Origin of the sequence: Campylobacter showae, from assembly GCF_900699785.1 — a bacterium.
GTDB lineage: Bacteria > Campylobacterota > Campylobacteria > Campylobacterales > Campylobacteraceae > Campylobacter_A > Campylobacter_A showae_D.
In genome coordinates this window covers 1486343-1543495 of sequence record NZ_LR535679.1, presented here as the reverse complement: position 1 = coordinate 1543495, position 57153 = coordinate 1486343, and the positions used below count along the sequence as shown (strand labels likewise).

Genomic DNA, 57153 nt, shown 5'->3' with positions numbered 1-57153 from the left:
GCCGCATATCCTTGCTCACGCTCGCTACAAACTCGCCCCGCTGTAGCTCGTTTAAATTTTCGCTCACTTCAAAATCCGCGCTTAACCCCAAATTTAAGCAAAAGCTGCGCAAGATGCCCACAAAAAACGAGTCAAACGTGCCGATTTTTAGATCGCTTTCTAAAAAATGCGTCGCCCGCGCGTCGCGCATAGCTAAAATTTCATCCCTGCCCACGCCCAAAATTTGCTCTAGCTCGGCTAGCTCCGCGCCCTTTTCCTCGAGCCGCAAAAAGGTCTGCACGATGCGCTCTTTCATCTCATTAGCGGCCTTTTTGGTGAAGGTCAGCGCCATGATCTCGCGCGCGTCGGCGCCTGATAGCAAAATCGCGATAAAACGCACGCTAAGCGCAAAGGTCTTGCCGCTGCCCGCACTCGCCTCGAGGGCCAAAAACGGCTTCATAGCTCGCCTTTCACTAAAATTTTATAGTCTTCGTATTCGCTCATCGCGCCCTTTGCCTCCCCGAAATTTATCGGCGTGTCGTTTATGGATTTTAGCTGCTCGATCGCCTCTGCAAGCGCCTCCGTGCTAGCCTCGCCGGCCACCAAGTTCATATTATCTTTAAGATCGTAAAAATACCCCTCGCAAGGCCTACCAACGAGCGCCTCGTAAAAGGGCAGTTGCAAGGATTTGGCGTCAAATTTCCCGCTTTTATAGTCAATCACCGCTAGCTCGCCGCCGCACACGTCTATGCGGTCGATTTTGCCGGTTATGCGCACGCCTGCAAACACGCTATCAAGCTCTTTTTCGAGCCCCTGCACGCGCCATCCCGCCTCATATCTCGCGTCCTCTACGGCCTTAAATTTTTCCATCTTTATCATCGTTATCTCGCGCTCTAACGGCGGCGTGTTTAGCTCTCTTAGCACCGTTTCAAATTTAGCGAGGTCAAATCGATCGAATTTAGAATAATACTCAAAAAGCGCCCTGTGTAGCGAGTTACCCAAGTCCGCCGCGGACGCGGTTTGCGGCATCACGGGCGGCTTTACGCCCAGGATATATCTGTAATAATACCGCCGCGGGCACTGCAAATAGGTGTTTAGCCTGCTAAAAGAGAGCGGGATAGCGAAAAAATCGTGCTTGACGATGATGTCTTGCTCGAAAATTTTAGGTTTTGCGGGCGTTTTTCGAGTAAATTTTATAAAATTTAGCGCTTGCGGATTTTCGCTCGGCGTTTCGTTTTGCGCGGCGTTTTCGTCAAATTTATCGGTAGAATTTACGCCAGAATCTAGCTCACCCTGCGCGTCAAATTCAAACAAACTCCGCTCTTTGGCGGTTTTTGCTTGTCCCGACTTAACCTCGTTCTTTTCGTCAAGATGCGTGTTTATCTCACCGTCAAATTCGCCGTTAAACAGCGCCGCATAGCTCTCGTCGCTAAATCTCGCATCCTCCACGGCGTTAAATTCGCCGAGAAATCTCGATGCGATTTTCTCCTCGTTTGCCGCGTAGCATATCGCCACTTTTTTCGCGCCGCCGATTAGGCTCTCGTAGTAAAATCTCTGCAAATTTTCGCGGTCTACGTAGCCGATGAGCCCCGCCTTTTGGCGCACGCGCGAGCTTAAAAACATCTCGTTTACGCTGCGCTTTGGCACCAAATCGTCGTTAAAATCAAGCACTATGACGCCCTCAAATTTAAGTCCGCGACTCTCCAAAACGCCCATCACGCCGATCTTGCCGCCGCCTACGTGATCAAGCCTTAAGCGCGCTAGCTTTATCAAAAATATCTCACAAATTTGACGCAGCGTAAAGCTAAAATATCGCACTAAACTCTGTGCGTAAAATAGCTCCTCGCGCGCTTTTTGCGCAGCGGCTGGGTCGCTCTCAAGCGCCAAAATCTCCTCCATAAGCGCCCTAAAATCCTCAAACGAGCAAGGCGCTTCAAAACCGTTTTTAAATTTAGCAAATAGCTCGGGGCCAGCGCCCAGCTCGTGCAGATTAAACTCGAATTCGTTAAAATTCGCGTAGTTATCCTCGCTCAAATTTACGCGGATTTTGTCGTTTATCGCGGTTACTACGCACTTTAAAATTTGAAAAAATCGCGTTCGCGTGAAGCTCTCGCCCATCGCAAAGTTAAACATCTTACCGCGGTCATGCAGGCGCAAGATCTCGGCAAAGCTCTCATCGGGCAAGATAACGGCGATGTTTTCGGGCTTGATGCCACCTGCGACAAACTCGCTAGCCTTTGCCATCGCGTAGGCCGCCTGCAAGCTTCTAGCGCTAAAGCTTCTTTTTAAAACGAGCGGATTTTTGCGCACGGCGCCCGTTTTTTTTAGCTCGCGCAAGCTCAAATTTAGCTCAAATTCGCCGTATAGACTAAACTCGCTCGCGTCAATGCCCGAAATTTCGGCTAGTTTTAGGAACAGTTTTTTGTTAAATTTACTGGTTTGAAAGATGATTTTTAGCGTCGTTAGCTTTGCGATCTCGCCAAATAGCTCCCATTCAAATTCACTCAAAAAGCCGTCCACCTCAAGATAAATCTCGCGAAATTCCCTCACAAACCCGCCGTTTAGCCGGTAAATTTCAGGTAGCGCGATGCCGTCGTATAGATTTTCGGCCGCGAGTAGCTCCTTATATCGCGCAAGCACCGCCTCGAGGATACCCAGATGCTCCTCGTAATCGGCGTAAATATCGCTAAATTTCAGATCCGCCACGCTCTTTTTGCTGATGGCGAGCTCCTTAAAAAAGCTAAAAAGATAGTCGTTGTTTTTCAAAAAAGCAAAAAACTCGGACGGGATACGCAGCCGCTCGGAGGCCTCTCTCACGCTAGCGCAGGCTCGCTGCATCAGCACCAGCGCGTACGCCTCGTCCGCCTCAAAGCGCCCAGGCACCAGCACGGCTTTTTGCTCAAACTGCGCTATCGTCATGGCCTTTGGCACGAGTTCGTTTTGAAATTTCGCGTTAAATTCGCGGATCTTTCGCGAGTTGGTAAAGATATAAAGTTTGTCTAAATTTTGCATAGAGGCTCTTTGTTTTTTGGCGCAATAATAACCCAGAGCGGCTGAAAATCAAAGAAAACTAGCGCGCTTCGAAGCTAAATTTATAAAAGCCCGTGTCGTTTGCGTCGGATATTTTTAGCAAAATTTGCCATTTGCCTTTTTTGGGGAGAGTTACGGGCTGCGTTTTTAAAATTTGCCCATCGAATTTGGCGTTTAAATTTTGATTTTGCTCGTTCGTCGCGGGTCTAGTTAGTAAAATCTCGTGCGTAAAATTTGACACTACCGAGCCGTTTTTTGGCATGGCGGCGATCTTAAAATACCCGTTTAGCCCGTCAAATTCGGGCTCAAATTTAAGAGCGTATCTGGCGTCAAATCTGCGCTGGCTAGCCTCGATCTCGTTTATATTTTCATCGACGTTTTGGTAGCGCTCGAAGTAAAACTCGTCCATCTCCACGGGGTTTTTGACGGCCAGAATGATGGTCGCTACGCAGGAGGCGACTATCAAAATAAGCGAGATAACGATAGCGTGAGGCCAGTAGTTTTTAGCCATTTTTCCTCCTAAATTTTCTAAACGCGGCGACGCAAACGACGAGAGCGATAGAGCCGTAGATAAAAATCCTAAACGCATCTAGCGTCAGGCGGTTTTGGCTGCCGATAGCGTTTTGCAAGCTCACGCCCTTGCTCGCGGCGATCTGTTCGGCAAGATCCGCGTAGCCGTTTAGCACGGCGGCGTTAAAGATATCTTTGCCGTTTTTGGACGCTAGTATCGGCAAAATAGAGCCGGAGCTTGGATACGGGCTTAAAATTTTCTCTTTATCAAAAAGCTTAAGCGTCTCGGAGTCGGCAAAAATTTCCACCTTATGCCCCGCTTTAGCAAGCATCAAAAGTGCGTAAGGCGGGGTTAAATTTAACTGCGCGGCGGCTTCTTTTAGCGTTTTGCCATCCAAGCTCTCATAAACCGCGACCCCTGCAAACACGCCGCTTTTACTCGCTAGCTCCTCACCTAAAACCGCGATTTTCTCGCTTACGGCCGGGCTTAGGATGCTTTGATTTACTAAAACTATCTCGCGGGGCAAATTTGAGCCCTGCAAAGTCGCCGCACCGTAAAAAATAAAAAGCAAAAAGATAAAAAAGACGCGGGTCAAATTTGCAAATTTGAGCGCGAGAAAATGACAAAGGATAGTTAAATTTGAGCGAGCGTAATTTATAATTTTCATCGGCCAAGTCGCGTATTTTCGCGCAAAATACAAAGCGAGCCGCTAGGATTTAAGCGTAAAATTTGAAAAAGAGCGACAAGGTCTGCGCTCTTTGATTTATCAAATTTCATCCCACAAAAAGGTGATTTGGCGTTAGCACCGCCCACGCCGCGATAATGGCGGTCGCGATGAGGCCGGCGACGATAATTTTTTCTAAAACCGCTTGCATGATTACTCCTTCACGCGCACTTGCTTGGCGTTATCCGCGCTCTTCATCTTTAGCTCGGAGGCGTTTAGCGTGTATGGCTTTTGCGCGACTTCTTGCTGGAGCTTGATCGCGTAGTACGTGAGCGTCGCTAGGATCGCTAGCAGCAGCCCGGTCGCGATGAGCAACCCCGTCGCGCCGTGGAGGCCGAAAACGTTTCGATTCGTGTTTTCCATTTATTCTCCTTTAGAAAGCGAGATGACGTACTCGCCGACGGCTTTTTGCTGCAAGGCGTTTAGCCTGCCGTCGCTAAATTTAGGCATCGTACCGATAGCGCCCTTTTTCCCGCGCTGCAATACGTCCTCGACAAACTCGGCCGTGCCGTATTTAGATAGATCGGGAGAGTTGCCCTCCATGCCTTTGCCGTCCTCGCCGTGGCACGCCGCGCAGGTAGCAAAAAGCTCCTTGCCCGTTTCTACCAAATTTTCGTTTTTAGTCTTTTTTATGCCCGAAATTTCTTTAGCTATGTAGGCCGCGATCGCCTTTGCGCCCTCCTCGTCAGCCATACCCGCAGGCATCTCGCCCATCGGGTACTCAAGGCCTTTTGAGCCGTTTATTATCGTATCAAATATCCCCTCTTCGCTACCCCACTTGGAGAGGTCTGCCGCCTTGCCGTTTATACCGTCGCCGGTTATACCGTGGCAGGAGGAACACTGCACTAAAAATAGGCTCTCGCCCATAGCGTGAAGCGTCTTGGCGTCCACGTTTGCGAAGCGTTTTTCAAATTTAGCGTTTGCGGCGGCGACTTCTTCGTTGTATTCGCCGATTTGCGAGTAGGAGTTTACCGGATAGCCGGCGATCATATACCACAAGGCCCAGACGATGCATATCGCGTAAACTATCGCCCAGCCCAGCGGTACGGGATTTTTGTACTCGCCTATGCCGTCCCAGCTATGCTCGCTTAGCTGGGCCTTAGGTTTTGCTACCTTCATCTGCCCGACCAAGCGACTCACGACGAAAACCGTGGCTAAAACGATAGCAATAGCTCCGATAAGCCCCAGTAAATTTACGTTATCTTCTAAATTAAACCATTGCATTATTTTTCCTTTTTAGCGTTTTGCTCTATGGACGCAGACTCTAAAATTTCCTCGTCGATACCGTCTTTTAGGGCGAGGTCGGAGTATCTTTCGTAGTTTCGCCTGCCGCTCTTTTCGGATCTATAAAGATGAAAATAGTATCCGTAAAGAAGCGCGGCGCACACGGCTAGAAAGATAAAAGCTCCGTATCCTTGGATATCTCTTAGAGTCTGCGCATCCATAAATTTGCCTATTTTAAGCTATTTAGATAGGCGATGAGCGCCACTATCTCGCGGATCTCTCCGCGCTCAAAGGCCTTTTTGACCTCCTCGTCCTTCATCTCCTCAACTATAGCGGCGGCTTCTTCTTTGACCGCTGCTTGAGCCTCCTCGTAGGTGCCTAGTCTTGGCATACCCTCTACGTCGTACGGTACGCCAAATACCTTTTTCGTCGTTACCGCCTCGCCGTATGCCGTCTCGATATCGGCGTTGTTGCTAAAGTGATGCTTGTAAGCAGGCATTATAGAGCCCGGCACCACGGAGGTCGGCTCTTTCATATGATTTTCGTGCCAGTCAGTGGTGCGGTAGTTACCCACGCGCCAAAGGTCGGGGCCGGTTCTCTTTGACCCCCAAAGATGCGGGCGGTCAAACGCATACTCGCCGCTAAGCGAATACATGCCGTATCTATCGGTCTCGGCCTTAAAAGGGCGAATTTGCTGCGTATGGCAGGCGTTACAGCTATCTTTCATATACACGTGTTTGCCCGCAAGCTGTAAAACCGTCGGCGGCTTGGTGCCCTCAAGCGGCCTAGCTCTGTTGGCAAAATCAGGCAAAATCTCGATCACGCCCGCATAGGCGATAAATATAAAAACCATAACCGCGAAAAAGAAGGGATTTTTTTCTAACCAACTAAACATTAGCAACCTCCTTTACGCCCGCAGGACTCGCGCTTAGCGGCTCTTTTACGAGCGCTTTGGCGCCAAAACTCTTGTAGATATTATAAACAAATATAAAAAATCCAAGCAGATAGAGTAGTCCGCCTACGGCTCTGATCCAGTAGTACGGCACGATATTTATCACCGTATCGATAAACGAGTAGGCTAAATTTCCGTATTCGTCCGTCGCGCGCCACATCATACCCTGAGTGATGCCCGCGATCCACATCGAGGAAAAGTAAAGCACTATGCCGATAGTCTGTATCCAAAACTGGGTTTCCATCAAGGATTTTGAGTAAATTTCGCGTTTAAATACGCGAGGCGTCATGTGATAAAGCGCCGCCATCGTCATAAAGCCGACCCAGCCTAGCGTACCGTCGTGCACGTGACCCGGCACCCAGTCGGTAAAGTGGGCTAGAGCATTTACGGACTTTATCGCTAAAATCGGCCCTTCAAGAGTAGAAAACATATAAAACGTCGAGCCTAAAATCATAAATTTGATAAGAGGATTTTCTCTAAGCTGCTGCCACTCGCCGCGCATCGTTAGAAGCATATTTATCGCCGAACCCCAAGACGGCAGTATCAAAACCACCGAAAAGACCGAGCCCATCGTCTGCATCCAATCAGGCACCGCAGAGTAGATCAGATGGTGTCCGCCCGCCCAAAGGTAAAGAAACATGAGACTCCAAAACGAGAAAATCGAAAGCTTGTAAGAAAATATCGGCTGACCGCTCTCTTTAGGAAGGAAATAGTAAATTTGAGCGATTATCGGCACGGTAAACACAAACGCCACGGCGTTATGCCCGTACCACCACTGCACTAGCGCGTCGTTAGCTCCGGCATACATCGAGACCGAGTGCCACCAGTTGCCGTAGCCGGAAACCAACTTAGTCGGCACGGCCATGTTGTTAAACAAATAAAGCATCGCGATACCCAGAAACGTCGCGATAAAATACCAAACCGAAATATAAAGCGTCCTCTCGCGGCGGATACCGATAAGGCCGAATATACTAACGCCCCAAAGTACCCAAAGCACGACCACGCCGATATCTAGCGGCCACTCTAGCTCGGCGTATTCTTTTGACGTGCTAACGCCCGCAAGTAGGCTAAACACGCCGCCTGCCATAACCAGCATATATATCCAAAAGTGTAGCTTGCCCACCGTCATCAAAAACGGCGACTCGCTCATCGAGACCTTCAAAACCCTCTGTCCGATGTAGTACCACGTCGCAAATACGCCCGAAAGCATGAATCCGAATATCACGCCCGCCGTGTGCAGCGGTCTTAGGCGGCTAAAGGTGCCGTATTCGCCCGCGAGATAGTTTAGATCGGGATATGCCATCTGAAAGGCTATCAGCACGCCTATGCCCATGCCGACTATCCCAAACAGTATCGTCGCGAACATAAAATACTTGGCGACCGTGTAGTCGTAGCTTAGCGCCCTGTCTAGTCGCATCGATATCCTCCTTTGTTTATTTTATTACGAAAATGTTATTTTACTAAAATTTAAGCGCAAAATCGCTTAATCGTTTTAAATTTACGCTACTTTAAATTTTACTTTTTCAGCTCGATTTTATAACCCAGACCCGGCGAATTTTTGATGAGACCGGCGCCCACTTTATCGCGTATTCGCTTGATAAATGTTCTAACGGCCGGATCGTTTACCTTTTCGCCAAACCACACCACGTTTCTGATCTCCTCGGTTAAAACGAGCGTACCTATGCGCTTAACTAAAAGCGAGATAAAGGCCAGCTCTTTTTTGGTTAGCGCGATCTCGACGCCGTTTTTTACGAGCACTTTTTTGGTTTGATTAAACGAATATCCGCCAGAAATCTCGATGATATCGGCACCTATGATTTTGGTTTTTACGATCTGCTCCAGCACGACGAAAAGCTCGTCCATGTCGATAGGCTTGATCACGTATTTATCGATACCCACGTCGATAGCTTTTAGCAGCTTTTCCTTTTCGCTATATGCGCTTAGGATCACTACTGGCGTGTTTTTTGAGAACTCTTTTATCTGCCTTGACATCTCAAGTCCGTCCATGATAGGCATCATGATGTCGGCTATTACGATATCGGGGCTAAATTTTTTAAATTTCTTAAGACCTTCGTCGCCGTTTGAGGCCGAAATAACCTTTTGAAATACGCCGCCGAAAACCTCTTGCATCGACTCCCTTATGCTATCCTCGTCCTCGACTAGCAGTAGCGTTAGCTCTTTAAAATTTTTCATTTTCCATCCTTTAGCGGCAGTTTTATCTCAAATTCCGCTCCAAATTTTACGTTTTTAGCGCCGGCGCTTCCGCCGTGATTTTTAGCTATGCTTTTTAGCATATATAGGCCGATACCGGTGCCTACGCTCGGGTGCTTGGTGGTAAAATAAGGCTCAAAAATCTTGTCCATTATCTCCTCTTTTATGCCTCCTGCATTATCCGTTACTCTTATGATAGCAAATTTATCCTTTGTTTCTAACGTTAGCGTTACTTTTTTATCGCTTTTTTTATTTGCCAGCGCATCTTTGGCGTTAGAAAGCAGGATAATCACGGCCTGACAAAGCTGCGACTCAAAACCGTAAATTTGCCCCTCGCTTTTTAGCTCCAAATTTACGTCTATGCCCTCTTTTTCGTAGGTTCCCTGCACCATCTTTAGCGCGTTTTCTACCGCAGCCGAGGGCAAGAAAGCCTCCCTCTCGCGCTCGACGCTAAAAAAGTTTCTAAAATCCTCGATCGTTTGCGACATGCCCTTTATCACGCGCTTTGCGTGCTCGTAGCCGGCCTCGAATTTCTCGTTTGTCTTGACGCCCTCTTTTAGTTTAAAAAGCGTAATACTAAGCTCGTTTAGCGGCTGACGCCACTGGTGAGCGATGTTTGCGATCATCTCGCCCATCGAGGCTAGACGCGACTGCAAAAAGAGCATTTTGGTCTTTTCCTCGTTTTTCTTGATCTCGGCCTTTACCAAATTTTCTAGATTTTGGTTTAAATTTACGAGCTCTGCCGTCTGCTCGGCGACCCTGTTTTCGAGATTTTCATTTAAATTTAACAGCTCTTTTTTCGTCTTTTCAAGCTCGTTGTTGAGATTTATCACGTCCGTCACGTCGTACCTGATCGCAAGAAATTCCTCGATCTCGCCGCTTAAATTTAAAATCGGGATGATAGTCGTGTTTAGATAGACGTCGCGGCCGTCTTTGGTACGGTTTCTTATCGTGCCTTTGTGCACTTTTTTGGCTAAAATCGTCTCCCAAAGCCGCGCGTAAACGTCCTTTGGCACTTCAGGATGTCGCACGATGTTGTGATTTGCACCGATTAGCTCCTCGCGCGTAAAGCCCGACATCTTACAAAACTCGTCGTTTACGAAGGTGATAGTGCCGTTAGTATCGGTCTTTGAGACGATATTACTAGCCTCGATAGCCTCTTGATACTGCCTGAATCTTGCTTTGATGTTATCCATTGCTCGCCGTAAATCCTATAAAAGCCAGGTAAATTCCGTAAATTATTATTGCCGCCCCGCTTAAATTTAGCGCGTATTTTTTAAATTTTTCGCTCACGACCTTTAAAACCAGCGCGTAAAAGCTCATCGCAAAAAAGCTAACCGCGCCGAAAGTCGCGGCGATGGCTACGCCCTTTGCGCCGCTGCCGCTAGCTAAGGCCAAAGCTAAAAAATAATAAACTACCCCGCACGGCAGCAGTCCGTTTAAAAATCCGAGCGTTAAAAACCCAAGCACGCTATTTTTGGCGATCGCGGCTTTCATTTTTTCGTTTAAAATTTTGGATAAAAATGCGTTTTTCTCGATAAAATTAAGTAGCGTCCCGCGCCTAATGAGCGCCGCGCCCAAAACCGCCGTAAAAACGCCGACGGTAAAAAACAAGTAGCCTCGCGCCGCAAGAGATAGCGTAAATACGCCGCCAAACGACCCGAAAATAAAGCCAAGCAGCATATAAGCGCAAATTCTAGCCAGGTTATATCCCGCTATCATCGCTGCGCTAAAAAATTTACCTTTGCCGCTCAAAAACCGCGCGAGCACGATAGCAAAACCGCCGCACATACCCGCGCAGTGGCCCACTGAGCTAAGCGCCGCGACGCTCAAAATCGAAACAAACTCCGCGTCGCTCATTAAATTTGACCGATAGATTTCATTTGTAAATTTTAGCCGCGATGGAGCCAAATTTGATCCGCAAATTTAGCTCTAAAATTTGCTCAAATTCGACCGCGACTAGCAACTATAAAATTTCTAAAAATTGTTTAAAGATATACTTGCTCTCGCTCGGCCCGCCGCTAGCCTCGGGGTGATGCTGCACCGAAAATACCGGATAATCCTTGTATCTCACGCCCTCGATCGTGCCGTCGAAAAGATTTCTATGCGTGATATGGGCGACCTGCGCGATCTCCTCGGGAACGTTGTAGTTGTGGTTTTGCGCCGTTATCTCGACTGCTTTGGTTTGCAAATTTAAAACCGGGTGATTTGCGCCGTGCTGACCGAATTTTAGCTTGTACGTTTCAAAGCCGAATGCATTGCTAAGCAGCTGATGGCCTAGGCAAATGCCAAAAATCGGCACCCTCGCCTCGATCAGTTTTTTTATCTGTGCGATCTCGTTTTTTAGAGCTTTTGGTTCGCCAGGGCCGTTTGAGAGAAACACGCCGTTTATCTCGCCTTTGTTAAATTTGGCGATGAGCTCGTCTGCTTGCACGTCGTGCGGATAAATTTGCGTCTCAAGGCCCATTTCGCAAAGCTCGTTTAGGATGTTTCGCTTCACGCCGTAGTCGATGACGGCGATCTTTTTGCCGTTTGATTTTAGCGCAGAGTAGGCTTTGCTCACGTGATCCCAGGCGCCGTTTTCGTGAACGTAAATTTGCTCCGTGCTCACCTTTGCGACGTAGTTTATCTCCGAGATTCTAGGCGAGTTTTCGAGCAGTTTTTTTAGCTCTTTTTCGTCTGAAATTTCAGTCGAGATCACTGCATGTAACGCACCGTTATCGCGTAGCATCTTGGTTAAAAATCTCGTGTCGATGTCGTAAACGCCGAATTTACCTTGCTCTTTGAAAAATTCTTCCAAGCTTTTTTGTGAGCGGAAATTTGACGCGGTAGAGTTAAAATCCCTCATCAAAACGCCGCTAGCGTGGATTTTGGCGCTCTCCATATCGTCTTCGTTTACGCCTACTATACCGATCTCGGGCATCGTAAAGACGATAAACTGCCCCGCATAGCTAGGATCGCTCATAATCTCTTGATAGCCGGTTAGGCTTGTATTAAAGACCATTTCGCCGCTAGCCGTACCGCTCGCGCCAAAGGCCTTAGCCTGCAAAAAAACGCCGTTTTCAAGGTAGATATAAGCTCTCACAGCATGCCTCGTTTTCTTAGCTCGTCCTCGTACAGCCGCTCAAATACGATGTCGTACTCCTCGGTGCCCGGGATCAGTTTGCGCTTGTAGCCGTCGATCTTGTCGATGACCACGTCTTGTAAAATTTCATACGTTTTTAGATAGTCTTCGATCGAGCCGTAGATGATGTTTTTGATACGGTTTTCGGAGACCGTGTAGTCGATGAGTCCCTTTTTCCAAGCGCTTTCAAGCACGAGGTGGGCGACGTTGCTAAAGCGGTCTTCGTACGTAAGTATCACGCCGTACTCTTTGGCGAGTTTCTTTTTTACGAGCCAAAACATATTTTTTCTATCGACTTGCATGCTCTCCATATCGTCTTCGTTCTCGGCGAGCACCTCGTTTACGCGCTCTTCAAGAGCTTTTTCTTTTTGTAAATCGTTATCTAAAATTTCTTTCGCGCATGCCGCTACGGGCTCTACTCCGCGCGTTAAATTTACGAATCCGGACTTTAATAAATCAATAGCGATTTTGTGCGCGATGTAGGGTGTGTGTGGGAGTTTTATACGCATTTTTACCTCTCTTTTTGGGCTTGATTTTAACCAAAATTTGGTAAGAAATACCTAAAATCTCACGGCATTTTTGTTTTGGCAAGCGTTTGTTTTTGGTAAAATTTGAAGCAAAATTTGAGGCGCGGATAAAAATGCTTTTGAGACTGGGCGCTAGTTAAATTTGAGCTTTAGCGTTAAATTTGACGGCAATAAAATTTAGCCTTTGGAGTCAAATTTGACCGCCAAAGGCTAAATTTAGCTTTTGCATTACCCGCGCAAATTTGAGCTCAAATTTAGACGCAAGCCAAGCTAAATTTAGAGCGCTATAGCCCAAATTTATAAATTTAGCAGATTACCCGCCGGACCGTCGGGCGAAGTCGGAGAGACTTCTTGCGTTACGTTTTTCTCAGCCTTTATAAACGGCGGGCCTTGCTTGATTAAAAGCGTGATTTCAGACGCTGCGGTAGGCTCCATTTTAGCCATTATCGCGGAGATTTTTTTAGGGCTTAGCGAGTACATGATACTAGCCGCATCCGCCCTATCCATCGCGCTTAGCACGTCGGCGGCGGCTTGATCTTTCATCTTGCCGTAGGTCTCGCCGACCTTGTCGCTAGTCATCGCTTTTAGCTCTTTTACGATTTCCTCGTTTTTCTTTAGCAGCTGCTCGGTTTGCTTTTTTTCCTCTTGCGCGCGGGCTAGAGTTGCGTTTATCTCGGCCTCTTTGACGGCTAGCTTGGCGTTTCGCTCCTCAAAAAGCGCCGCCGAACTCGCTCTAAAAGCCTCCAAAGCCTGCCTTGCTTCGTCTATTTTGACAAGCTCTCTTTTTAGCTCGTCTTTTCTGGTTTCAAATATCGAAACGCAGTCCACCGGGATCTTAAAGCCGCTTTGCGCCGGGCTTTGAACATTTGCGTCGCTTGCTCCCCAAACACATAAATTTAAAGTTAGTAAAATCAAAAATTTTTTCAAGCCTTCGCCTCTTTTTGCCTAGTAAAATTCATCGTCGCAAACTCGTCCAGAGCCGCCGCTTCGGCCTTTTTTATCTTTTCTATTTGCGCGCTAAAGTCCTGGGTTTGCAGGTATTTCATCTTTTCGTACTCTAGATTGGCCGCCTTGTACTGCCGCTCGAGGTGCGCGATGCTTTTTTTCGTTAGCTCTAGCCGCTCGGTTAGCAGATTTTTTTCTCGCCGCATAGCGCCCAAAAGCTCTAGCGAACCGCGTAGATCGGCCGCAGAGCCGCTTGAGGGCATTTCAAATTTTGAAATTTGCTCGGCGGCCTGCGCTATGAAGCCCTCTATCATCGCCGCTTCGTTTCTGGTTCTTGCCAAATTTAGCTCGATTTTGTCTAAATTTCGCTTTTTTATATTTACGATTTGCGTAAATTTGCTTTTCATCTTATCGAACTATCGTGTCTTCGCGCTCCGGGCTAGTAGATACTATGCCGACCTTTACGCCCGTGATCTCCTCGATGCGTTTGATAAAGGCCTTTGCATTTGCGGGCAGATCGTCAAATTTACGCGCCCCTTCTACCTTATCCCAGCCGTCAAGCTCCTCGTAGACCGGCTTTACGCCCTCCAAATCGCTTGGGAAATACTCGATTATCTTGCCGTTTTTCTCGTAGGCTTTGCAAATTTTTACCTTTTTAAAGCCGTCTAAAACGTCAAGCTTCATCAACGCAAATTTATCCACGCCGTCAAGCCTCGCTGCATATCTCACGCCGACTGCGTCAAACCAACCCGTGCGGCGCGGCCTGCCCGTCGTAGCGCCGTATTCGCGTCCGATATCGCGTATCTTTTCGCCGTCTTCGCCCATATCCTCGGTCGGGAAAGCGCCGTTACCGACTCTAGTCGTATAGGCTTTGATGATGCCGATTACCTCGCCGACGTTTTTAGGGCTTAGTCCGATACCGCTGCAGCTGCCTGCTGTTACGGTGTTTGAGCTGGTTACAAAAGGATACGTGCCGTGATCGATGTCTAGCAGTGTGCCCTGCGCGCCCTCAAGCAAAATTTTCTTATCCGCGTCTATGGCTTCCCAAACCATGTGTGTGGTATCTACTATAAATTTAGCCAGCGCCGCCTCGTAGCTCTTTAGTTCGCCCAAAAGCTCCTCGCGCGCAGGCGCTTTGACGCCTAAAACGTCTAAAAACGCTTTATTTGCCGCAAAATCGGCCAAAATCGCGTCGCAAAGCTTTTCGGGGTTTTTTAGCTCTCCTACGCGGTGTCCGCTGCGGCTGATTTTGTCGCTATACGCAGGCCCTATACCCTTGCCAGTCGTGCCGATAGCGTGTGCGCCTTTGGCCTTTTCTTTGGCTTGGTCGATTTGCGCGTGATAAGGTAAATTTAAATGCGCCTTGTCGCTGATAAATAGCCGCCCCGAGACATCTCCGAACTGCTTTAGCTCTTCGATTATCTCGGCCGGGCAGAGCACGACGCCGTTACCGATGATGTTGATTATATTTTTATGAAGTATGCCTGAGGGAACCTGATGCAATGCGATTTTCTTGCCCTCTACGACGATCGTGTGGCCCGCGTTGTGCCCGCCTTGACATCTGCACACCATATCATAGCCGCCGCTTAGCAGATCTACGATCTTGCCCTTACCTTCGTCTCCCCACTGCACGCCCACTATCACGTCAGCCTTGCTCATACTCTCTCCTTTTGATCTAAATTTTCGATTAACGCGTCGGTATATACGCCAAATCCGCTGCTTTTGATGCCTTCTATCTCGTAGTTGCCGCCGCCGCTTAGCACGGCATTGCCGTCTAAAAATCTAAAAAATAGCTTGTCGTAATACCTCATCTTTGAATAATATAACGGAACAATTCTTAAATTTTCATATTTTACCGCTTGGGCTAGCTTTTTTATCTCAAGCAGCGCGGTTTTTATCTCGTTCGGCACTAGCGGCAAAATCTCGTCGATGTCCGCAACCGTATTTACGAAGGCTAGCCTTTTTAGCCACTCCTCGTTTTGATTTAGGATTTTTTCGATCTCGCCGTGCTCAAATATCGAAATGGGTAAATTTAAGAGCCTACACACGATCTGCGGGATCGCGATGTGGCTGATTTGTAGCACGGGCGCGAGATCAAACGACTCAAAAAGCTCCTTTGCGATCTTGACGCTAGTAGCCAGATCGCTCTCGCCGATTAGCTCGGCGCCGATTTGATAAATTTCGGCGCTGGGGTACTTAAAAACGGGCTGGATATAAAACCAGCGTTTAGGCTCGGTGTCTTTTAGGCGTCTAAGCACGATACGCACGACATCCACGGTGCTATCGGCACGCAGGCTGATTTGGTGATTTTCATGATCACTAAAGCGCACCAGAGCCGTGGGTTGCACGCTTAGATGCTGATGATACGAGAAAAAAGGCGTCACGATCTCGTGAAATCCGTTTTTTTCCAAAATTTCGCTCGCCGCACGCTCGATCTTTCTTTTTATTTTCGCGCTTTGCCCGAAATACAGCCTCGTGCCGCTCGGTATCTCGTGCTCGTAAACGTTTGCGTCAAATTCGCTCACTCTTGCTCCTTTGCTTTTGATTCGTCAGTGTTCGCCTCCGGCTCTCTCCACGGCAGCTCGTGAAACGCCGCCACGAAGTAGCTAGGCTTTGAGCCGCTATAAACGGTCGCGATGTCAAGCTGCTCGAGATAAATTTCGCCGTTTTTGCGCTTGTTGTAAATTTCTCTGCTGTAAAAGCCCTTCGTTAGCAAACTTTGCCACATGTGCTCGTAAAATTTAGCGTTGTGCACGCCTGATTTTAGTAAATTCGACGGCTTGCCGATGGCTTCTTCTTTGGAGTAGCCGCTCATCTTGCAAAAGGCTTCGTTAGCGTCTAAAAATACTCCGTCTAGCCCGACTACGGCGACGGCTTCTTGCGCGTTTGCAAATAGACTTAAAATGGTATTTTTATACGCGTACTCTTTGCTATCGTTTAGTCGCGCTATCTCCATGCCGGTTTTTGCGGTCAAATTTGCTGCCAGCTTGCTCTCTATGAAGTACCCGATCACCTCGTCCACGGTTCTGCCGTCTTTTGAGATAAATTTGATAAATACGCTGCAGTTTATGACCTCTAGATTTTTCCTTATCAGCCTGCAAGACTGTAGCGACTCGTTCTCTTTTTTGAGCGAAGCCGCGTTAAATAGACTAAATTTGATATTAAATTCGTTCGCAAGCCTATCTCGGTCGTCTGGATGGATGATGTTTTTAAACTCAAATTCTTTTGAAAATATTTCGCTTTTTTTGTATCCCAGCGCGCGCTCGATATTGTCCGAAACGCTTGATATATCGCCTATAAAGCGGTCCTTCCAAACTACGCTAAACAGCGGTGAATGGGCGTCTATCTCGCTTTGTTTTTGCGCGTTTTTCTTTAGAGTATTGCTCTTCGTAATGTCTTTTACGACGCAAAAGCCGATCTTTTCGCCATTAGATAGCTCGTAGTTTTGCTTGTAGATGCGCACCTGTTTTATCTCGCCGCCCGCGACAAAATGGTTCGTTTCGTAAATTTCGCCTTCGTCTTCTTGTAGCGTTTTCATATCGGTCAAATTTGACGCGTTTAGCTCGGCTAAATTTTTGCTTTTTATAGCCTCCTCACTAAATCCGTAAAACTCGCACGCCCTCGCGCTTGCTTCGACGATCTTGCCGCTTTTTGCGTCAATTAAGAGTAAGACAAAAGGTCCCTTTTCAAACAAAAATCCGAATTTGCGCGAGTACTCCTCAAATTTCGCCTTTTTCTCGCCGAAATCTCTGTAAAATTTGACGATCTCGTCCGAGATTTGATCAAATTCCTCTACCGAGCCGAATTTTGCGTAGGTCTTGATCTCCTCGCCGTCGCCGGCTTTTGCGACTAAATTTTTGATAGATAAAACGGGCTTTATGACGGAGTTTTTGACGAATTTGACGTAACGAATCGTAAAAATAGCGCCCGCGGCCAAAAATGCGACGCAGATTAGTAAAAATATTAAATTTTCTTTTACGAATTTACCCATAGAATAGCTTGAAACCACGGCCAAACCGATCCCGGGAACTCTTTGGATATAATAAATCTCGCTATTTAGCGAGCCTAAATTTGCAAATTTTACTTCGTCGCTGTCTAGATAATCAACGTCCACGTCGTAAAGATCAAAGATGTTTTTGCGCTCTAAAACTAGCTCGGGGTTTTGGTGAAATACGATTCTACCGCTTTTGTCTATCGCGAACGAATTTACGCCGATCCTCTCGTATCCGCGCGCAAACTCCTCGTAAATCGCCGTAAAGCGTATGAGCGTAACCACCATTTTGCCGTTTTTCATCTTTTTTGCGACGAGTCTCGTCGGTACGTCGCTTTTGTCAAACATAAACTCTGATCTTAAAATTTTATCCTCAGGCTCGTTTTCCCAAGGCTTTGATAGGAAAAAGGCGGAGTACGTATCGCGCAAATTTTCATCGCTGACAAACTCTATCTCGCCGCGTTCGTTTACGACGAAAAAGGCCATGTATTCATTATTATTTTTTACAGCAAAGTCGAAAATAACGTTTGCGTCAAATTCGGGCGCGTCGATGTAGATTTCGATGAGCCTTAGCTCGTTATTTATGATTGAGGCGCGCTCTTTGAGGAAAATTTTAAAGTTAGAATTCGCAGCGTAAATATCCTCTTTTACGCCTTCAAATTTTAAATTTAACCCAAAGCTAGCAGCGCATATCAGAAATACGGCGGTAGCAAAAAGCACCACGTATACCCTGCCTAAAACGGCGCGTGCGAGAGGAAATTTAGAGGCGGATGAATTAGCCAAAAGAAAAACCTTAAATTAATTTAATATAAACGGCTTATTGTAGCTGAATTTTGCTTGTTTTAAGATAATAAACGTAGAAGTTTGGCGAGAGGATGAGAGAATCGAACTCCCCGCGAAGCGGTCAACCGCCCCGCCATCGGATTTGAAGTCCGCGAGCGCCACCAGATCGCTTTATCCTCCGCGTCGTTGGATGATGAGCGCGATTATAGCTAATTTTATATAAATTTTAGTTTGATTTCTATAGTATTTGGAGAAAATTTTATAGGTCGGCGATGAAAAAGCTATTTGCGCGATTTTTTTTAAAAAACCTTATCATTTTCTCGCCGATTTTTTTCCTTGGCGGTTGCCTCGAGCTCTTTACGACGGTGACGCCGCTAACGGGCATAAACGTCTACGACGCCTACCAGATCAGCAAAGACGAGCGCGGTATCTATTCGATAACGAAAGATAAATTTATAAAAACGAAAATCCAGACTAAAATTTTAGCCTCAAGCGGGCTTAGCAACCTAAACGTGGATGTCGAGAGCTTTTACGGCGACGTGTATCTCATCGGCGTGGTGCCTGACGCCGAGCATAAAACCAAGCTCGTAGACTTAGCTAAAAACACCGACGGCGTGAGTAAAATTTACACTTATATTCGCTTTCCTAGCGACGGCGGCGAATGCGAAAGCAACCTCGCCATAATGCTAAAACTAAAAAACAGCTTTTTTAAAGATAGCATAATCAGCGGCACAAGCGTGAGAGTAAGCGTAGTGCAATGCAACGTCGTATTTACGGGCATCATCACCGATATCGAGCAGGAAAAACACGCGATCTGGTACGCCAAGCACATCGACGGCGTGAGAGACGTTTACTCTTTTCTTAAGGTCATGAAAGAGTAGTTTTCTCCTTCAAATTTGAGTTAAATTTGAAGCACTCAGGCCTATGCAGTACGTTTTAAATTTATGCAGTCAAATTTACAAATTTAGCAAAACGCAAGACAAATATTCCAGACGGAATAGGCGTAGTTTTAATAATTTTTGGCGGGTGCGATATGAGTGTATATAAAATACATGATTGAGCACCCTAGCCAAAAATTATTAGAAATCCGTCGTTTACGGGGAATCAGCGGGGAATTCTAGGCCGGTAAAAGGTTTTGATTAGCGTCGGCAGCAGCACCAGCGCTCCCAGCAACATCATTATCATAACAAGATCGGTCAAAAGTCCGAAATATATCGTCGGGATAAAGTTGCTAGTCACCATTATGCTAAAGCCCAGGATGATCGCAAACGAGGTGTAGTACATCGCGTAGCCGATGCTTGCGTGCGAGGCCTTGATCGACTCGGCGACGTTTTTGCCACGAAGCTCGATTTTTAGGCGGTGGATGTAGTGGATGATGTCGTCCACGCCGATGCCTATGCTGATAGCCGCTATCGTAATGCTCATGATATCAAGCGGGATACCCATCACGCCCATGACGCCAAATACCGCGCAAAGCGGGATCAAATTTGACGTGATGGCGATGGCGGCAAGCTTAATGCTTTTAAAAATAATGCAAAAAACGATAAAAAGCGACAAGATCACGAAACCAAAAGAATCCACCTGCGAGGCGATGAGGCTTTGAAGGAGATTGTTATAAAGCACCATCGCGCCGCTAACTTGCACGCTAGCGTTGTCGTTTGCGATCAAATTTGCGATATCGGTTCTAAGCTCGCGCAAAAACTCGTCCCTGCGTAGCGCGTCGTCGCTATCAAGAGTTCGCGCGGTAAATCGAAGCTCGTTATCTTTTATGCTTACGTATGGGCTTAGGATGATGTCTTTGTATTTTTGCGGGATCTGTTCGTATAGGATCGAGAGCATGAGGCCGTCGGCGGGCTTTTGCGTGATGCGCTCGACGATCTTTACGACGGTGTTTAGGCTGCTGGCGTGCCCGACGAAGCGCTTATTTTCTAGATAGTTATGCACCTTTTTCGCGACGTCGATTTTATGCTGATTAAACCAATACTTATCCTCGTTCGCGCTAGCGGCAAATTCGTCGTCAAATTCGTCTTTAGGCTCGTTTTTGGCCGCGCTTTGCTCAAATTTAGGCTTGTTAAATTTGATCAATATATCGACCGGCACCGTGCCGCCCAGCTTCGTATCGATCACCTGCATGCCTTTGTGGATTTCGGTCGTATCTTTAAAATAGCTTATAAAGCTGTTTTCGACTTTTAGCTTTGAGATGCCGTAAAGCCCGAAAATAAGCACCGCAAGGCTAATGGCATAAACGGCGCGGCTATGATTTAGCGCAAACGTGGCGCAGTGCTTGGTAAAGCTAAATTTATCCTCAAACGTCCTAACGGGAGCGAGCTTTGGCATCAGCGCCATCGCGGAGCCAAATAGCAAAAACGCGAGCGCTAGCGAGATAGAGATCGACGCGCTCATCATGATGCCTAGCATTATGATAGGCTTGATATCGGAAAGCGCAAGCGACAAAAAGCCGATAACGGTCGTAAATATCGCAAAAAACGACGGACTGGCCTTATCGCGCAGCGTGAGATAGACTAGCTGACGGTTGCTAAGATGCGGCTTTGTGATGCAAAACTCGCGGTAGCTCACGATCAGGTGAATGACGACGGAGATGGTGATGATGAGCTGAAGGGCGATGTAGTTTGAGCTAATCACCGTGATCTCCCAACCGAAAAACCCAAACAGTCCGCTCGCCCAAATAACGCTAATCACGCAGATAAAAATCGGCATAACGATGTGGCGAATCTGTCTAAAAAACAGCCAAAGACAAAAGATCAAAAGCAACGTCACGCTGATGCCGTAGGTCGCAAGATCCGAGCGCACGAAGCTCACCATATCATCGGCGATCATATTTGCCCCGCCTAAAAACAGACTCTCGCCTCCGCCGAATTTCGCTATCGTCTCGCGGATCTGCTCGATCGCTGCGTGCTCTTTTATACGCGCTTCGTCGCGGTGAGCCTTAAACTGCGCATTTACGGCGCTTAGACGCTGTTTTTGCTCGCTTGTGATGTTGCCGTCAAGCTTGGCGTTTAGCAGAGCGTTTCGCTCGTTTAGTATGCTTTGATACTTTTCGTCGGTCTTTAAATTTAGCACGATTGCCGTAGTTTTTAGATCGCGACTAACGAGGTTGTTCGTATATAGCGGACTATCCGCGAACTCGCGTCGCACCAAGGTTTTGTTTATATCGGCATCGATAAGGCTTGGTACGTGCTTAACCAACTCGCCAAGATCGTTAGTTCCGCTTTGAAGCAGCGGGATGTTCAGTACCGAAATGACGTTTGAAACAAGCTCGTTCTTTTCAAGTTCGCGGCTTAAATTTTCTATCTTTTCAAGCGTAGAGGGCGCGAGCAGATCGTCTTTTGGCGTGTATGCGATGACTAGGTAGTTTGGGCTAACGTAGCGTTTAAAAACGTCTCTAAAGACGGCTAGATCTTTATCGTTTTCAAGTAGCAGCGTCTCGGTAGACGCGTCCACCTCGAGCTTGCCGCTAAAATATCCAAAAAATAGCGTCGCGGCTAGCACGCCCGCGATAACGATTTTTGGAAAGTTGACGATAAATTTAAAAATCCGCTTCATCAGCGCCTTATTGCGGAGCTTGGACGGAGTTTAGCTTGCTAAGCAAATTTTCAAAACTCTCGTTTTCCATAAGGCTGTCAAACTGGCTGCGGTAGGTCTGGATAATGCTAACGCCTAAAATTTCGACGTCGTAGATGAGCCAGCCGCGCTCTTTGGCGTTATAAAATTTGTACGTAAAGCCGTAGTTTTTGCCGTCCTCACCGACTAAATCTGCGTTTAGAAAGTAGCGATTTTCGTTCGGTTTTGTTACGTCTTTAAAATTTATAGTTTGGTTTTTGTAGCTTAAAAGCTTATCGACGTAGCTTGACTTTAATCTCTCTTCAAAAGCTTTGTTAAATTTGACCTTTTGATCGGCGCTTAGGTTATTGTAGCGCTTGTTTAGAGCGATCTTTGACATCTGCTCGTAGTCGAAATACGGATCAAAAACGGCGAAAATTTTACTTATTTTCTCGTCTTTGCTCAAATTTGCGTTTTTTAGCACTTCGATGGCGTCTTGCGTCGTTTTTTGCATCGTAGGTTTTATCTGCTCCTCGCTGATCGCAAAGAGGCTAACCGCGCTAAAAAGCGCAAGTAGGATGATTTTTAAAAATTTCATTTTATTCCTTTATTAAGTGGTTGCGGCGCTGTTCGTAGGCATCTCGTAGAAACGGATACAGGTCGATCGCGTCTTTTTTAAGCTTGTCGTAAGCGTCTGGGTGTAAGGACAAAAGATTGCCCTGACGGAATGTTTTTATAGCAAAGGAGTCTAGCGCAGGCTTTACGTAACTGATAGGATCGAGATAATAATCGCCGACTAGACCGACGATATCGCGTAAATTTGACGGTCCGATAAACGGCAGCACCACGTGAAATCCGCTACCTACGCCCCAGTAGCCTAGCGTCTGACCGAAGTCCTCGTCGTGGCGTTGCAGATTGTAGTATTTCGCGCCGTCGGTTAGCCCGCCAAAACCGATAATCGTATTTGCCAAAAATCTCAGCGTCTCCTCCCCAGCCTCGCTAAATTTAAACTGCAAGAGATTATTTACGAAGCGAACGGGATATAAAAGGTTGTCAAAAAAGTTTCCAGCAGCGGTTCTTGCGGCCTCGGGCACTATGTAGTTATAGCCTTTTATCGCGGGGTGGATGGCGTTTACGTACATAAAATCGTTAAACCCCGTCATCATTCTATTATAGCCGCTAAGCGGATCGAAAATCTCGCTAGGCTGGGTAAATTCGTCGTCAAATTCGCTCTTTTCTTGCGTTTGTTCAGCAAAAACGCAACTAAAAAAAAGCAAAAAAGAGAGTAAAAATTTTCTCATCAAATCTCCGAATTTCAAGTCTGCAAAGGCAGTAACCTGAGATTTTATCTCAATGTAGCTTTTAAATTTATAAATTTCAAAATGCCAGGTATTACGAAGTTTCTTTAAGTTATTTTTCATATATATTTAAATATACTTTCTAGCAAATTATTTTTTTATATTGATAGAATTTGGGGGATTTTCATGAAAGCAGACGTTAGTTTAGAGCTATTTTTAGATAGCGGCGTATCGGTGTTGGCTAAACATATAGAGCTTTTAAAGGCCGTAGAACACACCAAAAGCATAACCAAAGCCGCCGAGTACGTCGGCATCTCGTACAAAAACGCATGGGATAGCCTGGACGCGCTAAATAACCGCTCGGACGAACGCTAATCGCAAGAGCCGAAGGCAACAAGAAAAACAGCGGCTCGGAGCTCACGCCATACGGCAAAAAGATGATCGCGCTATACGACGCGATGCTAGAGAGCCAAAAGATATTTTTAGAAAAAGTTTGTTCAAATATAAACGTCGATACGAACGAAATTTTAAATTTACAGCGCATGAGCATGAGTCTAAGCGCGCGAAATCAACTAAGCTGCGAGATCACGGACGTAAAAACGGGCGCGGTAAATTCGCAAATCAGCGCCAAACTCTCAAACGGCGAAATTTTACGTGCTAACGTCACGGTCGAGTCTGAAAAAAATCTAAATTTAAAAGTCGGCAAAAAGGTTGTATTTATCTTTAAAGCCCCAAGCGTAATGCTCGCAAAAGAGGAAAATCTAAAACTAAGCGCGGCAAATTTACTAAAAGGACGCGTTATCGAGGCTAAAATCGGCTCCGTAAACGCCGAAATCGTACTAGAAATCAGCAATCATCAGACGATAACCTCTATCATCACCAAAGAAAGCGCGATGCAAATGCGCATCGGCGTGGGCGACGAGCTCACCGCTATAATCAAAGCAAGTCAAATCATAATAGGAGTATAAAAATGAAAAAAACATTTTTTTCGTTAGTCGTCGCGGCTCTCGCGGCTTTTCATCTAAACGCGGGTGAGATCAACGTATTTGCCGCAGCAAACGTCACTTACGCGTTTGACGAGCTAAAAGCGGAGTTTGCTAAATCAAACCCCGATACCAAAGTAACCGTCACTCTAGGAGCTAGCGGCGCGCTATCTACCCAGGTCAAAAACGGCGCTCCTGCCGACGTTTTCATGGCTGCAAATATGAAATTCGTCCAGGATCTATACGACACCAAATTTGCCGTAACCCAGCCCGTAGTATACGCCCAGGGCGCGCTTGCTCTATTTACGATCAGAGATATCGATCTAGCTAAGGGCATAAACGCGGTAGAAGGCCTAAAAGCCATTGCGATCGCAAATCCTGAAACCGCTCCGTACGGTAAGGCTAGCATCGAAGCTCTAAAAAAAGCGGGCATCTATGATAAAGTCGAGAAAAACGTCATCCTAGCAAAATCTATCGGCGAAGCTCTAAGCCAAGCTCTAAGCGCTGCTGACGTCGGATTTATCGCGGCTTCTGCAATGCATGATAAAAAAATGGCCGAGTACAAAGAGGGTAAAAACTTTATCCTCATCGATCCTGCGCTTTACACTCCGATCGACCAAGGCATGGTTATCCTAAAACACGGCGAAAACAATCCTGAAGCAAAAGCTTTCTACGACTTCATCAGAAGCGACCGCGCGAAGGAAATCTTTAGAAAATTCGGATACAACATCTAAATGATAAAGGCTAAAATTTCGGCGATAGAGCAAAATGACGGCGTTAGTGTTTTTGAGTTTAGCGCCGAAAATTTGAGCCTAAAAATGCTATCCTTGGAAAATCTGCAAAATTTAAAAATCGGCGACGAGGTTCGACTAAGCTTTAAAAGCTCGGACGTCTTCGTCGCTACTTCCCCGCTTTTAAACTGCTCTGTTTCAAACGAGATAAAAGCGCGAATTTCAGACATCCAAAAAGGACAAATCACAAGCTCGCTGCATCTAAACGCGGGCGAGTTTGAGTTTGAAAGCATCATCTCCACGGCATCGCTAAAGCGGCTAAATTTAGCGCTCGGCGATCAAATTTACGCCTACGTCAAGGCAACCTCGCTCTGCATCGCATGATAGAACTAAACTGCATAAAAAGCCTAAACGGCGCGAACGGAAAATTTGATTTAGACGTAAATTTGAACGTAAAAAAGGGCGAATTCGTCGCTCTCTACGGCAAAAGCGGTAGCGGCAAAACGACGCTTTTGCGCCTAATCGCGGGCTTTGAAACGCCTGATAGCGGAACGATAAAAGCAGGCGGACGGACGCTATTTGACGGCAAAAACTTAACACCGCCCCAAAGCCGAAATATCGGGTTTTTATTTCAAGACTACGCGCTTTTTCCGAATATGAACGTGATGAAAAACCTGCTTTTTGCAAATAACGACGTAAATTTAGCCCGCAAACTGCTGGGTCTTGTCGAGATGAGCTCGCTAGAAAACGCCGCTATCTCGCAGCTCTCCGGCGGTCAAAAGCAGCGCGCCGCCCTAGCCCGCGCTCTCATGCGAAAGCCAGAAATTTTACTCCTCGACGAGCCGCTCTCCGCGCTTGATAACGCCATGCGCGAAAAGCTGCAAGACTACCTTGCTAAGGTGCACGCCGAGTTTGATATGACGACGATTTTGGTTAGCCACGACGTCGCGGAGATCTACAAACTCGCGTCCAAAGTCTTCGTGCTCGAAAACGGCAAAATAGCGCAAGAAGGCGGCCCGGGCGAGATATTTTTGAGGCACAGAGGCTCGCAGAAATTTAGCCTGCCGGCAAAAATTTTAGAAATCTCAAAACGCGACGCCATCTACGTAGCCGTCGTCTCCGTAGGTCAGCAGCTTTGCGAAGTAGCGCTAAGCGCCGCGGAAGCCGCAAATTTAAAACCGGGCGACGAAGCGTCGATAAGCGCCAAGGCGTTTGGGCTAAATTTACAAAAAAACGGTAGCGAAAACAACGAATTTTACGGTGCGAAATCAGGCAAATTTGACGAGCGAAACGCCGAGATTTACGCGCAAAGCGAGCCAAAATGAATATCGATTTTACGCCCTTTTACCTCTCGCTAAAGCTTGCTTTTATTTCGACTGCGATCCTGTTTTTTCTCATGCTGCCGGTTGCGTTTTGGCTTAGCCGAGCGAGTTTTAAATTTAAACCCGTGCTCGAGGCCGTGATCTCGCTGCCTCTCGTGCTACCTCCTTCGGTGCTTGGATTTTACCTGCTTGTTTTTCTCTCACCTTACAACTTTTTGGGCAAATTTTTCGAGGAAACCTTTGATATCCGCTTGGTTTTTAACTTTTCAGGCCTCATCATCGCTAGCTGTATTTACTCGCTGCCTTTTATGTTTCAGCCGCTTCAGGCGGGATTTGCTAGCCTACCGAAGAGCCTTTTTGAGGCGAGCTACTCGCTGGGCAAAGGCAAATGGGAGACGCTTTTTAGAGTCGCTCTGCCAAACATCAAACCATCGCTTCTAACCGCGCTCATAGTGAGTTTTGCGCATACCTTGGGCGAGTTTGGCGTCGTGCTGATGATAGGCGGCAGCGTGGGGGACAAAACTAAGGTCGCTAGCATCGCTATCTACGAGGCCGTCGAGCTCATGGATTATACAAAGGCGCACGTTTATTCGGCGATTATGCTGTTTATAAGCTTTGCGGTGCTATTTTTAGTCTATTTTTTCAACAATTCACACGCAAAGAGGACGCAATGAAAGACATAAACGCAAATCCGGTCAAATTTAGCGAGCTAACGGACGGCAAAAACTGCATCGTTTTTACCTATCCCAAAATGGGCGAGAGCGGGAAGTTTTTACCGGAAAATTTAAAGGATTTAAAGGGATTAACCGGCTGCACGCTTCAGTGCAAAGCCTACCAAGAAAACCTTGCAAAGCTAGAATCCGCAGGCTTTACGCTAATAGCCATCGGCTCCCAAAGCGTAGAAAAGATGAATGAGTTTAAACAAAGCGTAGGTGCGAATTTTATCTTTTTAAGCGACGAAAACTTCGAACTAGAATCACCGCTAAATTTGCAAACTTTTACCACGAACGACGGCAAGAAATTTTACCGCCGCCAAACGCTGATCATCAAAAACGGCGAAGTCGTAAAAAGATTTAACGACGTAGCCGAGCCCGCAAACGACGCGGCAAACGTGCTAGCGACGATAGAGCGGCTTTAAATTTGGCTGATTTTACGCAAGAGGGCGAGAGATTTAGGGCTCAAATTTGGACGCGAATTTGAGCCGTTTGAACTCAGATTTAAGCCCCAAATTTGACGCCGAATTTAAAACCCGTCCAAGCAAAACCGCAAGTCAAATTTTAAATTCCCGTCAAACGTAAATTTAACCTAACCCAAAATAATTTTTTTATATAATTACGCAAAAATTTAGGCGGGATATGAATCTTTTTTCCATAGAATTTGGCTTGTGCTTTTTTATTTTTTGGCCGATTTATTACTTTTTAAACACTCGCCCGCACCTGCAAAAAGCCGTTTTACTCGCTTTTTCTTATCTGTTTTTAGCATCGTTCGGGCTTAAATTTTTAATCATAAATTTTATCTTTAGTACCGCGGTTTTTCTTTTTGTGAGGGCGGCTCAGAGCAAAGACTCCGCGATTCCGTTTGCTGCGGGCGTTATTTTCGTGCTTTGCGCGCTTGCGTTTTTTAAATACGGCGGGTATTTTACGATCAAATTCGGCGTCATGAGACTAGAAACCATCATTTTGCCGCTTGGCATTTCGTTTTATTCGTTTATGAGCATCTTGTTGCTAAAGGCCGTGCGAGACGGCGAACTAGAGGCGCCCGGCTACATTGATACGCTGATTTTTCTTAGCTTTTTTGCTGCGATTATTTCGGGTCCGATTTTACGACCAAAGCCCTTTTTCGAGACGCTAAATTCACCCAAGGTTTTTCGCGCTAGCCCCGTCATATTCGCGCTTTTGTGCTCCGCGCTTTTTAAAAAACTCATCGTCGCAAACCATCTTTTCGAGATAGTTAATCCCGTTTTTGCCGCACCCACCCTACCCGCCTCGCAGCTTCTAGGCGCGCTTTTTGGCTACAGCGTGCTGCTTTACGCCGATTTTAGCGGCTACGTGGACTTCGTGACGGCGCTAGGACTCATGTGCGGTTTTGTTTTGCCACAAAACTTCAACCGTCCTTTTACGGCGCGAAATTTAAAAATTTTCTGGCAAAATTGGCACATCAGCCTTATGAATTTTTTTAAAGAGTGCGTCTATTTCCCGCTGGGAGGCAGTCGCGGCACGCAGGCGCAGACGCAGCTAAACGTGATGCTAGTCTTTGCGATCTCGGGCGTCTGGCACGGTGCGGGACTTAGCTTTTTACTCTGGGGGCTCATCCACGGCCTTGGCGTCGTGTTTTTAAACTTAACCGACGAGCGCAAATGGCCAAATTCGGCCATACTTGGACGATATTTTACGTTTATTTTCGTGAGTATGGTTTGGGTCTTTTTCACGATGGATTTTGAGGGGGCGGTGCGCTATATCGGGGCGATTTTTAGAAACTCGGGCGGCGAGCTTCTTGCGATTTGCGCGCTGTTTGCGGGCGTTTTTGCTTTTGTATTTTTATACGCCGCGCTTGACGTTTATCCGATTTTGGTTAAATTTTTTGAGAATATAAACGTTATTTTTTCAGCCGTTTTTTTAGCGATTTTTGGGATAATTATTTACTTTTTGATGCCGTCTGGTATGCCTAATTTTATATATCAAGGATTTTAATGAGAGCGTTTTTTGGGGTATTTCTCGCGTTTTTTACACTGATTGCGCTATTTTTGCGACCGCTGTCAAACTACTACGAAGCCAAATATCAAAAGGATTTTTTCATCACGGACGAGCGCGCGATGGCGCTGAGCGATAAATTTATAAACATCGCCGAGGACGGCTTACAAAGCGCAAAATCGGCTATTGATAAATTTACGGGTATTTTTTCGGGCGATAAAAAACAGACCGCAACGAGCGCTAAAACGGAGCAAAATTTAACCGTATCGCAAGCCGAAACGTCAAATTTAAACGCCCAAAATGCGCAAAATTTAACGCCTAGTATCGGCGCGGTAAAAGAAGCAAATTTAACGGCTCAAAGCGTTCAAACGCCTACTAAAACCGTTTCAAATTTAGATAAAAACGGCTCGCTAGCCTCAAATTTAACGCCGAGCGCTCCGAGCAAAACGAACAAATCCGCGTTTTTTGATATCGAGCTAAACGAAAATTTGGGCGTCATCTTGATAGGCGACTCCATAATGCAAGGCTTTGGCTGGGGCTTTGAAAACGCGCTAAAAACGAGCAAAATCTCAATCAAAAATATGGCAAAAGCTAGCACGGGACTAACCAATAAGAAATTTTACGACTGGAGTGAGGAGCTAAAGACGGCGCTAGCAAGCTTAGAAAATCGCCCGCAAAATTTGCTGATATTCGCGCTTTTTGGCGCGAACGACGCTTATAGCTACACGTTTGACGAGCAGGCGCTGGACTTTGGCACCGACGCGTGGCGCGAGGCCTATGAGGGCAGGATCGCCGAGATCTACGAGATCGCAGGGCAGCACGGCGCGCAGGTCGTGTGGCTGGGAGTACCGTGCATGAAGAGCGAGAAATTCGACAAAAAAATGAAGGCGCTAAACCTGATCTACAAGGACGCCGCGCAAAAATACGGCGCGCGCTACATCGACATCAGCGGCGCGATCTGCGATAACGGCAAGTATCTAAAAGAAGGCGCCGACAAAAAGCCGCTACGCAAGGACGACGGTATGCACATCAGCATGAACGGCGCTAAAAAGATCGCCGTCTACGTAGTGGACAAGCTACTAAACGGGCAGAGCGATAATTTTTAGCCGAATTTGTGTTTGGATAAATTTGCAAGCTCGGTAAATTTTCACGGTCGGAAATTCTTAAAATTTGGAATTTGTAGAATCTATAAATTTGAAATCTCGCCGAATTTTGCGTCTTAAATTTGAGCAAATTTGCCGAGCCGTTCGCAAAATAAATACGGGCACGCCCCAACTAGTTTACGCCGACTTTCAACGTACAGCGCAGCCAAATGCTCGCTCGTATAAAATAAAATATCGCGCGAAATATGCGCGGCCGTTTTTTGCCCTAGACGATTATCCAAATCCTCGGCGCCACCCCTATTTTACTATGTCCGTTCTGGATTGCGCGACCGCTTGTCAAACGGGGGTTTGGTGCAAAACTTTGGCGCAAAATCGTCAAATTTGCTAGAAACGTATATACAAACCGCGCTTGGCGCCTTCGCGTCGTCTGCGGTGTGTGTACTACAACTGTAGATTTGTCGCCTTAGCAAATAAATTTGCATAAATTTGAGCAACAAAAATCAAATTTAAAACTCGATCGACGCCAAAAGTACATTTAGCTCGCGCCGACTGAGTTAAATTTTAAATTTACGTAGTTACTAAATTTAGTAAATCCACTTCACGACGTCGCTTAGTTCGCGGCGGTATCTTTTAGTCTGCGGTTTGACGCGGTAGCCAAATGGCACTACGATAGCCACTCTTTGCTCGCTCTCATCAAGCCCTAAAATTTCATTTAAAGCATGCCTGTCAAAGCCTTCGATCGGGCAGCTGTCAATCCCAAGGCTCGCGGCTGCGTTCATCATATTTGTCGCAGCTATCATGCACTGCTCGTGCGACCACTGAAATGTTAGCTCATCGTCGTTTTTGAAATTTGATAGCAAAAAGTCGTGATAAAATTTCTGCCTTGCAGCGATCATCTCAGGCTCTTTATCTGCGCGTCTAGCGATCATTTTATCAACATAGCTGCTGCCAAATTTTATCTCTTTGACCTTTGCTAAGACGACCACCAAATGCGAGCAAGATGTGATCTGCACTTGATTCCACGAGAATTCGCGGATTTTTTGCCTTAGCTCCTCGTTTTGCACGACTAAAAAGTCCCACTGCTCAAGGCCAGTCGAGCTTGGGCTTAGCCTGCCAGCCTCTAGGATAAAGTCAAATTCGCCCGCACTTATCTTTTTGCTCTCGTCAAAAATTTTGCAAGCGTGACGAAATTTTAAAATTTCAAGATAGTTCATCATATCTCCTTTGTTAAATTTTTGAAATTATAGAGCGGTTAGGTAAATTAAAAGAAATTTAGTAGCCAGCACAAAAGGCTGACTTTAAATATAAACAATCAAAATTCGCCCGCGCAAAGCGGACGGATTTGCGCTGGTTTGGGCTAAATTTACTGTGCCAAAGGGTTGTTTAGCTCCACGACGTTTGCTTTGCCGTCCTTATGCGCTAGAGCGTAGATGCTACCGCCCTTTACCGCTAGTCCGGAGATATCGCCGATTTGCGGCATAGCGTAGGCATCAACTACCTTCGCGTCCGCAAGGTCGATCACGAGCAAGGTGTTGTAGTTTTTGGAGTATGCCAAAAATTTACCGCCCGCGACGTCGCCAGCCGTGACGTAGTAGTCTTTTAGGTCGCGTTTATCTTTTAGCGCGAGGCCTGATGTCACGATAGTTTCGCCGCTTAGCATCTTATCCTTGCTATCGACTTTGATGAGGATCATATTCTTAGCGCGCTCGTTTGGCACCGTGATCATATACATATAGGTGCTTTGCGGGTCTTTTGCGAGCGTTAGGACGTATTGTTTTTTCGCCCTTATCGTTAAAAGCGCCGGGCGGTCGAACTTCCACGCAGACTCGAGCCCGCCGGTGCTCTCTCTAAAATATCTCCACTCGTGATACGCGTCCACTTTTTCCACGGGCTTAACGGCAAATGTCGTTTTGTTAAAGCCGGTAGTCACCAGCATATCGCCGACAAAGGTCGATGCGACGGCCTTTTTGATATTGCGGCCGTTTGGTTTGTCGATGATAGCATGAGCGATCTCTTTAAAATTCGCGTCCGTAAAATAAACGCCGCCTTCGGTGTTGGAGATGCCGAAAGTATCGTTTTTAGCGTTATATGCTAGGCCGCTCGTTACGCCTTTGCCAAAAATTCCCTTTGTCTCAAAAGGAAGCGGGAAGCTGTTTTTCACGCTAAGCGCAGGCTTCACGTTCGTAAACGCGCCGGCGCTTGGGTCGGAGTTAAATTTGACGCTTATATCTTTTGGCTCGCCCGCTATAAACGGATCCTCGACGATGTTTGCGCCGGTGAATGAAAACGGCTTTTCAAACCTTTTCCAAACTCCCGAGGTCCAAGTGTTGTTTAGACTGATGCGCTCGGGATCGCCCTTGCCGCTATACGGCGGGATACCTGCCGAGATGAGCGCCTGAACGGCATTTGATAGGATGACAAATAGGCTCAAAGCGATCACGAATTTTGAATACGCGTTAAGAGGCTTGACCCTGGTATCGGCGCGCGAGATATCGCCCGAGACGACCTTATCTTTGGCAAAAAGCATCATAAGTCCCATCGCTACGACCACGATCCAGTACACCAAAATGCCCCAAGTATAAGTATGCGCACCGAATATATCGCCGCCAAAGCCCATACCTACGTCTCTATATAAACTAAAGCTCGCATGCCTAAGCGTCATGAAAATGCCGTACGCAGCACCAAAAAGCACGGCAGCTATGTAGCGCGCCTTTAGGCCGTAGCGCAGTATCAAGATACCAGCGACGCCGACCACGACCATACCGATGCGCTCCCACCAGCAAAGCGTGCAAGGGCCCTCGCCGATGAAGTAACCAAGATAAATGTTCGCGATACCGACTGGGATAGCAAGCACGAGCAAGACCGCGGTGGCCATGACGAAGTCGAAATTTTTCTCGTTAAAAAAACTCATCCGCCCCTCCTAGTACGCCGCGTAAGGCAGCAGGGACGTCCAGCTGGCGATGAAAAACATGATAAAGCAAATCGCCGTCCCCACGGCAAATGCGCCAAACGCTAAGCCCTCTTTTTCAGGCTTTTTCCAAGCTATAAAAACGGCTATAGCCAGAAAGAGAAACGATAAAAATTCCATTTTGTCTCCTTTATTTCACTAATATTAGATTGTGATTTTAATTTAATTCTTTTATATTCTTGCTTAAATCTTGAGATATTTTTGATAATACATTGCAGATTGCTCTAAAATTTGGGGAGATATTTTTAGAAATTTGACGAGTTTAACTCGCGATAAAATAGTAAAATTTGCAAATTTTAAGGGCGAGCTTAGCTGTAAATTTATGATTTTATTTTGCAAGATTTTACTAAATTTTATTTTTAAGAATTTTGGCTTTTCGGATTTTAACGCCTCAAATTTGACTAAATTTACATTTAGAGAACTTGGCGGCTTAGTGATTTTAGCAAATAAATTTGATTAGGCTTGCTGTTTTTGACCGCCGTTTCGGATGATTTTAAACCATCTCAAATTTGACCAAATTTACGACCGTCAAATTTACGCCAAGCTCGCAAGCTTAAATTTAAAGCCGCCTAGCGTAAATTTATGCCGTATTCGCCGCGTTTTTTAGCTACGCCGACGACCGCCGAGCTCTCGTAACCAGCCTCTTTTAGACGAGATAGAGCCAAATTTGCCTCGCTTTGCGGCACGGCTAGCAAAAGTCCGCCCGAAGTCTGCGCGTCGTAAAGCAAGATATCAGCGTCGCCGCTAACGAATTTGGACGCAAATTCGCGGTTTTTGTAGCTACCCTCGGGGATGATGCCCATATCGGCAAACTCGCGCGCGGCTGCTATCACGGGCATGTTATCAGGGTAAATTTCAAAGCTGATTTTATCATTTAGCATTTCGCTTAAATGTCCTAAAAATCCAAACCCCGTAACGTCGGTCGCCGCCGTTACGTTTACGCCTTTTAGCACATCCACGGCATAGAAATTTAGCTGCCGCATCGTCTCGACGGCCTGCTCGATTTGGGTCAAATTTAGCAAATCAGCCTTGATCGCCGTGCTTAAAATGCCCGTTCCTAACGGCTTTGTAAGTATGAGCGCATCGCCCTCTCGCGCGGCGTTGTTTGACCAAAAGGAGTTTGGCGAAACGACGCCCGTGACGCTAAGGCCGTAATACATCTGCTGCGTCTCTATCGTGTGTCCGCCCACGATCACGCCACCGCACTCGGCGACTTTATCCTGTCCGCCGCGCAAAATTTCGCCCAAAATTTCGCCGTTTAGGTTACAACTGTCAAAACCGACGATATTTAGCGCGTTTAGCACCTTGCCGCCCATCGCAAACACGTCGCTTAGGCTGTTTGCAGCCGCTATCTGACCGAATATAAACGGATCGTCCGCCACCGGCGTGATAAAGTCAAGCGTCTGCACGAGCGCAATGTCGTCCGTGATCTTAAAGACGCTCGCGTCCTCGTTTGTGCCGATGTTTGAGAGCAAATTTGGGTGAGCTAAATTTAAATCGCCGATAGTTTTGTTTAGACCCGACGGGTCAAGCTTGGCTGCTCAACCCGCCGCTCGGACGAATTTCGTGAGACGTTTGTCGTTGTAAATCATAGTTTGATTTGCTCGTGCGTAGTTAAAATTTGCATGACTTCGTAGGCGTTTGACATCTCGCCGACGCTTAGGTCGCTTACGAGTTTATACGCCTCTAGGCAGCTGCCGCAACTTAAAATTTTGACGCCCGCAGCTTCTAAATCTTTAAGCGGTTTAAAGCTAGGATGAGCGCGGTTCGTCGTCATTTTGACGGCGTTATTTACGCAAATGACGTACTCCGGTTTTTCCACCTGCAAAAGCGCGCCTAGAAATTTAGCCAGCAAGCTAACGCCCACGTCGCCGCTTCCGGCGTATTCTTCGTTTAAATAAACGACCGTTTTTTTGGTTTTTGGCGTGATTTCACAGACAAATTCGTCAAAATTCGTTAGCTCAAGTTTGGATTCGCCTTTAACGGCGGTGATTTTTGTCTCGGCGCCGTTTTGCTCAACGCTAAATTCGACGTTTTGGTTTTTTAAAAAGCGGCTGATATTTTCTTTAGGAGCGATGGAATTTACTAAAATCTCAAGCTTTTCGCCGTTTTTTAAGCCTTCAAGCGCGTTTTTAGTTCTGATGACCGGCTCAGGGCAAGCTAAATTTCTACAATCGATTTGCATGATTTTTCCTTAAATTTATTACTCTTCAACCTGAAGTCTAGTGGGAATTTTATCTAAAAGATTTTAAATTTCGTATAAAAAAGAGGCTTGCAGGCTCGCCTCTGAGGTAAAAAGGAGAAAAATTTCTCCTTTTTTATTATTTTAATTTTGGATAAGTTTTTTCGTATTCAGATACCGGGATTTTGTTTTTAGAGATAAGCTCTTGATACCAGTAGTGGTGAAGTACGTAAACCTCTTCTTCTTCTTTGTAGCCAGTTATCATCGACCAGATAGCGCCGTGTATCGCGATAGCCGCCATATAGATGTGTACTAGGAAAAATACTGCGCAAACGATACCGAGAACGTTATGAACTAGTGCAGAAGCTCTTAAAACTTCGATCTGAGATACGCCTAGCCAGCTTGCAACGTCAGGGGTTCTAAAGTCAAGGAAAAACATAGCTGCGCCGGTTAGTATCATCACGATACCGCCAGGGATAGCTACCCAGTACCACGCCTTTTGACCGGCATTAAATTTGCCAGCAGGTACGGGACGTTTAACCTTTGAGAGATATCCGCCGACGATCAGCATCCATCTGATATCATAAACCGCGGGCAGCATCCTCACGGTCCAAGCTATCAGCATCGGAGGCACCGAAACGGCAAACAAAATAGTAGCCAGTCCGTGGATGTCCTTGCAAAATCTAACAAACGCGCCGCCGCCAAGCTCAGCGCCCCACATCATGATGACGCCAGTCGGTATGAGCACTATCCATGCGATCGCCGCAGCGCCGTGAGATACGCGCTCTATCATATTAAACGCATAGACTTTTTTGCCGTCGTGGCTGAAGTGTTTCGGTCCGATGATCAAAAAGTGCAGAACGAACGCGCCGATAACAGCCAAAATAAGCGACAAAGCCGCTATCGCGAAGTAGTCGTTGCCCTGAATAAACGTGAAAATCGGCCCCAAACCGTCTTCGTAAGGCTTAATGTTTTCGATTCTACCAGCAGCCCAGATATTGCTCTGGTACTGGTTCGTGCTGGGACTCGCCTCGATAGCGAAGGCCCAACAGGCGAAAACCGAAAGCAAACTAAAAATTCTCGTCATGCTATCTCCCTTTGGTTTTGTTTTCCGCCTTAAAAAGCTCGTCGTGGTCGGCATCCAGCCAAAGGCTAAATTTTCGCGGATTTTCGTGAAATTATATCAAAAAATAACGTAATGCAAGCTTAGCGCCGAAACATCGCTTTTTTGGGCGGTTATGGCGCGTTTTTATCAAAATCTGGGTCAAATTTATAATCCGCTATATTAATTCATTTATATAAGCTAGATTTTATTTATCTTAAATTTAACTTCGTTTGGGATTAAATTTGCGACAAATTTGGCAAGCGATAATACAAATTTTAAATTTAGCGCTAAAAAGGTGCAGGTTTAGCAAGCCCGCACGCGAGGCGCAAGCCAAATAAAAGATCGCCGCAAAATTTGATTAAATTTATCGCCAAAAACGGCGCCTCAAAATGCCAAATTTACACCCTAAAGGGCACGGCTCCTGGCGTCAAATTTAGTTTCGCCTCTCGTACTCTTCAAAGCCGAATTCCCGCACGGTTACAAGCACGCCGTTTTCTTTTAAAAGCAGTAAATCAGGCAGCTTTATGCCGTTAAAGGTCGTATTTTTCACGATCGTGTAGTGGATCTGATCCTCAAATATCACCTTATCGCCCACGCTTAGCGGCGCGTCAAATTTATACTCCGGTTCGCCCGCGTCAAGCCCCACGATATCGCCCGCTAGACAAGTATTTCCGCCCAAACGGTAGATAAATTTACCGCCCTTACTCTCACCTCGCACCGCCGGTCGGTAGGGCATCAGCACGGTGTCTGGCATATGCGCCTCGGCCGAGACGTCTAGGATGGCTATGGTTTTTTCGTTTTGTACGAAATCAAGCACCGAAGCGGCTAAAAATCCCGTCTGCCAGCCCACCGCTTCGCCGGGCTCTATGTAGACCTCGACGCCGTATTTTGCGCGGAAGTTTTTGATCAAATTTATGAGCAGATCCACGTCGTAGCCCTCTTTTGTCACGTGATGTCCGCCGCCGAAATTTACCCACTTCATGCGCAGGATAAACTCGCCGAATTTCTCCTCAAACGCCATCAGCACGGTCTCTAGACTCTGCGCGCTCTCCTCGCAAAGCGCGTGAAAATGCAGTCCCGTGATGCCATCAAGCGCGTCTTCGTCAAAATTTGCGCGAGTGATGCCCAGGCGGCTATACCTGCCGCACGGGTTATAAGCGTCAGTCGGCGCGACGGAGAGCTCCGGATTTACGCGAAGTCCGCAGGTAACGCCCGCGGCTAGGGCTTTTTGCTTAAATTTCGCCCACTGCGCAAAGGAGTTAAAAACCACGTGCTTTGAGAGCGCTAGCACCTCATCTATGTCCTCGTCTTTAAATGCGGGCGAATACGTATGAATCTCGCCTCGAGCGTATTTTGCGGCAAATTTAGCCTCGTGCAGGCCGCTGCATGTCGCGCCGTCTAGGTATTCGCCGACAAGCCCCATCACGCCGCTAAATGCAAAGCCTTTTAGGGCGACTAGCACTTTCGCGCCGCTTTCATCCTTGACGCGTTTTAGAATTTCAAGATTTTTGCGCACCTTGGCCTCTTCGCAGACGTAGGCGGGCGTTTTTATTTTGCTTAATATTTCGTTCATTACGGCTCTTTCGTTAAAAATTTGGCGTAAGTATATCTAAATATTTTTTTAAGTAAAATCAAGAAAAAAATTTAATTTCAAAGGCGAATTTATGGTAGAAATCGAGTTTTTAGGCCCGATAAAGATGCATAATTTAAAGCTAGAAGCGGCAAATTTAAGCGAAGTAAAAGAAAAACTGGGCGAATACGCGCAGCTCGGCGAGTGGCTAAAAATCTGCGCCGTCGCCGTAAACGACGAGATCGCAAGCTCTCTTGACGCGCCGCTAAAAGACGGGGATAAAATTTCCATTTTACCGCCGGTTTGCGGAGGTTAATATGCAGATTTTTGAAGGAAGCCTAGACGCCAAGGCGATCACAAACGCCTGGTACGACGAGTTTAAGGACAAAAACTGCGGCGCTCTCATCACGTTTACGGGCATCGTGCGCGAGGAAGGCGGCATAAGCGCGCTTAGCTTTGACATCTACGAGCCGATCCTGCGCAAATGGCTAGCGGGCTGGGAGCAAAAGGCGAAGGATCTGGGCGCATACGTGCTTTTTGCGCATTCGCGAGGCGACGTGCCGGTGCACGAGAGCTCCTACGTCGCAGGCGTGGTAAGCCCGCAAAGAAAGGTCGCCTTGCGGCTGATAAACGAGTTTGTAGAGGACTTTAAGGCTAACGCGCCGATCTGGAAATACGACGTCATAGGAGGCGAGCGCATCTATGCAAAAGAGCGCAGCCAAGCGATCAAAGGCGCCGGACTTTTAGGCTAAATTTACTCGGCTCGGCTTTAATATACGCGCCGAGCAAATTTGACAGCTTTTTAGATAAAAGCTTTATTTCTTGCGGGCTAGACCATGACGTTTTAGCCCGCTTTTACTCCCGATCGCTATCAAAATTTTGCAAATTCCAGCTCGCTTTTTATATAAATCAAATTTTAAAATTCAACATTTCGTCTTTCGCTCGCCCAGACCCGCACCGCGAAAATGTCAAATTTACAAATTTAGTTAAGATATACGACAAATATTCAAGACAGAATAGGCGTAGTTTAAATAATTTTTTCTTACCCGCAAGGGCGCAGACTCGTCGTCCGTAACCCAAGCGGGTATAGAAAAACTATTCTAAAATCCGTCGTTTATGAGAAATCAAGCGGCTTTTTTGTGAAAAAATCCCACATAAACCGCAAAAACAAACCCCATCGCCACCGCCCACGGAGCCGCCGCCGTTATGGCGCTCGGAGAGCTGGCAAGCAAGAAGTTATGCGCTACCGCCGCGCCCGCCGCCATACCGATGACGAAGATTACCGAGCTTAGATTGCCTGTGCCCATTTGCACGAGATGTTTGCCCGGGCAGCCTTCGCTCAGGCTAAAGCAAAGCCCTGCTAGCGTCATGCTAAGGAAATTCCAAAGCACGTCGTTGTGCGCGATAGGCTGGCCTTCAAAGCCGAATTTATACTGTCCGAGAGCTAAATTTACGATGCTAGCAAAGACCACGATGCTGATGATCCCCGTAAACATCGAGAAATCCTTTTTGAAAAGCCTACCAAACGCCCCGACGCTACAAAATTTGCTTTTGTGCATTAGCGCGCCCACGACGATGCTAAAACCAAGCGAGATCAGGACAGGAGCATGCATGGAGCCCGGGCCTTTTGCGGAGCTAAAAAGCGCGCCGTTTTCGCCAAGCTTCAGTCCAAGAGCCAGCGACGCAAGCAGCAAAATACCCATAACCGTCGGCAAAACGCCTATCGCGGCCTGGGTTTTAGTCTCGTGCGTGAGGCCGTAGCCAAGCTTTTTGAAAAATACGCCCGCGCACACGCCCGCAAAAATACCGACGACTCCAGCAACCGCCGTCATATCGCCGCCGCCAAGACGCAAAAACGCTCTCCACGGGCAGCCCAAAAACACGAGGCAGCCGATCATCGCGAAAAATCCTAGAAAAAAGCGCACGAAAGGCGACGAGCCCGTGGTCGCGCTAAACTCCTTCGTCCAAAGCACGCTAGCTAAGAAGCCGCCCAAAATGAGCCCGATGATCTCCGGGCGCACGTACTGCACGACTCCTGCGCGGTGAAAGCCGAGCGCTCCCGCCGTATCGCGTAAAAAGCAAGCCGCGCAAACGCCCATGTTGCCGGGGTTGCCGAAATACACAAGTAGCGCGCCTAAAGCACCGAGCGCCGCACCTGAAACGATAAACCATTTTGAATTTGAAAAATTCATGAAGTGTCCTTTGAAAAGGTAAAATCGACCCGATTTCTTAAGCTGTATTTTACTGATGTTAAAATAAAAAATTAATAAAATTTGACGGGAGATTAATCGCGAACTTTAAATTTCGGCCGAATTTTAAAATTTACCCAAGCCGGCACGTTTGGCTAATATTTTCGGCTTTTCAAATTTACGTTTTTTAGACGGGAGCGGCTTTGCCTCGGCTTGCACATACATATTAAACTTCGCGCGTTTTTAAACTTCTATGCTTTATTAGCATAATTTACGATTAAATTTAGTAAAATCGGCAGAAATATTCCAGACGGATTGTGTGTAGTTTAAATAGTTTGCGGCGGATACGACGGGAGCGGACAGGTCGTCCGTGACCCGAGTATCCTAGCCGAAAACTATTTAAAATCCAGCCGAGCCGGGGAATCAAAAAGGATAAAAAATGAAAGAATTTATGAGTTACGAGGCCTCTCTTGAAATTTTGCACTCTACGCTGGCTCCCTGGGACCGCGTAGAAAAGGTCACTCTCACGCAAGCACTCGATCGCCGTATCGCCGTAGATATCGCGGCGCAGGATAACTACCCGGAGCGTCCAGTCTCGGCGATGGACGGCTACGCGTTTGCGTGGCAAGAGGGCCTAAGCGAGCTCGAGCTCATCACCGACCTACCCGCAGGCAGCGACAAAGGGCTAAAGGTAGAAGGTATAAAATGCGTCAAAACCTTCACCGGCTCGCTAATGAGCGAGGGCACCGACACGCTAATCCCGGTCGAAAACGTCGAGGTGTCAGGCGGCAAGATCCTCATCAAAAAGCCCGTGCCGAGGGGCTTTGCCGTGCGCGAAGTCGGTGAAAGCTATAAAAAAGGCGAAATCCTAATCAAAAAAGGCGCGACGATAGGCTACGCCGAGACCGCGCTGCTAGCAGAGCTTGGGATCTTTAACGTAAGTGTATTTGTACGGCCGCGAGTCGCGGTGCTAGCGACGGGAAGCGAGATAAAAGACCTCGGAGAGCCGCTAGAAAACGCCGCGCAGATCCACAGCTCAAACCACGTAGGCATCGCGGCCATGGTGCGCAAAATGGGCGGCGAACCCGTGCTGTGCGAGATAGTGCGCGACCGAGCCGAGCTCGTAAAAGACGCCATCGTCCGCGCGCTAAAATCAGCCGACGTGCTCGTCACCACGGGCGGCATCAGCATGGGCGACTACGACTTCGTCAAGGGTGCGCTGGGCGAAAATTTCGACATTATCATCGACGGCGCCGCGATCAAACCGGGCCGCCACATCAAGGTCGCAAAAGCTGGAGAAAAATATATATTCGCGCTGCCGGGCTTCCCGTACTCGGCGATGGTGATGTGCGTGCTCTACGTGCGCGTGCTGCTAAACGCGTGGTTTGGTGCTAGCGAGCCTAAAATCACGGCGATCATGGACGAGGACTACAAAAAGCGCTCACCGTTTTTGGAGTTTACGGCGGTAAATTTAGTAAATCGTGACGGTAAAATTTACGTAAATTTAGACGGCAAGAAGCTCGGCAGCTCGGCGATCGTAAACAACCTAACAAACGATGCCGCGCTTTTAATCATCCCAAAAGAGACCGAATTTATCGCAAAGGGCGAGATAGTCGAAGTGCTGAAAATGGTTTAAATTTGGGGTTAAATTTGAGTACGGCTTTGCGATCGCGGGTAAATTTAACGCTCAAATTTGAACTACAAGAGTGGCGCATTCTCACAAAGAAAAGGTCGTAAATCGGCCTAAATTTAAGCTAAACAAATAGCGCCGAGTTTGCTATTTTTATTTGCGCTGACCCGGTTTAAACGTGCGCCGGATCAATTTATATGAGCTGCATAAATTTGGAGCCGTTACGGCAAGGGCGAACAAATTTAAGCTTAGCTAAAAAGCACCTAGCAAATTTGGCTTAAACATTCCGGCGCCAAATTTCAGCCAGTGCGCGCCGATTTGCCGCGCCGCAAAAGGCGCTAGAGCTAAATTTTACCGCATAAATGCTCAAATTTAAAGCCTCTAAATTTACGGCTAATTTGCAGTTTTCGCAGTCGATAGACGCCTCACTCAAACGCCCTATAATGCGCCTCGTCGGCAAACTCCAGCATCTCCTTGTCGCCCCTGCTGTCGCCGTAGGCTATCACGCGCTCAAAGGCATCCGTATCATACGCCTCGCGCACGCGGCGCACCTTCTCCGCGCCGTAGCAGTTAGCGCCGTCTATCTCGCCCGTTATCACGCCGCCCTTTTTCTTGATGCGAGTGCCCAGTAGCCCAAGCCCCTGCGCCTGACACCACGGAGCCAGCCAGTCCTCGAGCGATGCCGTCACGATCACGACCTTGTCGCCGTTTGCCTTATACTCGGCGATCTTTGCCATCGCGGAAAATTTCACGATATCCTCGATGTGCGTGTTTGAGTATTTTTTACAAATTTGAGCGAATTTATCCGCGCTCATACCTGCGAAAAAGTACGTCATCAGCCGCCTGCGAGCGTAGTTGTTGCTGCAAATTTTTAGCTTATAGCCGATCAAAACGGGCGAAAGCCAAAAAATCCCCCGAAAAAATTTCTTAAATCCCACGACGTAGGCGATAAACTCGAGCAGCGAATCATCGCGCGTGATCGTCCCGTCAAAGTCGAATAAAACCAGATTCATCTTTATCTCAAATTTTAAATTTGCGCGATTATACCGCGCTAGCGTTAAGGGACGGCAAATTTAGCCGGATTTTTGCCCCGCAAATTTGCTTTCTCTTTTTCGCTCCGAGCTTAGCGCCCAAATTTCCCCTCAAGGCTCTTTAGCACGTATTTTATGAGCCCAAGGCCCTTTGAGCGGTGTGAGATTTTTAGCTTTGTGCCCTCATCTAGCTCGCCAAGCGTGCGCGTAAAGCCTTTGGGGATAAAGAGGCTGTCGTAACCAAAGCCGTTGCTACCGCGCTCCTCGTTTATCGCAGTGCCATGCATAAAGCCGTGCGCCGTAAAGTCGCCAAGCTTTGAGCTAACCGCGATACAAGCGGTGTAAAACGCGGGCGAGCTAGTCAAATTTAGCGCCTTTAGCTCCGAGATCAGCTTTGCGCGGTTGCTAGCATCGGTCGCGTTTTTGCCCGTTATCTGCCCGCGCTCGTTCATATCGCTAAATCTCGCCGAATAAATCCCGGGCCTGCCGCCAAGAGCCTCCACGCTGATGCCGCTATCGTCGCTTAGCGCGATAAACTCGTCCGCCAAATTTAGCTCGCGTAGTTTTGCCTGCACGGCGCGAGCTTTGATTAGCGCGTTTGCGGCAAAAGTCGCGCCGTCCTCGGCGATCTCAAAGGGCTCGCAAATTTCGCGCAGTGCGTAAATTTCGTAATCTTTTAAAAAATCTTTTATTTCGCGTACTTTGTCGGAGTTTGACGTTGCTAAAACTATTTTCAAAATTTTTCCTTTTTCTAGCTTGTCTTTTTGGTTCTTTTTACGTAGCTTGCTAAAATTTCGCTAGACAGGCTACGTGCCTAGCCTACGCAAAATTTCATCTACGCAACCGTAAAAATAATCCAAAAACACTTCGCTATGCTATTTTTTAATCCGCGCATTTTATCAAATTCGGCTTTAATTTACGTATTATCAAAATTCGGGTAAAATCACTCCTTTAAAAGGAAAATTTATGATAGTAAAAAGCGCATTACCCTTATCTTTTATCATCGGCAGCAGGTTTTTCGGACTCTTTATCATTTTGCCCGTTATCAGCGTCTACGCGCTTGAGCTTGAGGGGGCGACCGAGTTTCTAGTCGGCGTTCTTATCGGCGTTTACGCGATGTCGCAGATCACGTTTCAGGTGGTTTTCGGCTACGTCTCGGACCGATTCGGGCGCAAAAACTCTATGCTGATCGGACTGCTGGTTTTCATCGTGGGAGCCGCGATCTGCGCCGTGGCGACTGATATCTATACGATGATTTTTGGTAGATTTATCCAGGGCTCGGGCGCGATAGGAGCCGTAGCGATCGCGCTTATGAGCGACATGACCAAAGAAGAAGTGCGCGGACACGCGATGGCGATGATGGGCGCGTTTATCGGCATTAGCTTTACGCTTTCTATGATACTTTCGCCGATACTTAGCGCCAAATACGGCCTTTCAAGCCTCTTTTACCTCTCGATCGCGGTTACGGTCGTTTGTATCGTGCTTTTATACACGGCTGTGGGCGAGGAGCCTAAATTTACGCACTCGCAGGCCAAAATGCCGGCCGTAAAGCTACTCTCAAACAAAAATTTACTACTCATGAACATCAGCAACTTCATGCAAAAAATGCTGATGTCTGCGGCCTTTATCGTGATTCCGATCGCTATCGTGAAGTATTTTGGCATGGATAAAAAAGACCTCAGCGGCATCTACTCGGTCGCGACGGTGTTTGGCTTTATCGCGATGGGTATCGGCGGCGCGATCGGCGAAACAAAGCGCATCACAAAGCAAATTTTAGTCATCGGCGTCTCGCTTTTCGTCGTTTGCTACGGACTTTTCGCGCTCTCGCTCGGACACAAGCCGCTGTTTTACGCGGGCGTGATTATATTTTTCATCGGTTTTAACCTGCACGAACCGATCCTGCAATCCATGGCGTCCAAATTTAGCAAAGTAAGCCAAAAAGGCGCGGTTTTAGGCATCTTTAACGCCTTTGGCTACATGGGAAGCTTTATCGGCGGCATAGGCGGCGGTACTTTGCTTAAATTTTACGGCCTTAGCGCGCTTTCCGCCGTCGTGACGGTGCTTTGCGTCATGTGGCTGATCGCGCTAAAATGGCTAGATAACCCCAATATCTTTAAAAATATCTATCTGCCGTCTGACACGGACGCCGATCTAGCCGAGATCGAGAAGCAAAAAGGCGTCGTGGAGTGCTATAAAAACGCACAAAATCTCGTCGTAAAATACAACTCCAAGCTCACTAACGAGGCGGAAATAAAGCGAATTTTAGGCGTGTAGCGAGCTTTGCGGACGGCGAAAATTTGCTAGATCCGTCCGCTCCGAGCGCTAAAACTAAGGCAATTGCGCAAGTTTGATAACGCAGTGCCGCCAGCACTCAAATTTAGCCGATTTTTAGCTATTTTTAAATACTATTATCAAAATCTAATTTCAAAAAAGGACAAAAATGAGCGATCTAAAAAAACAAATCGACGAGCTTTTCGAGGACAAAAAGATGTCCGTTTACGATGCGGCCAAACAGCTGAACGTACGCGAATACGATATCTTGCAGTACCGCGGCGATGACGAATTTAAGGAAGTCGGCGCAGAAAATTTGATGAAAATTTTCGAAGAAGTCAGCACTTGGGGCGAGATGCTTTTTATCAAAAATACGCCCGAGTTTATCATCGAGATCAAGGTTAGCGTGCCTATGCCTAAAAAAGCGAAAGGGTTTTTAAATTTCACCGATAAAACAGGCTTTTTGGGCGGTCACCTCAAAGAAGAATCTATCGCGAGCATCGGCTTTGTGAGTACTAAATTTATGGGATTTCTCGGACACAGCCTGCACTTTTACGACGCGAATCACAACGTGATCTTTAAGCTTTTCGTAAATCGCAACGAAAAAATGAAACTAGACGAAGTGCAAGAGCAAAAATTCCTAGCGCTAAAAAACAGCTTTTGATTTTAGCTAGCTTTGCCGCGCGTAAATTTTAAGGTTTTATGATGGCTAAAATTTGCAAAATTTACGACGTTTTGATAATCGGAGCGGGCGCGGCGGGGCTATTTTTGGCGGCGAATTTACGCGGTAAAAGCGTCGCCATACTCGAAAAAAACGCAACTCCCGGCAAGAAAATCCTAGCTAGCGGCGGAGGCAGGTGTAACGTCACAAACCGCCGCATAGACGCGTCAAACTACCTCGGCGACGCAAATTTCGTCAAAAATATCATAAAAAATCTAGACTTCAAAGACGTTTTAAATTTTTTCGGCGAGCTAAAATTTAACGAGCAGAAACAAAGCCAATTTTTCTGCGAAAGCGGCGCAAAAGACGTTTTGGGCGTGCTTTTAAAACGCGCTAGACAAAACGGCGTGCAAATATTTTGCGGCGTTTGCGTAAAAGGCGCGAGGAAAATTTTGACCGATGAAAACGGCGAAATTTTGGACGCCTCTTTTGCCGAAGAGGCAAAATTTGATAGCAAAAATTTGCAGAATTTTACATCCAAGCAGACTGAAATTTTTGAAGTACTCGCCGAAAACGAAGATAAATTTTACGCCAAAAACCTCGTCGTAGCTAGCGGCGGACTAAGCTACAAAAGCCTAGGCGCTAGCGATATCGGCTACGAAATAGCGCAAAGCTTCGGCATCAAAGTCATCCCGCCCGCGCCCGCGCTCGTGGGATTTACCGTGCAAAAAGAGGAGTTTTGGTTCAAAAATCTAAGCGGAGTTTGCTTCCCCGCCCGCATCCGCGTAGGCTGCGCGGGTAAAGACGCCGTCAAAAACGCCGCAAACCGCGAGTCAAAAATGCCGCGAGAATTCGCGGGCGACATACTTTTCACGCACAAAGGCATAAGCGGCCCGGCCGTGCTAAACGCTTCGCTTTTTTGGCAAAAAGGTTTAATCGCCATAAATTTTTGCCCGAATTTTAGCATCGAAACCGCGCAAAAAAGCAAAAAACAGCTCAGCACTATCCTGCCGCTACCTAGGCGATTTACGCTTGAGTTTTTACGCGCAGCGGGGCTTAGCGACAAGCCTTACGGCGAGTACAAGGCGGACGAGGCGGCGAAAATCTCGCGGCTCTTTGCTTACGAATTTGCGCCTGCGGGGACGTTTGGCTTCGAGCGAGCCGAAGTCACAAAAGGCGGCGTAGACACGGACGCGCTAGACGCAAACTGCGGCCGTGGCGGCACTAGCGGGCTTTACTTTATCGGTGAAGTCTTAAACGTAACGGGGATGCTTGGCGGGTACAACCTGCATTTTGCTTTCGCTTGCGCGGCAAATTTAGCAAGGCGATTAAACGCCGAGTAGTGCAGCGGCTTAGTCAAATTTGAGGCGCAAATTTAGCCCGTCAAGATCCAATCGCTAAATTTACAACTCTTTTATCTTCGCTTCCACCTCTGCTTTTAGGCTTTTTGCGTGTTTATCGCTGCTTTTTTCTAAAATTTTATTCGCGACTTTAAGGGCTTTTTCGTAGTTTTGCAGCGCCTCCGTTTTATTGCCGAGTCCCGCTAGATCGCCAGCCATCAGCGCATAGTACTTGGCTCGCAGTAAATTTACGCTATCTGCGCCGAAAACCTCTTCGTAAATTCTAAACGCAACGGCATGTTTTACGTATGCGCCATTAAAATCGCCCATTTTATAGAGCGTATCGCCGAGCCCCGCGTAGCAGCTCATCAGATCTTTTTGCATCTTCTCGCCGCCTAGCTCGTAGCATCTGATGGCTGCGCCGAAATTCGCTATCGCCTCATCGTATCTCCCCAATGCCGACTGTGCGATAGCTACGCCGTGATAGGGCTTTGCTAGCGCTTTGTGCTCTTTGCCGAGCCCTTTTTGTAAAATTTTTAGCGAGCGCTCATAGGCTGCGAGCGCCTTTTGCGGCTCGCCCGCAAACATAAAAAAGCTACCCGAGTTATTTAATGCTATGATCGTGCTCTCATGCTCTTCGCCGTACTCAGCCAGGCAAATTTGCACCGCCCTTTCACTCGCTAGCGCAGTAGCCGTGGCGTTGCGGTCGGGCTTAATAAACTCTTCGGCGCTAAGCTCTATCGCCTCCTCGCAGCTCGTCCCAAATAGCCAAATCGGTAGCAGAAAAATTAAAATTTTACGCATAAAATTCCTTTAAAATTTCGCGCTATTGTAACTACTAAAAGCAAATTTTATATAAGCTTTGGATAAAATCACTAAAATTTAAAGGAGCCAAAATGTCAAATATCTTAATCATAGGCGCGGGCGGCGTGAGCCAAGTCGCGACCGTAAAATGCGCGATGAACGCGGACGTTTTTACAAAAATCACATTAGCAAGCCGCACCAAAAGCAAGTGCGACGCGATCGCTAAATTTATCAAAGACCGCCTAGGCGTGCAAATTGGCACCGCCCAGATCGACGCGGACGACACCGATGCGGTCGTAAATTTAATCAAAAAAACGGGCGCCGAGCTACTGCTAAACGTCGCGCTGCCGTACCAAGACCTAACGCTCATGGACGCGTGCTCTCGCGCCGGCATCCCATACATCGACACCGCAAACTACGAGCACCCCGATACCGCCAAATTTGAATACAAGCTGCAGTGGGCGAAGGACGGCGAGTTTAAAGCCGCAAACACGATGGCGCTGCTGGGAAGCGGCTTTGATCCAGGCGTGACAAACGTATTTTGCACCTACGCACAGCAAAATTTATTTGACGAGATCCACGAGATCGACATCCTAGACTGCAACGCGGGCGATCACGGCTATCCGTTTGCGACGAATTTCAACCCAGAAATCAACCTGCGCGAAGTAAGCGCAAAAGGCCGCTACTGGGAGCGCGGCGAGTGGAAAGAGACCGAGCCGATGGAAATAATGTTCAAATGGGACTATCCGAAAGTGGGCGTCAAAGACAGCTACCTGCTCTACCACGAGGAGCTAGAAAGCCTTGTAAAAAACATCAAGGGGCTAAAGCGAATCCGCTTTTTTATGACCTTCGGACAAAGCTACCTCACGCATATGAAATGCCTAGAAAACGTCGGCATGCTGCGTATCGACGAGGTCGAGCATAACGGCGTAAAAATCGTGCCGATACAGTTTCTAAAGACCTTGCTGCCTGATCCTGCAAGCCTCGGCCCTCGCACGAAGGGTAAAACCAACATCGGCTGCGTAATACGCGGCTTAAAAGACGGTAAAGAGCGTCAAGTCTATATCTATAACGTCTGCGACCACGAGGCTTGCTACGCCGAGACGGGTGCGCAGGCCGTGAGCTACACGACGGGCGTGCCTGCGATGATCGGCTCGATGATGGTTGCAAAGGGTATTTGGGGCGGAAAAGGCGTCTTTAATATGGAAAATTTCGACGCCAAACCTTTCATGGACGAGCTAAATAAGCAGGGCTTGCCGTGGGAGATGATAGAGATGAAACCCGGAGAAAGATACGAAGTCTAAATTTAGGCTTGTCTTTTTCCGCTATACTTTGTTAAATTTTACCTTGCTTCACTGCGACGGGACATACAGCCCACCTCATTCGCAAGGTAAAATTTGCCGCGTCTAGCGAAAAAATACTGCGCCTTGATCTACCGTGTTTAAATTTCTAGCTTAAATTTTCCCACCTGCATTCAAATTTTACATCAAATTTAATTTAAGCTTCCGCGCCGAAAAGCGTTTAAATTTAGCTATAATCGCGCCAATTTTATCAAAACAAATTTGAGCAAATTTAAAGCTGTCAATCTCCAGTCGCGCAAACCCTGCGCCCACTCAAATAACAACAAAAGGAAAAATTTGAACTCTTCAAAAACTTAACTATCTTTTTTAGTCGTGCTAAGCGCGCTCATGGCTTGTACATCGCTATCTACGGACGTATATCTACCTGCTATGCCTACGATGGAGCGGCAGCTGCACGGCGATGCGGAGCTCACGATAACGGGCTTTTTGATCGGCTTTGCTATAGCGCAGCTCGTATGGGGGCCTATCAGCGATAGGATCGGGCGTAAAATCCCGCTTTTTATCGGTATGGCGCTCTTTGCGATCGGATCAGTAGGATGCGCGATGTCGGACAATATGGCTAGCGTAGTGTTCTGGCGCGTGTTTCAGGCCGTGGGCGCGTGCGTAGGACCGATGTTAAGCCGGGCCAAAATCGTAAAATGCAGCGATCTTTTCGGTAGCTCGCAGGCCGCACAGATGCTCTCTACGCTGGTTATCATCATGGCGATAGCGCCGATAGTGGGTACGTTACCGGGCGGCGCGATACTGGAGTTTGGCTCTTGGCACGGGATATTTTGGCTGATGGCGCTAGCTAGCGCGATTATGTTTGCGATGATTTTTTCTCTGCCGGAGACCTTGCCGTCGCAAAAGCGCTCCACAAAGCCCATCGTATCGTCTTTTAGGAACTATCTAAGATTATTACAAGATGCCAAATTTATGCGCTACACTCTTAGCGTGACGTTTTTCTACGTAGCCGTCTATGCCTTTATCACGGGCTTTGTCTATATCGATTATTTCGGCATTCCTAGCAAATACTACGGATTTTTATTCGGCATAAACATCGTGGGCGTCATGGCGCTAAGTTTCGTAAATAAAAAGCTGGTAAAGCGCTATGCGCTAAACCGCCTGCTCATAGTCTCCACGCTCGTTGCCGCGCTTGCTACCGGCGTGCTATTTGCGTTTGCGTTTTTCAAAACGGGCGGAGTTCTTGGCGTGATAATCCCGATGTTTTTCGTTTTTAGCATGAACGGCATCATCGCTTCTTGCTCCAATGCCGCCGCTCTTGATAGCGTGCCGCAGGAGATGAAAGGCTCGGCCGCTGCGCTCATAGGCTCGTTGCAATACGGCAGCGGCATCCTTTTACTTTTTACCGTTTTTTGTGCGATGCTTGCGGCGTTTTCCGCGGGTACGCCGTGGACGATGTCTTGGATAATAGCTCTGTTTGTTTGGCTAAGCGCGCTCGCGGCGTATTTTAATAAATAAATTTAGCCTTGCGGGTTTGACTCAAATTTCGGTCAAATTCGCAAATTTGGGTCACTAAAGCTAAAAATCAAATTTGACTCCAGCGGGCCTAGCCAAATTTTACTTTTTCTTATTTTCGCTTTTTTGCGCGTTTAACGCCTCAAATTTCTGCTTTAAAATTTTAAAAACCTCGTGCTTGGATAGCTCGTATTTGTCGTATATCACGGCGTCATCGTCGCCGATAGGCTGCATGAGGCCATCAGCCGCGTCGCGGTCTAGTTTGCCTCTTTTAAACCTCACGTTTAAAACGTCGATTTTGCGCTTGGCGTCGACCATACGAACGCCGATCTCTTCGATATCTTTAAAGTAAAATTTGGCGTTCTTGCCGCCTTTTTGCACCAAAAACCCGTCGTCATCGATGCTTAGAAAGCTAACCTGAAATATCTTTTTCACGCAAAAAACGGCGCAGATCACGGCAACGACCATCGTAAAAACGCCCGTCCCGCCTATGCCGTAATAAAAATATCCCGCACACCCCGCCGCAAACAGCGCAACCGCCAAAAATAGCGCGCTTACCGCCCCTTTTTTATTTTCTTTCGTCGTCATTTTTTCGCCTTAATTAAATTTTACGGCTCATTATATCTTAAGTTATCGATTTTTCGGCATTACGGAATAAAAAATAATAATAAAGTAGAAAATTCGGCGCAAGCAGATCTTTAAGCGCCGAATTTAAGGATTATTTTATTTTAGCTTCGAGTGAGATTTCTACATCCGGATAGCTTTTGCCACCATGAAAAGGCTTGGCTGAAGCCGCGTATTTTTCAAATGTCTCATTGAGTTTCAAATCAGCCAACAAGTCAATGCCGATTTTAGCCTTTAGTTTACCATCTTCCACCGTATACTGCGTTTTGTAAGACTTTGAGTTTCCTTTTACGCTAACTTCGACTTCAGCTTCGCCCGCTTTTTCGTCGCCGCTTACGGATACGATTTTAGCTGTTATTGCGTTGCCGTCAAAGATCATACCGACACGTTTGTCGCGATCGGGCAACTTTGTATCGATATTTTTAGGATCGATGTTAAACTCAAAGGTTTTTAGAAAATCGGCAAAATTTGCGTTTTCCGCGCTTTTAAAGCCAAGATCTTTAAACGTACCCTCGACGGCTGTTTTGTTAGCTAACTTATAACCAACGAATTTGACGCTAGGGTTGCCATCTACACTAAAAGCAAATGCCGAAGCAGCCAGCAATGACGTGGCTAGCGCACCTGAAATGATTTTTTTCATTTCTTCTCCTCAATATTTAATATTAATAACTACTATCGTTAAAATGAGAATTATATAATCTTGCTCTTCAAAGAAAGCTTAAAGCGGATATTTTTTATCCTCTTTTTTTGAGTTGCCGTTTTTATGGTGCTTATAAAGCGCATCTGGAAAATTTCAAACTCGAAAAATACTAAATCGCCGTATAGATTTGCTCCAAATTTAAATTACTCTTTCCTAAAAAGAGATAAAAAACCACCACTTCTGCTGCACTATCCGAAGCCTGCGCTCCGATAGTATTTCCCTCCCGAGTACCGCGCGGCATCCTAAAATGTAGCCAAATTTAACCAAAGCGGAGTATAATGCTAATGAGACAGCGGCTTTAAGGAGGCGAAATGAGTTTAAATTTGAGCAAATTTTACGCGTTTTTTGCCTTTTTTATCCTGATTTTTGCGGGCTGCGCGGACGAAAGCCGGAGCGCGTTTTTTAACGGCTACGTCGAAGGAGATTATCTTTACGTGGCGCCTGGCGTTAGCGGGCAGATCGTAAATTTAAGCGTCAAAGAGGGCGTCGTCGTCCAAAAAGGCGAGCCGCTTTTTGAGATTGAGAGCGCCGAAGCGCTGGCAAATTTAGACGCCGCAAAGGCTAACATAGAAGCTCTAGAGGCCGAGCTAGCCGACCTTAGCACGGGCAAGCGCCCGGAGGAGATCGAGCGGATAAATGCCGAGCTAAAACAAGCTAAGACCGCGCTTTGGATAGCGGAGGCCAACTACGATCGCGCAAAGTCGCTGCTAGCTAAAAACGCCGTTTCGCAAAAAGAATTTGACGCCGCAAAGGCGGAATTTGACCGCGCAAACGCCCTGGTTAGCGAGCTAAACGCCGCGCTAAAGATCGCAAATTTGCCCGCTAGAATCGAACAAATAACAAGCCTAAAAGCAAAAATAAAAGCGGCCGAAGCGCAGGAGCGAGCCGCGCGGTGGAGGCTGGAGCAAACCGCCGTCCTAGCGCCGAAATCCGGATTCGTCGAAGATATATTTTATAAAACGGGCGAGTTCGTCCAAAGCTCGCAGCCCGTGCTATCTCTACTGCCGCCGGGCGAGGTCAAGATCAGATTTTTCGTGCCCGCAGGCGCGCTGCCTGGCCTGCGCGAGGGGCAAAAAGCGCGCGTGAGCTGCGAGGGATGCGCGGACTTTAGCGCTCGCATCGTCAAAATCGCGTCCGCTCCCGAGTACGCCCCGCCCGTCATCTACAACCAAACCTCGCAAAGCACGCTAGTGTATCTAGTCGAAGCCGTACCCGAAAACAACGCAACCGCCTTGCACCCGTCGCTACCGATAAAAGCGAGGCTAGAGCCGTGAACGCGCAAAATATCTCCGCTCAAATTCGGCGCTTAAATTTAGACGAAATTTCGCTCGGGCAAAATTTAAACGCACGCGGCGATAAAATTTACGGCATAGACAAAGCTCCGTCGCCGACCGAAAGAAAATCAAATTTGAGCGGGTCAAATTTAGCGTCAAATTTGACAAACGCAGCAAATTTAACCGCAAGCCATAGCTCAAATTTGACTCCAAATTTAAGTCCCAAGCCGCAGGGCGGCGACTACGCCATCGACGTTAGAGGCCTCACCAAAAAATTTGGCAAAAAGATCATCACGGACGATATCGACATCAGGGTCAAAAAGGGTAGCGTGTGCGGATTTTTAGGACCTAACGGTAGCGGCAAGACGACCACTATACGCATGCTTTGCGGCCTTTTAAAAGCAGACGGCGGTAGCGGCAGCTGTCTAGGGTATGATTTCCGCAACCAAAGCGAAGCCATACGCCTAAAAACGGGCTATATGACGCAAAAATTCGGCTGGTACGACGATCTTAGCGTGAGAGAAAATTTGGAATTTATCGCTAGGCTCTTTGCGGTCAAAAACCAAAAAGCTGCCGTAAATCAAATCCTAGATCGCCTAGATCTCGCCCCGCGTCAAAACCACCTAGCAGGCAGATTATCGGGCGGCTGGAAGCAGCGGCTGGCGCTTGCGATGTGCCTCGTGCACGCCCCGGAGCTGCTTTTGCTCGACGAGCCCACGGCGGGCGTAGATCCAAAGGCTAGGCGCGAATTTTGGGATATCATCCACGAGTTAGCCCAGGATGGCATCACGGTGCTAGTCTCCACGCACTACATGGACGAGGCCGAGCGCTGCCGCGAGCTCATCTACATCGCCTACGGCAAGATCCTAGCACGCGGCACGCAGTCAGACATCATCGCTAGCTACGATCTAAACGTCTGGGAGCTCAGCGGAGACGCGGCCGGCTGGGCGGCCGGGCGACTAGCATCAAACTCCGCGCTTAGCGTTTCGGCTTTTGGTAACGGCTATCACGTAACCGCAAAGGACGCGGGCGCGCTACAAGAGGCGGTTAAAAGCCTAGAAATACCGCGAAACGAGCTAAGCCTAAGACCGATAAAAGCGAGCCTAGAGGATGTTTTCATCCACCTGCTAGAGCTTCATAAAGACGAGCGATTTTAGGAGCGGCGATGAAATTTATCTCGTTTTCACGTACCGCAGCGATGGTAGTAAAGGAATTTCGTCAAATTTTAAGAGACCGCGCGACGCTAGCTATGATCATCGCGATGCCGCTGATGCTGATGCTGCTTTTTGGTTACGCGATAAACAACAACCCGCGCCACCTGCCAGCAGCCGTAGTGATAGCCGAGGGCGGCGGCAAGCTCACTCGCTCGCTAGTTAGCGCGATGAAAAATACGGAGTTTTTCGACGTCAAACACGTCGGCGCGGACGCGGACGGGGCCGAAGCCATGATGCAAAGCGGCGAGGCGCAGTTTATTATATATTTTCCGCCGAATTTAGAACGCGACCTCATACGAGGCCAAACGCCTAAAATTTTAATCGCTACCGACGCCACCGACCCCTCGGCAAACTCGGGCGCCGCGACCGCGCTGCAAATGGCATTTGAGCAAGCTATAGCTAGAGATAAGCCCGGCTACGCGCAGCCTAGGGCGGAATTTGAACTACGCGCACACTCCCGCTACAACCCCGAGCTACTCACGCGCTATCAGATCATCCCGGGACTCATGGGTATCTTGCTCACGCTAACGACGATCCTGCTAACGAGCATCTCGGTGACGAGGGAGTTTGAGCGCGGCACGATGGAAAATCTCCTCGCCGCTCCTCTGCGCCCGGCCGAAGTGATGATAGGCAAAATTTTACCCTACCTGCTCATAGCCTACCTGCAAGTAGGCGCTCTTTTGTTGATAGCGAGGCTGCTTTTTGGGTTGCCTCCTATCGGCGACTGGGTAGCGCTTTTTACGGCTTGCACCTTGCTAATGCTTGCAAATTTGGGCGTCGGTTTTACCTTTAGCACGCTAGCTCGCAGCCAGCTGCAGGCGATGCAGATGACTTATTTTTTCTTTTTGCCTTCGATGCTGCTGTCGGGGTTTATGTTTCCTTTTTACGGGATGCCCGCGTGGGCGCGATTTATCGGCGAGTGCTTTCCGCTGACGCATTTTTTGCGTATCATTAGAGGCGTCTGGCTAAAAAGCGCCGAGCTTAGCGATTTTTACTACGATCTAGCCGCGATTTTGGCGTTTTTATGCGTTAGCACGGCCATATCGCTCGCTAGGTATAAAAGAACGCTAGATTAGCCGCCTACTCCGGATCGTCGCTAAACTCGTTATCTCTAAAAATTTTATAAAAATCGGTAAACCAAAGCGCGAAAGCTACGGCGATAAAGGTCGCCGGCAGATGGATGTAAAATCCGCTCCAAACGTAAGCTAAAAAGCCCCTGCAAACGCCCGCGACAATAACAAGCGCAAAGGCGATCTTGCTAAGGCGTAAAAACTCAAGCTCCTGCCCGCTGTGGCGCAAACCCGCGATGTTAAAGATAAGCATAATGCTAAAAATAATGCCGTTTAGCGCGATGACGTGCAGCATGTTTGTCTCTAGCCCCAGCCCCAAAATCCCGCTTACGCCGTAAAGGATATAACCGGCAGCCAGCAAAAGCTGCATCAAGTAGTAATAAACCACGAAGCTATGGCGCAAAAGCTCTTTGTAGTGCCACTCTTTTAGCTTGGCTAAAATCGCGCTACCGCAGGCTATCGCGGCAAAATTTACCGCCTTGCTGTCCTCAAAAAACAAGCTAACTAACAAAAACGCGCAAACGCTAACGATCGCGATGTTTTTATAGACGAAATTTGGCACAAAGGCCGCGTCTTGCATACCGGGCTCGCGGTTTAGCGCCTCTTTGCCGAGCACCACGCTAACGCGAAAAGATATAAGCAAAATCGCAATCACGTGCAGGTGAATTTGTAAATTTAAAAATCTCTCCTCGCCGCTAAGCAGATAGTAAATCTCAAATCCCAAAATGCCTAGTAAAAATGCCAAAACGCCCAGCTGATCGTCGTTCCTATCAAGCCAGATCATATAAACGCAAAGCCCGGCCAGATACGCCCAAAAAAGCGCCATAAAAAAATGAGCCGCAAATAGGCTAAAAAACGCGCTAACAAAACTCGCCGCAAAAAACGAAAACATAGCATAGGCGTGCTTTTTTAACCCTCCGCCAAAATTCGTCCAATCAGTTAGCCCCGTTAGCAAAAATCCCGCGTACGCAAGGGCGGCGACAAGGTGCAAAAAGATAAATTTGTGCCAGCTAACAAAATCCACGGGCGTAAAAAACACTGCACCGCCTAGCACCGCGCAAACCGCGCTCGTAAGGAAAAAAATTCTCATCGGATGGGTAAAAAAGTCGTTAATCATAATAAATTTTTCCTTTAAAATTTTCGTCTATCACGCCGCTAGCGTAGGCAAAATCCCGCTGCGAAAAGGCGCGCTCAAGCTCTAGCTCGCGCTCGATCACCGCGCCCTTGCTCGCTAAAAAGCAAATTTTACTCGACATCCTAGCCGCCTCCATCCTATCGTGAGTCACTAGCACCACGCTCATACCCTCCTCGACGCGGCGCGTGACGATGTCTATCAGGATTTCTTTCATATCATAATCAAGACCCGAAAACGGCTCATCCATCAGCAACAAATCAGGCTTTGTCACGATCGCCCGCACGAAAGCAACCCTTTGGCGCATACCGCCGCTTAGTTCATCTGGGTACTTTAGCGCGTCTTTTTCTGTTAGTCCTAGTCTAGCAAAGAGCTCTAGCACGGCCTTTTCGTCAGGCTCATCCATCACGAGTAGCACGTTATCGAGCGCGTTTTTCCACTCCAGCAGGCGATTTTCCTGAAAGAGATAGGTCGTTTTGTTAAATTTATTGATTATTTTGCCTTTGCGCGGATCGATGAGACCCGAGATTAGGCGCAGGATCGTGGTTTTACCGCAGCCGCTCGCGCCAAATAGCGTCACTACTTCGCCCGCGCCGACCTTTAAACTAAAATCGCGCACGACCTTGTCGCGTAAAATTTCGTATTCTAAATTTTGAAGTTCCAGCATCGCAAACTACCTTTTCCACGGCATTAGCGTGATCTTTAGCGGCTCGATCACCAGATACTCAAAAAGCATAATGATAGCGATAGTAAGCACGACGTAGGCCATCACTTCGGTGGTATCTAGCATCACTCTAGCGCTCGCGATCCTAGCGCCCATACCGTCGTTTGCACCCAGTAGCTCGCCCATGATGACGATCTTTACGCCCATACCTACGGC

57 protein-coding genes, 1 tRNA gene and 1 pseudogene (2 of these 59 only partly in view) are annotated in these 57153 nt (G+C 47.4%); 20 read left to right on the top strand and 39 right to left on the bottom strand.

Annotated features, from left to right (window positions below; translation table 11 throughout):
- The 20 genes from E4V70_RS07725 to E4V70_RS10795 form a co-directional block, all read right to left on the bottom strand.
- On the bottom strand, positions 1-439 hold the 5' portion of the coding sequence (locus E4V70_RS07725; RefSeq protein WP_122862548.1) for a RecB-like helicase. The gene continues 2357 nt to the left of window position 1, outside the view; 439 of the gene's 2796 nt are visible here — the first part of the coding sequence; its start codon is at positions 437-439; its stop codon lies beyond the left edge, outside the window.
- Positions 436-2991, bottom strand: a complete 2556-nt coding sequence (locus E4V70_RS07720; protein WP_122862547.1) for a PD-(D/E)XK nuclease family protein — start codon at positions 2989-2991, stop codon at positions 436-438. Before E4V70_RS07720 ends, E4V70_RS07725 begins: the two co-directional genes overlap by 4 nt.
- 58 nt (positions 2992-3049) lie before the next feature.
- Positions 3050-3520, bottom strand: a complete 471-nt coding sequence (locus E4V70_RS07715) for a FixH family protein (RefSeq protein ID WP_122862546.1) — start codon at positions 3518-3520, stop codon at positions 3050-3052.
- A complete protein-coding gene (locus tag E4V70_RS07710; protein ID WP_122862545.1) occupies positions 3513-4187 on the bottom strand; it encodes a hypothetical protein in 675 nt (224 codons plus the stop codon). The genes E4V70_RS07715 and E4V70_RS07710 overlap by 8 nt, the downstream gene beginning before the upstream one ends.
- Before the next feature lie 210 nt (positions 4188-4397).
- Positions 4398-4607 carry a DUF4006 family protein gene (locus E4V70_RS07705; RefSeq protein ID WP_122862544.1) on the bottom strand — a complete coding sequence of 70 codons (210 nt, stop codon included), beginning with the start codon at positions 4605-4607 and terminating at the stop codon, positions 4398-4400.
- Complete coding sequence (locus E4V70_RS07700) at positions 4608-5468, bottom strand: c-type cytochrome (RefSeq protein WP_122862543.1); 861 nt, start codon at positions 5466-5468, stop codon at positions 4608-4610.
- Entirely contained in the window at positions 5468-5689 is a 222-nt protein-coding gene (locus E4V70_RS07695) for a cytochrome c oxidase, cbb3-type, CcoQ subunit (RefSeq protein WP_002949110.1), read from the bottom strand. The genes E4V70_RS07700 and E4V70_RS07695 overlap by 1 nt, the downstream gene beginning before the upstream one ends.
- 8 nt (positions 5690-5697) lie before the next feature.
- Entirely contained in the window at positions 5698-6363 is a 666-nt protein-coding gene (gene ccoO, locus E4V70_RS07690; RefSeq protein ID WP_122862542.1) for a cytochrome-c oxidase, cbb3-type subunit II, read from the bottom strand.
- Positions 6356-7837: a cytochrome-c oxidase, cbb3-type subunit I gene (gene ccoN, locus E4V70_RS07685; RefSeq protein WP_122862541.1), complete on the bottom strand. Its 1482-nt coding sequence runs from the start codon at positions 7835-7837 to the stop codon at positions 6356-6358. Before ccoN ends, ccoO begins: the two co-directional genes overlap by 8 nt.
- Before the next feature lie 98 nt (positions 7838-7935).
- Positions 7936-8613, bottom strand: coding sequence for a response regulator transcription factor (locus tag E4V70_RS07680; RefSeq protein ID WP_122862540.1), 678 nt, complete (start codon positions 8611-8613; stop codon positions 7936-7938).
- Positions 8610-9827: a PAS domain-containing sensor histidine kinase gene (locus E4V70_RS07675; RefSeq protein ID WP_122862539.1), complete on the bottom strand. Its 1218-nt coding sequence runs from the start codon at positions 9825-9827 to the stop codon at positions 8610-8612. The genes E4V70_RS07680 and E4V70_RS07675 overlap by 4 nt, the downstream gene beginning before the upstream one ends.
- The gene (locus E4V70_RS07670; RefSeq protein WP_232037844.1) at positions 9820-10542 is read right to left on the bottom strand and encodes a sulfite exporter TauE/SafE family protein; all 723 of its coding nucleotides are present in this window, start codon (positions 10540-10542) and stop codon (positions 9820-9822) included. The genes E4V70_RS07675 and E4V70_RS07670 overlap by 8 nt, the downstream gene beginning before the upstream one ends.
- Positions 10543-10597: 55 nt before the next feature.
- Entirely contained in the window at positions 10598-11716 is a 1119-nt protein-coding gene (gene carA / locus E4V70_RS07665; protein WP_122862537.1) for a glutamine-hydrolyzing carbamoyl-phosphate synthase small subunit, read from the bottom strand.
- The gene (locus E4V70_RS07660; protein ID WP_122862536.1) at positions 11713-12264 is read right to left on the bottom strand and encodes a DUF507 family protein; all 552 of its coding nucleotides are present in this window, start codon (positions 12262-12264) and stop codon (positions 11713-11715) included. The genes carA and E4V70_RS07660 overlap by 4 nt, the downstream gene beginning before the upstream one ends.
- Before the next feature lie 315 nt (positions 12265-12579).
- Positions 12580-13209, bottom strand: coding sequence for a MotE family protein (locus tag E4V70_RS07655; protein ID WP_122862535.1), 630 nt, complete (start codon positions 13207-13209; stop codon positions 12580-12582).
- Entirely contained in the window at positions 13206-13634 is a 429-nt protein-coding gene (locus E4V70_RS07650) for a flagellar export protein FliJ (protein ID WP_122862534.1), read from the bottom strand. The genes E4V70_RS07655 and E4V70_RS07650 overlap by 4 nt, the downstream gene beginning before the upstream one ends.
- Before the next feature lies 1 nt (position 13635).
- Complete coding sequence (locus E4V70_RS07645) at positions 13636-14886, bottom strand: adenylosuccinate synthase (RefSeq protein ID WP_122862533.1); 1251 nt, start codon at positions 14884-14886, stop codon at positions 13636-13638.
- Positions 14883-15752, bottom strand: a complete 870-nt coding sequence (locus E4V70_RS07640) for an ATP phosphoribosyltransferase regulatory subunit (protein WP_122862532.1) — start codon at positions 15750-15752, stop codon at positions 14883-14885. The genes E4V70_RS07645 and E4V70_RS07640 overlap by 4 nt, the downstream gene beginning before the upstream one ends.
- A complete protein-coding gene (locus E4V70_RS07635) occupies positions 15749-18001 on the bottom strand; it encodes a PAS domain S-box protein (protein WP_232037843.1) in 2253 nt (750 codons plus the stop codon). Before E4V70_RS07635 ends, E4V70_RS07640 begins: the two co-directional genes overlap by 4 nt.
- 82 nt (positions 18002-18083) lie before the next feature.
- Positions 18084-18181, bottom strand: a tRNA-Sec gene (locus tag E4V70_RS10795).
- A gap of 92 nt (positions 18182-18273) precedes the next feature.
- Between E4V70_RS10795 and E4V70_RS07630 the strand changes: the two genes are divergently transcribed.
- Positions 18274-18882, top strand: coding sequence for a BON domain-containing protein (locus tag E4V70_RS07630; RefSeq protein WP_122862531.1), 609 nt, complete (start codon positions 18274-18276; stop codon positions 18880-18882).
- Positions 18883-19105: 223 nt separating this feature from the next.
- Here the strand turns inward: E4V70_RS07630 and E4V70_RS07625 are convergent, their stop codons facing one another.
- From E4V70_RS07625 to E4V70_RS07615, 3 genes are read right to left on the bottom strand one after another with little or no spacing between them, the layout of a single operon-like run.
- The gene (locus E4V70_RS07625; protein ID WP_122862530.1) at positions 19106-21565 is read right to left on the bottom strand and encodes an efflux RND transporter permease subunit; all 2460 of its coding nucleotides are present in this window, start codon (positions 21563-21565) and stop codon (positions 19106-19108) included.
- A 7-nt stretch (positions 21566-21572) separates the two neighbouring features.
- Positions 21573-22160 carry a Tgt2/MlaC family protein gene (locus E4V70_RS07620; protein ID WP_122862529.1) on the bottom strand — a complete coding sequence of 196 codons (588 nt, stop codon included), beginning with the start codon at positions 22158-22160 and terminating at the stop codon, positions 21573-21575.
- A gap of 1 nt (position 22161) precedes the next feature.
- On the bottom strand, positions 22162-22983 hold the full coding sequence (locus tag E4V70_RS07615; protein WP_122862528.1) for an MlaA family lipoprotein: 822 nt from the start codon (positions 22981-22983) through the stop codon (positions 22162-22164).
- A gap of 63 nt (positions 22984-23046) precedes the next feature.
- Here E4V70_RS07615 and E4V70_RS07605 point away from each other — a divergent pair.
- From E4V70_RS07605 to E4V70_RS07570, 8 genes and pseudogenes are all read left to right on the top strand, one after another.
- Positions 23047-23828: pseudogene (locus E4V70_RS07605) on the top strand (TOBE domain-containing protein).
- Between the two features lie 2 nt (positions 23829-23830).
- Positions 23831-24577 carry a molybdate ABC transporter substrate-binding protein gene (gene modA / locus E4V70_RS07600; protein ID WP_122862526.1) on the top strand — a complete coding sequence of 249 codons (747 nt, stop codon included), beginning with the start codon at positions 23831-23833 and terminating at the stop codon, positions 24575-24577.
- The gene (locus E4V70_RS07595) at positions 24578-24958 is read left to right on the top strand and encodes a TOBE domain-containing protein (RefSeq protein ID WP_122862525.1); all 381 of its coding nucleotides are present in this window, start codon (positions 24578-24580) and stop codon (positions 24956-24958) included.
- Positions 24955-25899 (top strand): ABC transporter ATP-binding protein, encoded by a 945-nt coding sequence (locus E4V70_RS07590; RefSeq protein ID WP_122862524.1) that lies wholly within the window; start codon positions 24955-24957, stop codon positions 25897-25899. Before E4V70_RS07595 ends, E4V70_RS07590 begins: the two co-directional genes overlap by 4 nt.
- On the top strand, positions 25896-26570 hold the full coding sequence (modB, locus tag E4V70_RS07585) for a molybdate ABC transporter permease subunit (protein ID WP_122862523.1): 675 nt from the start codon (positions 25896-25898) through the stop codon (positions 26568-26570). Before E4V70_RS07590 ends, modB begins: the two co-directional genes overlap by 4 nt.
- Positions 26567-27034: a redoxin family protein gene (locus E4V70_RS07580; protein WP_122862522.1), complete on the top strand. Its 468-nt coding sequence runs from the start codon at positions 26567-26569 to the stop codon at positions 27032-27034. The genes modB and E4V70_RS07580 overlap by 4 nt, the downstream gene beginning before the upstream one ends.
- Before the next feature lie 217 nt (positions 27035-27251).
- Positions 27252-28586, top strand: a complete 1335-nt coding sequence (locus tag E4V70_RS07575) for an MBOAT family O-acyltransferase (RefSeq protein WP_122862521.1) — start codon at positions 27252-27254, stop codon at positions 28584-28586.
- Positions 28586-29692 (top strand): SGNH/GDSL hydrolase family protein, encoded by a 1107-nt coding sequence (locus tag E4V70_RS07570; RefSeq protein WP_122862520.1) that lies wholly within the window; start codon positions 28586-28588, stop codon positions 29690-29692. Before E4V70_RS07575 ends, E4V70_RS07570 begins: the two co-directional genes overlap by 1 nt.
- 581 nt (positions 29693-30273) lie before the next feature.
- On the opposite strand, the gene E4V70_RS07565 is transcribed toward E4V70_RS07570, so the two are convergent.
- The 7 genes from E4V70_RS07565 to nspC all read right to left on the bottom strand — a co-directional run bounded on the left by E4V70_RS07565 (position 30274) and on the right by nspC (position 37517).
- Positions 30274-30903: an NAD(P)H-dependent oxidoreductase gene (locus tag E4V70_RS07565; protein ID WP_122862519.1), complete on the bottom strand. Its 630-nt coding sequence runs from the start codon at positions 30901-30903 to the stop codon at positions 30274-30276.
- 149 nt (positions 30904-31052) lie between these two features.
- Entirely contained in the window at positions 31053-32600 is a 1548-nt protein-coding gene (locus E4V70_RS07560; protein WP_122862518.1) for a disulfide bond formation protein B, read from the bottom strand.
- 9 nt (positions 32601-32609) lie between these two features.
- Complete coding sequence (locus tag E4V70_RS11120) at positions 32610-32777, bottom strand: hypothetical protein (protein ID WP_002949057.1); 168 nt, start codon at positions 32775-32777, stop codon at positions 32610-32612.
- A 449-nt stretch (positions 32778-33226) separates the two neighbouring features.
- Positions 33227-34249, bottom strand: a complete 1023-nt coding sequence (gene selD / locus E4V70_RS07555) for a selenide, water dikinase SelD (RefSeq protein ID WP_414973859.1) — start codon at positions 34247-34249, stop codon at positions 33227-33229.
- Positions 34246-34842 (bottom strand): sulfurtransferase-like selenium metabolism protein YedF, encoded by a 597-nt coding sequence (gene yedF / locus E4V70_RS07550; RefSeq protein ID WP_122862516.1) that lies wholly within the window; start codon positions 34840-34842, stop codon positions 34246-34248. The genes selD and yedF overlap by 4 nt, the downstream gene beginning before the upstream one ends.
- A 136-nt stretch (positions 34843-34978) precedes the next feature.
- Positions 34979-35926, bottom strand: coding sequence for a formate dehydrogenase subunit gamma (locus E4V70_RS07545; RefSeq protein WP_122862515.1), 948 nt, complete (start codon positions 35924-35926; stop codon positions 34979-34981).
- A gap of 451 nt (positions 35927-36377) precedes the next feature.
- Complete coding sequence (gene nspC, locus E4V70_RS07540) at positions 36378-37517, bottom strand: carboxynorspermidine decarboxylase (RefSeq protein ID WP_122862514.1); 1140 nt, start codon at positions 37515-37517, stop codon at positions 36378-36380.
- Positions 37518-37608: 91 nt separating this feature from the next.
- Here nspC and E4V70_RS07535 point away from each other — a divergent pair, with 91 nt between their 5' ends.
- Both E4V70_RS07535 and E4V70_RS07530 read left to right on the top strand, forming a co-directional pair.
- Positions 37609-37830, top strand: coding sequence for a MoaD/ThiS family protein (locus tag E4V70_RS07535; RefSeq protein WP_122862513.1), 222 nt, complete (start codon positions 37609-37611; stop codon positions 37828-37830).
- 1 nt (position 37831) lies between these two features.
- Complete coding sequence (locus E4V70_RS07530) at positions 37832-38266, top strand: molybdopterin synthase catalytic subunit (RefSeq protein ID WP_122862512.1); 435 nt, start codon at positions 37832-37834, stop codon at positions 38264-38266.
- Positions 38267-38638: 372 nt separating this feature from the next.
- Here the strand turns inward: E4V70_RS07530 and yedE are convergent, their stop codons facing one another.
- Positions 38639-39706 (bottom strand): YedE family putative selenium transporter, encoded by a 1068-nt coding sequence (gene yedE / locus E4V70_RS07525; protein ID WP_122862511.1) that lies wholly within the window; start codon positions 39704-39706, stop codon positions 38639-38641.
- Between the two features lie 436 nt (positions 39707-40142).
- Here yedE and E4V70_RS07520 point away from each other — a divergent pair, with 436 nt between their 5' ends.
- A complete protein-coding gene (locus E4V70_RS07520) occupies positions 40143-41339 on the top strand; it encodes a molybdopterin molybdotransferase MoeA (RefSeq protein ID WP_122862510.1) in 1197 nt (398 codons plus the stop codon).
- Positions 41340-41758: 419 nt separating this feature from the next.
- Here E4V70_RS07520 and E4V70_RS07515 read toward each other — a convergent pair whose 3' ends face one another.
- Positions 41759-42346, bottom strand: coding sequence for an HAD-IB family hydrolase (locus E4V70_RS07515; RefSeq protein ID WP_122862509.1), 588 nt, complete (start codon positions 42344-42346; stop codon positions 41759-41761).
- Between the two features lie 110 nt (positions 42347-42456).
- The gene (locus tag E4V70_RS07510) at positions 42457-43101 is read right to left on the bottom strand and encodes a non-canonical purine NTP pyrophosphatase (RefSeq protein ID WP_122862508.1); all 645 of its coding nucleotides are present in this window, start codon (positions 43099-43101) and stop codon (positions 42457-42459) included.
- 232 nt (positions 43102-43333) lie between these two features.
- Between E4V70_RS07510 and E4V70_RS07505 the strand changes: the two genes are divergently transcribed.
- The 3 genes from E4V70_RS07505 to E4V70_RS07495 all read left to right on the top strand — a co-directional run bounded on the left by E4V70_RS07505 (position 43334) and on the right by E4V70_RS07495 (position 46639).
- On the top strand, positions 43334-44638 hold the full coding sequence (locus E4V70_RS07505; protein WP_172603267.1) for an MFS transporter: 1305 nt from the start codon (positions 43334-43336) through the stop codon (positions 44636-44638).
- 166 nt (positions 44639-44804) lie between these two features.
- Positions 44805-45299: a heme utilization cystosolic carrier protein HutX gene (hutX, locus tag E4V70_RS07500; RefSeq protein WP_122862506.1), complete on the top strand. Its 495-nt coding sequence runs from the start codon at positions 44805-44807 to the stop codon at positions 45297-45299.
- 41 nt (positions 45300-45340) lie between these two features.
- Positions 45341-46639: a BaiN/RdsA family NAD(P)/FAD-dependent oxidoreductase gene (locus E4V70_RS07495; protein WP_122862505.1), complete on the top strand. Its 1299-nt coding sequence runs from the start codon at positions 45341-45343 to the stop codon at positions 46637-46639.
- Between the two features lie 60 nt (positions 46640-46699).
- On the opposite strand, the gene E4V70_RS07490 is transcribed toward E4V70_RS07495, so the two are convergent.
- Entirely contained in the window at positions 46700-47440 is a 741-nt protein-coding gene (locus E4V70_RS07490) for a tetratricopeptide repeat protein (RefSeq protein WP_232037841.1), read from the bottom strand.
- Between the two features lie 92 nt (positions 47441-47532).
- Between E4V70_RS07490 and E4V70_RS07485 the strand changes: the two genes are divergently transcribed.
- Entirely contained in the window at positions 47533-48744 is a 1212-nt protein-coding gene (locus E4V70_RS07485) for a saccharopine dehydrogenase family protein (RefSeq protein ID WP_122862504.1), read from the top strand.
- A 369-nt stretch (positions 48745-49113) separates the two neighbouring features.
- A complete protein-coding gene (locus E4V70_RS07480) occupies positions 49114-50262 on the top strand; it encodes a multidrug effflux MFS transporter (protein ID WP_269472424.1) in 1149 nt (382 codons plus the stop codon).
- Between the two features lie 99 nt (positions 50263-50361).
- Here E4V70_RS07480 and E4V70_RS07475 read toward each other — a convergent pair whose 3' ends face one another.
- Together E4V70_RS07475 and E4V70_RS07470 are read right to left on the bottom strand one after the other, a co-directional pair.
- Positions 50362-50847 (bottom strand): molybdate transport repressor, encoded by a 486-nt coding sequence (locus E4V70_RS07475; protein ID WP_122862502.1) that lies wholly within the window; start codon positions 50845-50847, stop codon positions 50362-50364.
- Positions 50848-50977: 130 nt separating this feature from the next.
- Positions 50978-51523 carry a YceI family protein gene (locus tag E4V70_RS07470; protein ID WP_122862501.1) on the bottom strand — a complete coding sequence of 182 codons (546 nt, stop codon included), beginning with the start codon at positions 51521-51523 and terminating at the stop codon, positions 50978-50980.
- Positions 51524-51894: 371 nt separating this feature from the next.
- Here E4V70_RS07470 and E4V70_RS07465 point away from each other — a divergent pair, with 371 nt between their 5' ends.
- Genes E4V70_RS07465 through E4V70_RS07455 form a run of 3 tightly spaced genes read left to right on the top strand, consistent with a single transcriptional unit; the run spans position 51895 to position 55147 of the window.
- Positions 51895-52857 (top strand): HlyD family secretion protein, encoded by a 963-nt coding sequence (locus tag E4V70_RS07465; protein WP_122862500.1) that lies wholly within the window; start codon positions 51895-51897, stop codon positions 52855-52857.
- Positions 52854-54014, top strand: coding sequence for an ABC transporter ATP-binding protein (locus E4V70_RS07460; protein ID WP_197730464.1), 1161 nt, complete (start codon positions 52854-52856; stop codon positions 54012-54014). The genes E4V70_RS07465 and E4V70_RS07460 overlap by 4 nt, the downstream gene beginning before the upstream one ends.
- An 8-nt stretch (positions 54015-54022) precedes the next feature.
- Positions 54023-55147, top strand: coding sequence for an ABC transporter permease (locus tag E4V70_RS07455; protein ID WP_122862499.1), 1125 nt, complete (start codon positions 54023-54025; stop codon positions 55145-55147).
- Positions 55148-55151: 4 nt separating this feature from the next.
- Here the strand turns inward: E4V70_RS07455 and E4V70_RS07450 are convergent, their stop codons facing one another.
- The 3 genes in view from E4V70_RS07450 to E4V70_RS07440 are tightly spaced (at most 6 nt apart) and all read right to left on the bottom strand, a layout consistent with a single transcriptional unit that may run on beyond the window.
- Entirely contained in the window at positions 55152-56258 is a 1107-nt protein-coding gene (locus E4V70_RS07450) for an NnrS family protein (protein ID WP_122862498.1), read from the bottom strand.
- Complete coding sequence (locus E4V70_RS07445; protein WP_122862497.1) at positions 56251-56940, bottom strand: ABC transporter ATP-binding protein; 690 nt, start codon at positions 56938-56940, stop codon at positions 56251-56253. Before E4V70_RS07445 ends, E4V70_RS07450 begins: the two co-directional genes overlap by 8 nt.
- Positions 56941-56946: 6 nt before the next feature.
- Positions 56947-57153, bottom strand: the end of a protein-coding gene (locus E4V70_RS07440; protein ID WP_122862496.1) for an ABC transporter permease. It continues 591 nt past the right edge of the window; 207 of the gene's 798 nt are visible here — the last part of the coding sequence; the start codon falls outside the window, past its right edge; its stop codon occupies positions 56947-56949.

What these genes read in the sequence shown, in the direction of transcription:
- hutX (WP_122862506.1), top strand. Translation starts at nt 44,805, where the DNA reads ATGAGCGATCTAAAAAAACAAATCGACGAGCTTTTCGAGGACAAAAAG.
- E4V70_RS07490 (WP_232037841.1), bottom strand. Translation starts at nt 47,440, where the DNA reads ATGCGTAAAATTTTAATTTTTCTGCTACCGATTTGGCTATTTGGGACG.
- E4V70_RS07645 (WP_122862533.1), bottom strand. Translation starts at nt 14,886, where the DNA reads ATGAGCAAGGCTGACGTGATAGTGGGCGTGCAGTGGGGAGACGAAGGT.
- E4V70_RS07455 (WP_122862499.1), top strand. Translation starts at nt 54,023, where the DNA reads ATGAAATTTATCTCGTTTTCACGTACCGCAGCGATGGTAGTAAAGGAA.
- modA (WP_122862526.1), top strand. Translation starts at nt 23,831, where the DNA reads ATGAAAAAAACATTTTTTTCGTTAGTCGTCGCGGCTCTCGCGGCTTTT.
- E4V70_RS07720 (WP_122862547.1), bottom strand. Translation starts at nt 2,991, where the DNA reads ATGCAAAATTTAGACAAACTTTATATCTTTACCAACTCGCGAAAGATC.
- nspC (WP_122862514.1), bottom strand. Translation starts at nt 37,517, where the DNA reads ATGAACGAAATATTAAGCAAAATAAAAACGCCCGCCTACGTCTGCGAA.
- E4V70_RS07705 (WP_122862544.1), bottom strand. Translation starts at nt 4,607, where the DNA reads ATGGAAAACACGAATCGAAACGTTTTCGGCCTCCACGGCGCGACGGGG.
- E4V70_RS07580 (WP_122862522.1), top strand. Translation starts at nt 26,567, where the DNA reads ATGAAAGACATAAACGCAAATCCGGTCAAATTTAGCGAGCTAACGGAC.
- E4V70_RS07675 (WP_122862539.1), bottom strand. Translation starts at nt 9,827, where the DNA reads ATGGATAACATCAAAGCAAGATTCAGGCAGTATCAAGAGGCTATCGAG.
- E4V70_RS07570 (WP_122862520.1), top strand. Translation starts at nt 28,586, where the DNA reads ATGAGAGCGTTTTTTGGGGTATTTCTCGCGTTTTTTACACTGATTGCG.
- yedF (WP_122862516.1), bottom strand. Translation starts at nt 34,842, where the DNA reads ATGCAAATCGATTGTAGAAATTTAGCTTGCCCTGAGCCGGTCATCAGA.
- E4V70_RS07495 (WP_122862505.1), top strand. Translation starts at nt 45,341, where the DNA reads ATGGCTAAAATTTGCAAAATTTACGACGTTTTGATAATCGGAGCGGGC.
- E4V70_RS07650 (WP_122862534.1), bottom strand. Translation starts at nt 13,634, where the DNA reads ATGAAAAGCAAATTTACGCAAATCGTAAATATAAAAAAGCGAAATTTA.
- E4V70_RS07515 (WP_122862509.1), bottom strand. Translation starts at nt 42,346, where the DNA reads ATGAATCTGGTTTTATTCGACTTTGACGGGACGATCACGCGCGATGAT.
- E4V70_RS07660 (WP_122862536.1), bottom strand. Translation starts at nt 12,264, where the DNA reads ATGCGTATAAAACTCCCACACACACCCTACATCGCGCACAAAATCGCT.
- E4V70_RS07680 (WP_122862540.1), bottom strand. Translation starts at nt 8,613, where the DNA reads ATGAAAAATTTTAAAGAGCTAACGCTACTGCTAGTCGAGGACGAGGAT.
- modB (WP_122862523.1), top strand. Translation starts at nt 25,896, where the DNA reads ATGAATATCGATTTTACGCCCTTTTACCTCTCGCTAAAGCTTGCTTTT.
- E4V70_RS07625 (WP_122862530.1), bottom strand. Translation starts at nt 21,565, where the DNA reads ATGAAGCGGATTTTTAAATTTATCGTCAACTTTCCAAAAATCGTTATC.
- E4V70_RS07695 (WP_002949110.1), bottom strand. Translation starts at nt 5,689, where the DNA reads ATGGATGCGCAGACTCTAAGAGATATCCAAGGATACGGAGCTTTTATC.
- E4V70_RS07535 (WP_122862513.1), top strand. Translation starts at nt 37,609, where the DNA reads ATGGTAGAAATCGAGTTTTTAGGCCCGATAAAGATGCATAATTTAAAG.
- E4V70_RS07445 (WP_122862497.1), bottom strand. Translation starts at nt 56,940, where the DNA reads ATGCTGGAACTTCAAAATTTAGAATACGAAATTTTACGCGACAAGGTC.
- ccoO (WP_122862542.1), bottom strand. Translation starts at nt 6,363, where the DNA reads ATGTTTAGTTGGTTAGAAAAAAATCCCTTCTTTTTCGCGGTTATGGTT.
- E4V70_RS07450 (WP_122862498.1), bottom strand. Translation starts at nt 56,258, where the DNA reads ATGATTAACGACTTTTTTACCCATCCGATGAGAATTTTTTTCCTTACG.
- E4V70_RS07590 (WP_122862524.1), top strand. Translation starts at nt 24,955, where the DNA reads ATGATAGAACTAAACTGCATAAAAAGCCTAAACGGCGCGAACGGAAAA.
- E4V70_RS07700 (WP_122862543.1), bottom strand. Translation starts at nt 5,468, where the DNA reads ATGCAATGGTTTAATTTAGAAGATAACGTAAATTTACTGGGGCTTATC.
- E4V70_RS07520 (WP_122862510.1), top strand. Translation starts at nt 40,143, where the DNA reads ATGAAAGAATTTATGAGTTACGAGGCCTCTCTTGAAATTTTGCACTCT.
- E4V70_RS07710 (WP_122862545.1), bottom strand. Translation starts at nt 4,187, where the DNA reads ATGAAAATTATAAATTACGCTCGCTCAAATTTAACTATCCTTTGTCAT.
- E4V70_RS07545 (WP_122862515.1), bottom strand. Translation starts at nt 35,926, where the DNA reads ATGACGAGAATTTTTAGTTTGCTTTCGGTTTTCGCCTGTTGGGCCTTC.
- ccoN (WP_122862541.1), bottom strand. Translation starts at nt 7,837, where the DNA reads ATGCGACTAGACAGGGCGCTAAGCTACGACTACACGGTCGCCAAGTAT.
- E4V70_RS07565 (WP_122862519.1), bottom strand. Translation starts at nt 30,903, where the DNA reads ATGAACTATCTTGAAATTTTAAAATTTCGTCACGCTTGCAAAATTTTT.
- E4V70_RS07715 (WP_122862546.1), bottom strand. Translation starts at nt 3,520, where the DNA reads ATGGCTAAAAACTACTGGCCTCACGCTATCGTTATCTCGCTTATTTTG.
- E4V70_RS07530 (WP_122862512.1), top strand. Translation starts at nt 37,832, where the DNA reads ATGCAGATTTTTGAAGGAAGCCTAGACGCCAAGGCGATCACAAACGCC.
- E4V70_RS11120 (WP_002949057.1), bottom strand. Translation starts at nt 32,777, where the DNA reads ATGGAATTTTTATCGTTTCTCTTTCTGGCTATAGCCGTTTTTATAGCT.
- E4V70_RS07595 (WP_122862525.1), top strand. Translation starts at nt 24,578, where the DNA reads ATGATAAAGGCTAAAATTTCGGCGATAGAGCAAAATGACGGCGTTAGT.
- E4V70_RS07470 (WP_122862501.1), bottom strand. Translation starts at nt 51,523, where the DNA reads ATGAAAAAAATCATTTCAGGTGCGCTAGCCACGTCATTGCTGGCTGCT.
- E4V70_RS07575 (WP_122862521.1), top strand. Translation starts at nt 27,252, where the DNA reads ATGAATCTTTTTTCCATAGAATTTGGCTTGTGCTTTTTTATTTTTTGG.
- E4V70_RS07465 (WP_122862500.1), top strand. Translation starts at nt 51,895, where the DNA reads ATGAGTTTAAATTTGAGCAAATTTTACGCGTTTTTTGCCTTTTTTATC.
- E4V70_RS07475 (WP_122862502.1), bottom strand. Translation starts at nt 50,847, where the DNA reads ATGACGACGAAAGAAAATAAAAAAGGGGCGGTAAGCGCGCTATTTTTG.
- E4V70_RS07485 (WP_122862504.1), top strand. Translation starts at nt 47,533, where the DNA reads ATGTCAAATATCTTAATCATAGGCGCGGGCGGCGTGAGCCAAGTCGCG.
- E4V70_RS07560 (WP_122862518.1), bottom strand. Translation starts at nt 32,600, where the DNA reads ATGAGTTTTTTTAACGAGAAAAATTTCGACTTCGTCATGGCCACCGCG.
- E4V70_RS07630 (WP_122862531.1), top strand. Translation starts at nt 18,274, where the DNA reads ATGAAAAAGCTATTTGCGCGATTTTTTTTAAAAAACCTTATCATTTTC.
- E4V70_RS07620 (WP_122862529.1), bottom strand. Translation starts at nt 22,160, where the DNA reads ATGAAATTTTTAAAAATCATCCTACTTGCGCTTTTTAGCGCGGTTAGC.
- E4V70_RS07615 (WP_122862528.1), bottom strand. Translation starts at nt 22,983, where the DNA reads ATGAAAAATAACTTAAAGAAACTTCGTAATACCTGGCATTTTGAAATT.
- yedE (WP_122862511.1), bottom strand. Translation starts at nt 39,706, where the DNA reads ATGAATTTTTCAAATTCAAAATGGTTTATCGTTTCAGGTGCGGCGCTC.